Annotated in this window: 38 protein-coding genes (2 of these 38 cut by a window edge); 20 read left to right on the forward strand and 18 right to left on the reverse strand. The window is 50.2% G+C overall.

Annotation, left to right across the window (positions count from 1 at the left end; genetic code table 11):
- The 4 genes from ACN0YR_RS14640 to ACN0YR_RS14655 all read right to left on the reverse strand — a co-directional run.
- A protein-coding gene (locus ACN0YR_RS14640; RefSeq protein WP_417849985.1) for a hypothetical protein crosses the window boundary here: on the reverse strand, positions 1–308 show its beginning. Its footprint begins 559 nt before the window's first position; 308 of the gene's 867 nt are visible here — the first part of the coding sequence; it begins with the start codon at positions 306–308; its stop codon lies beyond the left edge, outside the window.
- Positions 309–410: 102 nt separating this feature from the next.
- Positions 411–1,601: an FG-GAP repeat domain-containing protein gene (locus ACN0YR_RS14645; RefSeq protein ID WP_417849986.1), complete on the reverse strand. Its 1,191-nt coding sequence runs from the start codon at positions 1,599–1,601 to the stop codon at positions 411–413.
- 288 nt (positions 1,602–1,889) lie between these two features.
- On the reverse strand, positions 1,890–5,042 hold the full coding sequence (locus tag ACN0YR_RS14650) for an efflux RND transporter permease subunit (RefSeq protein ID WP_417849987.1): 3,153 nt from the start codon (positions 5,040–5,042) through the stop codon (positions 1,890–1,892).
- The gene (locus ACN0YR_RS14655; RefSeq protein ID WP_417850040.1) at positions 5,039–6,349 is read right to left on the reverse strand and encodes an efflux RND transporter periplasmic adaptor subunit; all 1,311 of its coding nucleotides are present in this window, start codon (positions 6,347–6,349) and stop codon (positions 5,039–5,041) included. Before ACN0YR_RS14655 ends, ACN0YR_RS14650 begins: the two co-directional genes overlap by 4 nt.
- A gap of 220 nt (positions 6,350–6,569) precedes the next feature.
- On the opposite strand from ACN0YR_RS14655, the gene ACN0YR_RS14660 reads away from it, so the two are divergent.
- Complete coding sequence (locus ACN0YR_RS14660) at positions 6,570–7,043, forward strand: MarR family winged helix-turn-helix transcriptional regulator (protein ID WP_417849988.1); 474 nt, start codon at positions 6,570–6,572, stop codon at positions 7,041–7,043.
- Between the two features lie 90 nt (positions 7,044–7,133).
- Here the strand turns inward: ACN0YR_RS14660 and ACN0YR_RS14665 are convergent, their stop codons facing one another.
- Both ACN0YR_RS14665 and ACN0YR_RS14670 read right to left on the reverse strand, forming a co-directional pair.
- Positions 7,134–9,368, reverse strand: coding sequence for an HlyD family efflux transporter periplasmic adaptor subunit (locus ACN0YR_RS14665; protein ID WP_417849989.1), 2,235 nt, complete (start codon positions 9,366–9,368; stop codon positions 7,134–7,136).
- 88 nt (positions 9,369–9,456) lie between these two features.
- On the reverse strand, positions 9,457–10,314 hold the full coding sequence (locus tag ACN0YR_RS14670; protein WP_417849990.1) for an efflux RND transporter periplasmic adaptor subunit: 858 nt from the start codon (positions 10,312–10,314) through the stop codon (positions 9,457–9,459).
- A gap of 598 nt (positions 10,315–10,912) precedes the next feature.
- Between ACN0YR_RS14670 and ACN0YR_RS14675 the strand changes: the two genes are divergently transcribed.
- From ACN0YR_RS14675 to ACN0YR_RS14700, 6 genes are all read left to right on the forward strand, one after another.
- Positions 10,913–11,755 (forward strand): DUF6677 family protein, encoded by an 843-nt coding sequence (locus ACN0YR_RS14675; protein ID WP_417849991.1) that lies wholly within the window; start codon positions 10,913–10,915, stop codon positions 11,753–11,755.
- 120 nt (positions 11,756–11,875) lie between these two features.
- Positions 11,876–12,052, forward strand: coding sequence for a hypothetical protein (locus ACN0YR_RS14680; RefSeq protein WP_197442017.1), 177 nt, complete (start codon positions 11,876–11,878; stop codon positions 12,050–12,052).
- A 130-nt stretch (positions 12,053–12,182) separates the two neighbouring features.
- A complete protein-coding gene (locus ACN0YR_RS14685) occupies positions 12,183–15,458 on the forward strand; it encodes a valine--tRNA ligase (protein WP_417849992.1) in 3,276 nt (1,091 codons plus the stop codon).
- Positions 15,459–16,096: 638 nt separating this feature from the next.
- Complete coding sequence (locus tag ACN0YR_RS14690) at positions 16,097–17,110, forward strand: hypothetical protein (protein ID WP_417849993.1); 1,014 nt, start codon at positions 16,097–16,099, stop codon at positions 17,108–17,110.
- Positions 17,111–17,302: 192 nt separating this feature from the next.
- A complete protein-coding gene (locus ACN0YR_RS14695; protein WP_417849994.1) occupies positions 17,303–18,142 on the forward strand; it encodes an MBL fold metallo-hydrolase in 840 nt (279 codons plus the stop codon).
- Positions 18,143–18,297: 155 nt separating this feature from the next.
- The gene (locus ACN0YR_RS14700) at positions 18,298–20,046 is read left to right on the forward strand and encodes a sulfatase (RefSeq protein WP_417849995.1); all 1,749 of its coding nucleotides are present in this window, start codon (positions 18,298–18,300) and stop codon (positions 20,044–20,046) included.
- Positions 20,047–20,603: 557 nt separating this feature from the next.
- On the opposite strand, the gene ACN0YR_RS14705 is transcribed toward ACN0YR_RS14700, so the two are convergent.
- Both ACN0YR_RS14705 and ACN0YR_RS14710 read right to left on the reverse strand, forming a co-directional pair.
- The gene (locus ACN0YR_RS14705) at positions 20,604–21,380 is read right to left on the reverse strand and encodes a FliA/WhiG family RNA polymerase sigma factor (RefSeq protein ID WP_417849996.1); all 777 of its coding nucleotides are present in this window, start codon (positions 21,378–21,380) and stop codon (positions 20,604–20,606) included.
- A 513-nt stretch (positions 21,381–21,893) separates the two neighbouring features.
- Positions 21,894–22,313: a hypothetical protein gene (locus ACN0YR_RS14710; RefSeq protein WP_417849997.1), complete on the reverse strand. Its 420-nt coding sequence runs from the start codon at positions 22,311–22,313 to the stop codon at positions 21,894–21,896.
- A gap of 761 nt (positions 22,314–23,074) precedes the next feature.
- Here ACN0YR_RS14710 and ACN0YR_RS14715 point away from each other — a divergent pair.
- Positions 23,075–25,123, forward strand: coding sequence for an ABC transporter ATP-binding protein (locus ACN0YR_RS14715; RefSeq protein ID WP_417849998.1), 2,049 nt, complete (start codon positions 23,075–23,077; stop codon positions 25,121–25,123).
- 664 nt (positions 25,124–25,787) lie between these two features.
- Positions 25,788–26,117, forward strand: coding sequence for a hypothetical protein (locus tag ACN0YR_RS14720; protein WP_417849999.1), 330 nt, complete (start codon positions 25,788–25,790; stop codon positions 26,115–26,117).
- An 84-nt stretch (positions 26,118–26,201) separates the two neighbouring features.
- On the opposite strand, the gene ACN0YR_RS14725 is transcribed toward ACN0YR_RS14720, so the two are convergent.
- Positions 26,202–27,191, reverse strand: a complete 990-nt coding sequence (locus ACN0YR_RS14725) for a DUF1571 domain-containing protein (protein ID WP_417850000.1) — start codon at positions 27,189–27,191, stop codon at positions 26,202–26,204.
- Between the two features lie 905 nt (positions 27,192–28,096).
- Here ACN0YR_RS14725 and ACN0YR_RS14730 point away from each other — a divergent pair.
- Positions 28,097–29,872, forward strand: a complete 1,776-nt coding sequence (locus ACN0YR_RS14730) for a hypothetical protein (RefSeq protein WP_417850001.1) — start codon at positions 28,097–28,099, stop codon at positions 29,870–29,872.
- Here the strand turns inward: ACN0YR_RS14730 and ACN0YR_RS14735 are convergent.
- Both ACN0YR_RS14735 and ACN0YR_RS14740 read right to left on the reverse strand, forming a co-directional pair.
- Entirely contained in the window at positions 29,837–30,820 is a 984-nt protein-coding gene (locus ACN0YR_RS14735; protein ID WP_417850002.1) for a hypothetical protein, read from the reverse strand. The genes ACN0YR_RS14730 and ACN0YR_RS14735 overlap by 36 nt on opposite strands.
- Positions 30,821–30,911: 91 nt before the next feature.
- Positions 30,912–32,240: a PQQ-binding-like beta-propeller repeat protein gene (locus tag ACN0YR_RS14740; protein ID WP_417850003.1), complete on the reverse strand. Its 1,329-nt coding sequence runs from the start codon at positions 32,238–32,240 to the stop codon at positions 30,912–30,914.
- Between the two features lie 365 nt (positions 32,241–32,605).
- On the opposite strand from ACN0YR_RS14740, the gene glpK reads away from it, so the two are divergent.
- Entirely contained in the window at positions 32,606–34,099 is a 1,494-nt protein-coding gene (gene glpK / locus ACN0YR_RS14745) for a glycerol kinase GlpK (protein ID WP_417850004.1), read from the forward strand.
- Positions 34,100–34,392: 293 nt separating this feature from the next.
- On the opposite strand, the gene rplU is transcribed toward glpK, so the two are convergent.
- Positions 34,393–34,779: a 50S ribosomal protein L21 gene (gene rplU / locus ACN0YR_RS14750; RefSeq protein ID WP_417850005.1), complete on the reverse strand. Its 387-nt coding sequence runs from the start codon at positions 34,777–34,779 to the stop codon at positions 34,393–34,395.
- A 297-nt stretch (positions 34,780–35,076) separates the two neighbouring features.
- Here rplU and ACN0YR_RS14755 point away from each other — a divergent pair, with 297 nt between their 5' ends.
- From ACN0YR_RS14755 to ACN0YR_RS14765, 3 genes are all read left to right on the forward strand, one after another.
- A complete protein-coding gene (locus ACN0YR_RS14755) occupies positions 35,077–35,979 on the forward strand; it encodes a mechanosensitive ion channel family protein (protein ID WP_417850006.1) in 903 nt (300 codons plus the stop codon).
- A 229-nt stretch (positions 35,980–36,208) separates the two neighbouring features.
- Positions 36,209–37,432: a hypothetical protein gene (locus ACN0YR_RS14760; RefSeq protein ID WP_417850007.1), complete on the forward strand. Its 1,224-nt coding sequence runs from the start codon at positions 36,209–36,211 to the stop codon at positions 37,430–37,432.
- 65 nt (positions 37,433–37,497) lie between these two features.
- Positions 37,498–38,574: an alpha/beta hydrolase fold domain-containing protein gene (locus ACN0YR_RS14765; protein ID WP_417850008.1), complete on the forward strand. Its 1,077-nt coding sequence runs from the start codon at positions 37,498–37,500 to the stop codon at positions 38,572–38,574.
- A 273-nt stretch (positions 38,575–38,847) separates the two neighbouring features.
- Here the strand turns inward: ACN0YR_RS14765 and ACN0YR_RS14770 are convergent, their stop codons facing one another.
- Positions 38,848–40,209, reverse strand: coding sequence for a tetratricopeptide repeat protein (locus ACN0YR_RS14770; protein ID WP_417850009.1), 1,362 nt, complete (start codon positions 40,207–40,209; stop codon positions 38,848–38,850).
- A gap of 539 nt (positions 40,210–40,748) precedes the next feature.
- Here ACN0YR_RS14770 and ACN0YR_RS14775 point away from each other — a divergent pair.
- From ACN0YR_RS14775 to ACN0YR_RS14790, 4 genes are all read left to right on the forward strand, one after another.
- Positions 40,749–42,518 carry a sodium-dependent transporter gene (locus ACN0YR_RS14775; RefSeq protein ID WP_417850010.1) on the forward strand — a complete coding sequence of 590 codons (1,770 nt, stop codon included), beginning with the start codon at positions 40,749–40,751 and terminating at the stop codon, positions 42,516–42,518.
- Between the two features lie 135 nt (positions 42,519–42,653).
- Positions 42,654–43,448 carry a metal ABC transporter ATP-binding protein gene (locus ACN0YR_RS14780; RefSeq protein WP_145196214.1) on the forward strand — a complete coding sequence of 265 codons (795 nt, stop codon included), beginning with the start codon at positions 42,654–42,656 and terminating at the stop codon, positions 43,446–43,448.
- 2 nt (positions 43,449–43,450) lie between these two features.
- Positions 43,451–44,914, forward strand: a complete 1,464-nt coding sequence (locus ACN0YR_RS14785; protein WP_417850011.1) for an iron chelate uptake ABC transporter family permease subunit — start codon at positions 43,451–43,453, stop codon at positions 44,912–44,914.
- Positions 44,915–45,406: 492 nt separating this feature from the next.
- Complete coding sequence (locus tag ACN0YR_RS14790; protein ID WP_417850012.1) at positions 45,407–46,153, forward strand: carboxypeptidase regulatory-like domain-containing protein; 747 nt, start codon at positions 45,407–45,409, stop codon at positions 46,151–46,153.
- A gap of 291 nt (positions 46,154–46,444) precedes the next feature.
- On the opposite strand, the gene ACN0YR_RS14795 is transcribed toward ACN0YR_RS14790, so the two are convergent.
- From ACN0YR_RS14795 to ACN0YR_RS14810, 4 genes are all read right to left on the reverse strand, one after another.
- Complete coding sequence (locus ACN0YR_RS14795; protein WP_417850013.1) at positions 46,445–47,596, reverse strand: SDR family oxidoreductase; 1,152 nt, start codon at positions 47,594–47,596, stop codon at positions 46,445–46,447.
- Positions 47,597–47,686: 90 nt separating this feature from the next.
- The gene (locus tag ACN0YR_RS14800; RefSeq protein ID WP_417850014.1) at positions 47,687–48,274 is read right to left on the reverse strand and encodes a hypothetical protein; all 588 of its coding nucleotides are present in this window, start codon (positions 48,272–48,274) and stop codon (positions 47,687–47,689) included.
- A gap of 24 nt (positions 48,275–48,298) precedes the next feature.
- Positions 48,299–50,452 (reverse strand): efflux RND transporter permease subunit, encoded by a 2,154-nt coding sequence (locus tag ACN0YR_RS14805; RefSeq protein WP_417850015.1) that lies wholly within the window; start codon positions 50,450–50,452, stop codon positions 48,299–48,301.
- Positions 50,453–50,821: 369 nt separating this feature from the next.
- Positions 50,822–51,001 (reverse strand): hypothetical protein, encoded by a 180-nt coding sequence (locus tag ACN0YR_RS14810; protein WP_417850016.1) that lies wholly within the window; start codon positions 50,999–51,001, stop codon positions 50,822–50,824.
- A gap of 708 nt (positions 51,002–51,709) precedes the next feature.
- On the opposite strand from ACN0YR_RS14810, the gene ACN0YR_RS14815 reads away from it, so the two are divergent.
- Positions 51,710–53,278, forward strand: a complete 1,569-nt coding sequence (locus ACN0YR_RS14815; protein ID WP_417850017.1) for an Rne/Rng family ribonuclease — start codon at positions 51,710–51,712, stop codon at positions 53,276–53,278.
- Between the two features lie 267 nt (positions 53,279–53,545).
- Here the strand turns inward: ACN0YR_RS14815 and ACN0YR_RS14820 are convergent, their stop codons facing one another.
- Entirely contained in the window at positions 53,546–55,279 is a 1,734-nt protein-coding gene (locus tag ACN0YR_RS14820) for a hypothetical protein (protein WP_417850018.1), read from the reverse strand.
- 583 nt (positions 55,280–55,862) lie between these two features.
- On the opposite strand from ACN0YR_RS14820, the gene ACN0YR_RS14825 reads away from it, so the two are divergent.
- A protein-coding gene (locus ACN0YR_RS14825) for a thioredoxin-like domain-containing protein (protein WP_417850019.1) crosses the window boundary here: on the forward strand, positions 55,863–57,671 show its 5' portion. Its footprint extends 243 nt past the window's final position; only the first 1,809 of its 2,052 coding nucleotides appear in the window; its start codon is at positions 55,863–55,865; the stop codon falls past the right edge of the window.

Here is a 57,671-nt window from a genome sequence, read left to right on the forward strand (position 1 = left end):
TTCCGTTTCTTTTTTGGAGGAGGTGATTTCTTCTTCTTTTTTCGCGGTCGCGGGACTACTGGAGTGTCGTAGGCATCGTCGTCAAAATCATCGTCAAAGTCATCTCCAAAGTCGTCACCAAAAGAATCAAGACCTCCTGAAGCAAAGAGTTCGTCCTCATCTTCGTCTGGCTCTTCATCTAGAGGAACTGCCGGTTGAGGAACGGTCACGGGAGACTGGCATTCCTTGCAGCGAAACTTTTTTCCAGCCAGTTCATCCTTCACTGTGTAGGCACGACGACATTTTCGACATTTCGTTTTGATCGGCACTCAAGCTCTCCTGCGATGGAATGAGAACGGGCTCTCAATGTTTGCTTATGTCTGTAAGATACGAAAATCTCGTCGAGCTGCAAGAGTCGAATCTCTTGATCACTATTCTTTAGGGGTATTTATATACAGCTTTAAATTGTGTGTCGCGCGTCCGCCTGCAACGATGTCTGGACGTCCATCACCGGTGAGATCCTCCACGATGAGGTCTTCGGTTGCCATCCCGCCCGCATCGACAACATGCTTTTTCCAGGCTGTTCCGGAGCCGTCCTGGGCATCATCAACACTGTCGTAAACAATGACGCCGAAGGTCTCTGGAGTGTCGCTGTGTCCGAACACAATTTCGTCTGACCCGTCGCCATCAACGTCGGCAGTCCACAAGGCGTGCCCTCGTGTGAAACCCGATTCGATCACCTGTCGATTCCACAGAGACTGCCCGTGACTTGGTGGCGTGTACACCACGAGGGAGTGCCCGTGCATCGGTTCGACACTCGTAATGAACGTCTTGCCATTTGCGAGTTTCCCCATTTTGACTTCACCAGCGCCGTTTTGGTTTGGGTCGTCCGCAGTTGCTCCGGTCCCCAGGTGGGTTTTCGTCCAGCCGTCCTTGGTGCGGCGAATCAAGTTCACTCCTTCACGACTTGCGGTGAGGGTGTCGACAATGCCATCTTTGTCGAAATCGAGATGCCAATGGTTGTGCATTCGGTTTAGATCGCTGTTGAGAATCGTGGTCGGCCAGCGGTCATTAACAGGATCTTCAGGAATCGAAAAGGCTGTCAGACGGACTCCGTCTCCGACTGTTGAATTTAAAGGAGAGACGACCAGTTGTGGGGTTCCCGATCCAAGGACATCTGCCCAGCGCATCCGGTGAGTCCAGCGTTCTTCTCCAATTTGATGCACGGACCATGGTGCGTCGAGAGACTTTCCTCGCTTGATCCAGTGTATCGTTCCCGTTTTGGTCCAGCCCGCTCCAAGCGCGAAGTCGACTTGTCCGTCTCCATCAATGTCGAGTGGAGCAATGCAAACGTTGTCGAGCGGAGTTTGATCCGCGATCATGACGCGCATTTTCCAAGTCGGGTTTTGATACCACAACACTCGGTTCTCAGTAACTGCAACGATGTCCCGTTTAGAATCTCCATCGACATCGGCAATCGTTACGGCATAGCAGACCTTGCCGATCTCCGGGTCGAGCACTTTTTCCTTGAAGCTCGGGAACGGATCGGCTGCCACTGCGCTGGCTGTCCAAATCAAACAGAGAAGAGAGACGATTCGATTTGTTCTGAGAAGGGGCTTCATAGCTGCTCCACGAATTGGAAGGATGTTTCCAAAAAGTGTAACTGCTACGACCTGCAGAGGCGAACTGAAAGACGATGGCTGCCTTGGCGAAGCCAGTCGCTCTTATCGATTAAAGATTCTCAACCGAATTTTTCTGCTTCTGCGATGGACTGACGAAGACGTACTCTTTGAGTCTTCGTCAGTCCTGTCGCGATGAGCAGTACACGATGCAAGATCGAAGCCTTGAAACCAGTCCGGGCACTTGTCGGATTTGCTCTTTTATCAGTACTTGAAAGAGCAAATTCAGTTTCAGGATCCGTTCTCAGCAATCGTTTTTTTTCGGCTGACTTTTCGAAGGACGACGTAAAAAACTGGTGTCAGGAAAAGTCCGAAGAAGGTCACGCCGAGCATACCGCTAAAGACAGCTGTTCCCAGCACTCGTCTCATTTCGAACCCTGCACCTGTCGCAATCAGGAGCGGAATCACTCCCAGAATGAAGGAGAGGGCAGTCATCAAAATCGGTCGTAGACGCATGCGGCAGGCATCAACGGCTGCCTGAAAGCGGTCTTTCCCCGCATCTTCTTCAGCTTTGGCAAACTCGACGATCAGAATTGCATTTTTGCAGGCAAGCCCGATCAGCACGATGAAGCCGATTTGAGTCAGGATGTTGTTATCCATTCCTCGCATCCAAATTCCAAGAATCGCAAATAGCAGGCACAGCGGCACAATTAAGATGATCGCAAGTGGCAATAGCCAACTTTCGTACTGAGCAGCCAGTGCCAGAAACACGAATAACACCGCAACTGGGAACAGGAACAGAATGGTATTGCCAGCCTGTTTTTCTTGATAAGCAATCTCTGTCCAGGCATAACCGAAACCAGGTGGAAGGATGTCATCTGAGAGACTTTCCATAGTCTCCAAAGACTGACCGGTACTAAATCCACCCGCTGTGTTGCCATTGATGTCGGCAGAAGGGTAGAGGTTGAACCTGACGAGACGGTCTGGGCCGGCGATCTGTTTCAGTTCAACAATCGCTCCGAGTGAAACGCTTGAACCACTCGCGTTGCGAGTTCGCAGGCGTAAAATATCGCTTGGTTCGTCTCGGAATTCTTGCTCAGCCTGGGCGGTCACGCGATAGGTTCTTCCCAGCATGTTGAAGTCGTTGACGTACGTCGAACCAAGGTAGACCTGCAATGCTTCAAACACATTGCTCATGGGGATGTCGAGCATCTGAGCTTTGGTTCGGTCCACATCCGCATAGATTTGTGGAACACTCATGCGGTAGTTCGTGAAGACTTGAGAAAGCCCCGCCTGTTTATTCGCTTCCTCGACCATGGCATCCGCGACGAGAGCCATCGCGTCAACTCCTGCACCGCTTTGGTCCTGGATGTACATCTTGTAGCCTCCACCACGGCCGATCCCGCGGACCGGGGCTGGTGGAATAATGAAGACTTCTGCTTCATTAATTTGGGAGACAGCCTGTCGCATATCATCTGCGATGACATCGGCACCTCGACCACGCGCTGCTCGCTCTTTTGCGTCTTCGAGAGGCAAAAATGCCACAGCGGCATTGGGGCTGATTGTGAACGTCGAGCCTGACAGTCCAACGATCCCTACGGAGTGAGCAACCCCGTCAATTTGACTTCCAATCTCTGCGATTTGCTTTGTGATGGCATCTGTTCGTGATAAAGCTGCCCCGTCAGGCAATCGCAAACTGACAATGAGGTAACCTTGGTCCTGCTGGGGAATGAATCCAGAGGGGACCAACCCGAAGCTGTACCAAGTGCAAGCGAGCAAGCCGCCGTAAATCAACAACGCAAATGCTGAAGCACGTACTACACGAGAAATGATTCCGGCGTAAAGATTACTTGTGAGGTCAAAGGTTCGATTGAAGAGTCGGAAGAACCATCCGAAAAGGAAATCAACAATCTTCGCCATGCGATTCTTCGGAGCCTCTTGAGGTCTCAGGAGTAACGCACATAACGCGGGAGTCAGGGTGAGTGACACAAAGGTCGAGATCGCTGTTGAGATCGAAATTGTTAATGCAAATTGCTGATAAAATTTTCCACTGATACTTGGAACAAAGATGGTTGGCACAAACACCGCGATCAAAACTAACGTTGTCGCGATGAGTGCGGAGCCTACTTCATCCATTGCCTGATGCGCAGCCTTACGCGGTGAGACTCCTTCGCGGATCAGACGTTCAACGTTCTCAACCACAACAATCGCATCGTCCACCACGATCCCAATCGCCAAGACTAAACCGAACAGGGAAAGCGTGTTGAGCGTGACGCCGAGACCTTGCATCGCTGCGAAGGTCCCGATCAGTGAGATCGGAATTGCCACGACTGGAATGATGGTGGGACGCCAGTTATGAAGAAACAAGAACACCGTGAGCACCACAAAAACGGTCGTGATCAACAGTGTTTTGAAAACCTCGTCAATTGAATCTTCGACGAATTTTGTTGGGTTGTATGCGATTTCGTAATCCATTCCCTCTGGGAAATTCGGTCGCATTTCAGCCATTGTACGCTTGATCTCAGCTGCAGTATCAACAGCATTGGTCCCCGGTCGCTGATAAACGAGTACGGCGATGGCAGGCTTGCCATCAAGGTAGCTGAGACGAGAATAATCTTGTGCTCCAAGTTCCAGCCGAGCCACATCGGCCAATCGAATGACCCGCCCATCTTCCCCACGTTTGACAATAATCTGGCCGAATTCCTCTGTGTCCTGAAGCCGTCCTTGAGTTGTCACGTTAAGTTGGAACGCACCTGTGTCACTGGTCGGAGGCTGGCCGATGACACCCGCTGCGACCTGCACGTTTTGTTGACGAATCGCCTGCACCACGTCGCCAGCTGTCAGGTCAACGTGTCTCATTTTTTCGATGTCGAGCCATACCCGCATCGAGTATTCGTTTCCACCCGCAATACGAATGTCTCCAACTCCGTCGAGGCGCATCAAGGCATCGCGAACTTTGAGAAACGCGAAGTTACTGATGTAAAGAGTGTCTCGACTCTCATCCGGAGAGTTCAGGTGAACCACCATCAGCATGTCGGGAATTTGCTTTTTCGTCGTAATCCCGATCTGACGTACCTGTTCAGGGAGACGCGACTCAGCGACCGCGACTCTGTTCTGAACCAGCACCTGTGCGTCATCAAGGTTCGTGCCCAGCTTGAAAGTGACCGTGAGCTGCATTGTGCCATCTGCACTGGAGGATGACTCCATGTACAGCATGTTATCAACGCCGTTCATTTCCTGTTCGATAGGAGTTGCCACTGTATCGGCAATCACCTGCGGAGTTGCACCTGGGTAGCTTGCGCGAACTAAAATTGTCGGCGGCGCAACGTCTGGGTACTGTGAAACGGGCAGCGAGAGATAAGAAATTCCCCCCACCAACACAATTAAGGTTGAGAGGACAGTTGCGAAAATCGGATGTTCAATAAAGAAGTGCGGAAACTTCATGACTTGTTTTCTCCTTCTTCAGCATCCGTAGTCGGTGTTGCTGAATCAGGCTTTGGAGGCGAAGAAGGATTTTGGGTTGAATTCTGTTCTGGAGAGATCCACTTTTCGCGTGGGAGTGGCTCGTAGTCGTCAGGGAGTCCATCTTCAATGATTTGAATCTCCCCTGCTTGTGTGTTGACCTTCAGCTCTGGGCGAGCTCGAATCATCCCTTCAATAACGAGTGATTCCCCACCTTCCAAACCTTCTCGCACGACTCGCAGGCCGTCGACGATCGGTCCTAGTTTCACTGCTCGGCGTTCAATGACACCATCCACAACGACGTAGACAAACTGCGATGCCTGGTCGGTACCGACAGAAGAGTCGGGAATCAGTATCGCTTCGTAGCCGGCACTGCCAGGAATTCGAATCCGTGCGAACATACCCGGCAGCAAAACTTGATCATCATTCGAGAACACGCAACGAGCACGCATGCTGGCGGTACTCGAATCGAAGCGGTTATCGACAAAGTCCATGTGTCCGACATGCGGAAAGCCATCTTCGTCGATTAACCCTAAGTAGACGGGGTTCTTTGCATCTCGTGAGCTTTGTCGTCTGCCAGCTTGAGCAAGTCGAATGTATTTGAGAACCTGTTGTTCGTTCGCATCAAAAGTGCAGTAAATCGGGTCAACGGATGCTATCGTCGTGAGCAAAGTAGAAGACGCCGAGCCACCACTGATCAGATTTCCTTCGGTGACATACTCTCGGCTGACGCGTCCGGTCACCGGAGCTCTGACTTGAGTGTAGTCGAGGTTAAGTTCCGCTGTGACCACACTCGCTTTGGCGGAGTCGATGGCCGCTTTGGCTGAGGCAATCGCTGCCTCAGCTGAACTTGCCTCAGCTTTGCTGGCTTCCACGTCTGCCTTGGCTTGAAGCAACTCGGCCTCTCGCTGATCAAGTTCTTCCTGAGTGCTTGCGTTACTTGCTTTGAGTAAGCGAGCCCGTTGCACGCGAGCTTCAGCCAGTTGCAACTGAGCATCAGACTGCAGGCCCTTTGCTTTTGCTTCATTCAGCTTCGCTTTCGCCTGCTCAACCATCGAAACAGCCTGGCTCAATGCAGCCTTTGCCCCATTGAGTTCTGCGTGAAAAGGGCGAGGATCGATGACGAAGAGGAGGGCTCCTTTTTGGGCAATCTGTCCCTCTTCAAAGTGAATCGACTCTAAATAACCACTCACGCGGGAGCGGATTTCGACGAATTCAACAGCTTCGAGCCGACCGGTGTAAGCGTCCCACTCAACGATTTTTTTCTTCACTGGTGGCGCGACAGTCATCGTCGGTGGAGGCGGGTCTTTAGGTGCAGGCGCAGAATTTTGGCAACCTAGCAGGCAACAATGCAAACAGAGAATGCCCGCAAGGCCTAGGAATGGTTTCTTTGATGAAACGTTCAAGACAAACGGTTCCTTTTTGTCGAGGTGCAAGCCACCCCCGCAATAATAGTTGACGTGTAATCTATTTTGAGGTAATGTACTCGCGGGAATAGGAAATGGCAAGATGGCAAATAGCCGTTTACAACAAGAGATAAAAAAGAAAAGACCATTCGAGTCCCCTCGTCAAGAGGCGAACTTGAATGTGTTAAAAACGACGGATTTGCTGCAAAACCGCTTTGGTCGTTTCTTTCGTGAATTTGGGCTCACACCTTCACAGTATAATGTCTTGCGGATTTTACGCGAAGAAGGCAATCCGCTCCCCTCGCTGGAAGTTGGCGCAAGGATGATTCAAGTTGTGCCTGCCATGACAGGGTTGATTGACCGACTTGAGAAGCAAGAGCTTGTCCGCCGCAGACGCTGTAAAGAAGACCGACGCATCGTCTACATCGAACTTACCGCGTCGGCGTTAACGTTGCTCGAGGAAATCGCTTCGCCGCTTATGGAGCTTCACGATCGACTCAGTTGCGAACTGACAGTCAAAGAAGTGAAAGAGTTGACTCGACTGATGGAAAAAATGCGATCCGGGATTGAGGACTGACTGGTTCTGTCGCGTTCTTGCTTCATTTCCTCTGCGGACATGCATACTGAGTCTTGCTGAGTTCGATTGCTGATCTTGTTCTCCTGGTGATTACAGTTCAAAAGTAAAGGTTTGCCGAATCATCCGGCTGATTGTGGTGAGGATGGATTCTGGCGCCAGGTGAATGGTCGCGTTGCCAGTTTGGCCGATGGCGAGTTTAATCTTCTCAGAGGGGATGATGCGGACTCGAACTTCATGAATGGGGTAGGCTGGCTGAAGCTGTCCGGAACCGTCGGGGGCGAAGGGGATCATGTTTTCGCGAACAAGGATTGGAGGGAGCATCTTTAAGGGCTCGGTTGCAATCTCGATGATCTCTCCGGTGAGCACAGTTCCGGGCGATTGTGTGACGATGATCGAGGCGGAGCTCTTGCGGGACAGCAAGACAGCATCGGATTGATTCAAGTACAGCACTGCTTCATATGCTGAATCGTCAGCGATGCGGCAAAGCATCGTGCCGACTTCCAGCCAGGCTCCGTCGTTGATTTTCTCTATCGCGAACCCTGTTCGCTGAAATTCATCATTCGCTGAATTTGAGTCAATAAATTTTTCGCCGGGCAGGAGTAATCCAGAGCCGGGAGAGTGGAGTCTCAATCTTTCAAGTTCTGCCTGCTTTCGTTTGAAGCGGTCTTCGTAATTGAGAAGCTTTGCACGGGCAGATGGGATTTCAGCAGCGGCGTCGGGGTTGTCAACCTGTTGGGTGATGAGTAATTCGATCTTCTTTTTTTGTTGTACAACTTTAACTTCGAGTTGGAGGACGTCTCGCTCGAGATCGCGGTTAGTCAACGTCGCCAGAAGATCGCCTTCATGCACGACTTCACCAGGTGTCAACTTCTGGAACTCGATCTTACCCGGAGATGAAATGAATACCGGGAGAGTTTCGTGTGCTTCGACAATGCAGGGAGCAGTCAGTCTGCGTGGGAATTCGAGCATCAAAAGTCCGTACAGCCCCCCGATTGCCAGAGCAACAGCGATTCCAAAACGGAACGGCCTGAACTGTTTTTGTTGCTGCAGTGATTTCATGAATTTAAGTAAATTCCCAACGAGCCCGGTGATTCGCAGTGAGAGTAACAACATGCCCAATGCGATGACGACAGCTTCGAGTCCGTACGGTTTTGCAACCTGATAAAGCATCCACAAGATGGCGAACATCACGAACCAAATGTAGAGTCCCGACAGGATTCCATACAGTCCGAGCAAAGTTTTTGAAATCGGTTGTCCACGAAGCGGATCGGGTGTGCGGACGCCGAAAAAGAGTTGGGAGAGCCATCCCCGGACTAAGCCTTGTGAGCGACTTCGCAAGTTGGGAAGACCAACGATATCGGACAGAATGTAGTAACCGTCGTAGCGGAGGAGGGGATTCCCGTTCAAAAGCACGGTACTTACCGAACTGATCACCATAATGTAGAGGCAAATCGTGTGGATCGTCCCCGGTATGGACCAGTGCCACAGGAAGACGCAGATCGATGCCATCAGGATTTCCACGTAAATTCCCGCACCGGCGATAGCAATGCGATGCCAGCGGTTTTTCATCAACCAGGAATCGGAGACGTTGCAGTACAGACAGGGCGTGAATGCCAGCAGCATCGCACCGAGTTCATGACATTCCCCGCCGAATCGCTTGCATGCAAAGGCATGCGCCAGTTCGTGAACGACTTTAATGCAGCCGATCGTCACAACGAACCAAACGAACTCCCCTGACTTCAAGAATGTTCCGAAACGGGGCATTTCACGAGTGACTGATTCCCATTCCGCCACAACAATGCCGATTGCAAACAGGCTGAGCAGCAGACACAGCACGAAGCAGACCGGAGAAAAGAGCCAGTTCACAAACGGCAAGCAGCGCTCAAGCGCTTTGTCGGGGTCGATTCCCCGGAAACGGATCGCGAGGATGCTGGAGAGTTTTTGCTTTCGTTCGTTTGCTTCCAGGCGAGTCCGACGTTCGAGGATTGAGTCGGCGAGACCAAATTTCTCAACATGTACCAGTCCTTGCGAGAAGAGTCGCTGAACGAAAATGAGAATTTGTTCTTCGGAGAGTTGGCGAGGCGAATGGCTTTTGAAGAACCGCTGTTGTATCTCTTCGAGAGAGGTTTGTCCGTCCAGATTTAGAAAGACAAAGTAGTCTGCTTGTCGCAATTGGAAGAATCGTTCGGAGATCGGATCTTTGACTGTCCAGACGGGGTGGCTGCCCTCTCCGGTTTGCTGAACAATTAAATCTTTCCGCCGCCGAACAGGGATTGGATTCTGTTTTTCAGAGAATGGAGGAGAACTCGGAGGAGCGGAAGTCATTGATTCTCAATTCACCATGATCAACCAGGTGTCTCAGTTATTGAGGACCTGTCCAAAAACGATGCGGTGTTCAAGGTTCTCGTTCTGGCTATTGAACAATTAACAGAGTCGGTCGTTGACCTGCACGCAGGATTCCTTCCGGGTTTTCGAATTCAGCAGAGATGCGATATTGACCAGTGACGGTATCAATCTCGGGATCGACAAATGTCACTGTGCCGGGAAACTGTTGAGGCTCACCTGTTTTGCTGGAAAGGAGCGACAGCATGACCGGCTGGCCGATTTCGACATCTCCATCCGCCTCGTTGACAAATCCTTCAACGCGAACTCGGTCGGTGCGGATGATGCGGCAGAATGTCTGATCAGGCTGTGCCCATTCTCCGCCGTGATGTTCGACCTTGACCACCACTCCATCGATGGGGGATCTGAGCCGTCTGCGTTCTCGCTTTCGACGAGCAATATCGAACTCCACATCTTTGAGACGCACCTGTAAGCGAGTGTATTCGAGATCGTGTTGAGCCTGTTCGATCCTCAGTTCTGCTTCGTCTCGGGAGAGAGTTAAACGGTCAATTTCAGACGCAGAAACGGTGTTGTCGAATTCTTCATTTGCTTTGACAGCCCGCGACAGTTCAGCATTTGCCAACCCCAGTGCTTTGACAGTTAGTTGGACACTTAAATCGTTATGAGCTTTCAGCTTTGCCATTTCGAGTTCAGCGTGAACACGATTGATTTCAAGCTCCGCATCAGTCGAATTCAGTTCCGCTAACAGATCACCTTTGCGGATTTGATCTCCTGCGGAGACATAGACTTTCTCGACAATTCCAGTTTCTCCGAAAGCCAGATCGACGTCATCGATGAGCGAGACGACTGCTGACTGAACTGGAATCGGCTTGGCGGGTGGATTCTCGACTGGAGCCGAAACAAGCAAAAACAGTAGCGATTCAAGCATCGAAAACTTTCTAGAACTGATTTTGAAACCTGAACTTGCTCTCTCAAACGTTGAGAAAAGTGACCATTCCACAAATTTTCGGGCTGGTTCAAGTTCGCTCTAACAAAGCCTGACCAAGTGATCGAAAATCGAGTCTTGAAGAACGATCTCAACAGTATTATTAGAGCGCCTCAGAGCCAGATCCTCGCAATGATTCCGTCGCGGAATGTCAGTAAAGTCTGTCATAGTTGTCGGTGTTGTGCAATCTGAGATGCCTTGTCGAGAAAAAATTGCCTGCAGTTGTGAAGCTGTCACCGCGAAGTCCTGCGACTTCATGTTTAATTTTATCAGGCTCCGATTCTCTCCTTGGAGCAATCCTTTCGGTTTTTATCTTGCGGAATCAAGATTGTGTCAGATCTGGCAGCGACTACGATTCAGGCGGGAATTCTCCATTTTACCACTGAATCAACGGCACTGGCAGCAGGTCCGTCCAACATCTACAATCCAAAACTCGTAAACCTGACAAGATGGTTTTCTTCCGCAACGTGCATCACTTTCGGTACACAACTTGCGGTACACAATTGATAGGAATGGGCTGCCCGTGCGGTGGCTGGAATCGATGACAGATCAACAGATCAACTTGAAGAACCCAGTCATTGCTGGTGTTTTGGCCTATCTGCTTCCTGGAGCAGGGCATCTGTACCAAGGGCGAATGTTCAAAGCTGCTGTTTACGCGATTTGCATTCTCGGCTTGTTCTTCTCTGGGATGGCAATGGCGGACTGGAAAGCCGTTCAGCCCCCGGCGAAAGGGTCGGGGAAGAAAATCGAAATGCTGAAGTACGCCGCCCAACTCGGTGTCGGTTTGCCTTCGATGTACGGACTCGTTCAACGGGAACGGTATGGTCCTGAAGGAAGTCGTCCGACGTCGCCCGCTTTGGAAGCGTTTTCTGCACCGTTTGAGGGACAAATCAATCTTCGTGGTGATTCTCCTCTTACCGAAGAGATTCAGGGGACTGTCCATCTCGAACCGGAGACCGATCGTTTTGGTGACACCACCTACGCAGGCCGGTTGGAGACGGTGATTGATGGCAAAGAGCTAGAGTTTCACCTGGGAAGCCACATCCATCTGGGACGAGAAGTCAAAGCTTCAGAGAATCGGGTTCTCGAAGCCCCGATCCTTGGGGATCAGGCGACACCTTTTCAGTCAATCGGTGAGATTCGGGGATCGATTCCGAGGCCATTTCTGAATTGGTATCAAGTGCCAATGGACGATGAGGAAGTCCAGGAACTCCATGGGAAACTGGGCAAATATCACGAGCTTGCGATGGTGTTTACCTGGGTCGCTGGTTTACTCAACGTTCTCGCGATTTGGGATGCTGTTGAAGGACCTGCCTATGGTTACGGAGGCTCGGAATCGGACACGGAAGATGAAAACTCCACCAACGAAACCGATGCTGAGTAGAATTGATCCTGATACTTGAATTTGCTCTCTCAATCATTGAGAAAAGCAGCGATTCGAGAGGTTTCGGACTGGTTCTCAACTTCCCTCTCCTCGTCTCAACCAAGAGTGAGTCAATCACTAATGAATATCACCTGGTACTTATTTCCACTTGCAGCTGCTGTCAGTCTCGTCTGGCAAACCAGCCGTTATGAGTCGATTCCGTTGATTCTGCAACGATCCGCCAAGCTGTTCATCCAAATCATTCTCTTTATGGCGGTGATTCTGGGTGTCCTCTTTGCTCTCTCTTACGGAATCTGAAAAAATCGTTCACAGATCATTTTCACTTCGCAACAGATGTGAATCGAGTTCGATTCTCGCTGCGAAATGTGAATCACCGTTTTGAATTTATCTCTTTCACGCTCGTTTTTTAAACAAACTTATTGTTCCGATGACCGATATCCCAAAACTTTACGATCCACAAGAAGCTCAAGCGAAATGGTTTCCATTCTGGGAACAGCGAGGCGACTTCAACGCTGATCCTGTCCCAGGAAAAGAGTCTCATACGATCATGATTCCGCTCCCGAATGTGACCGGTGCCTTGCACATGGGACACGCTTTAAACGGGACTTGCCAGGATCTGATCACGCGCTGGCGGCGGATGCAGGGCTTTGAAGCACTCTGGATGCCAGGAACCGATCATGCTGGGATTGCGACACAGGCTGTCGTCGAACGCCGGATGCTGGAAGAGGAAGGACTCACGCGCCATGACATCGGTCGCGAAGCACTCGTCAACCGGATCTGGCGTTGGAAAGATGCTTACGAAAAACGAATTATCTCTCAGCAGAAATCACTCGGAGCCAGCTGCGATTGGCGACGCATCCGTTTTACGTTAGATGATGTTTGTGCAAAGGCTGTCCGCCGTACCTTCTTCAAAATGTTCAGCGACGGGCTCATCTTTCGGGGCAAACGCCTCGTCAACTGGGATGTGCATTTGCAAACAGCGGTCGCTGACGATGAAGTTTTTGAAGAAGACGTCGCTGGTCACTTCTGGACCTTCAACTATCCAGTGGTTGATGACGATGGCAATCCTACCGGTGAACGAATCCGCTATGCGACGACTCGACCGGAAACAATGCTGGGCGATACTGCTGTCTGTGTGCATCCAACAGATGAGCGTTACACAAAATTAATTGGTAAGAGCGTCAAAATCCCGCTCAATAACCGCATCATTCCGATCATCGCTGATGCACTTCTGGCAGACAAAGAAAAAGGGACGGGAGCGGTCAAAGTGACACCGGCTCACGACCCGAACGATTACGCCTGCTACCTGCGCAATCCTGAAATCGGCATCATCAATATCCTGAATGCCGACGGCACGCTCAATGAGAATGGCGGGGAATGGGAAGGGATTGACCGGCTCGAAGTGCGCGGCAAGGTCGTCGAAAGAATGGCAGAGCTCGGTCGCTTCGAAGGTGTCGAAGATCGTACCATTCCGCTCAAGCACAGCGACCGATCCAAGACACCTGTCGAACCATACCTGTCCGACCAGTGGTTCGTCCGCATGGGTGACGACGAAAATGGTTCACCCGGCTTAGCACAGAAAGCGGTCGACGCCGTTGAAGATGGACGCGTTCGATTCTTCCCATCACGCTATGCGAAAACCTACACCGAATGGCTCGGCGAGAAACGTGACTGGTGTATCAGTCGACAGCTTTGGTGGGGACACCGAATTCCTGTTTGGACAGCCAAAGCCGAACAGCAGCAAATGAAAGAGATATTAAAAAATATCGGTTTCGAGTCCATCGATCTGAATGAGTTGGACGAGGAGCTTGTCCCGAAAAGCGTACGCGAAGGGATGCTCGTACAAGTACAGCGAGGAGATGGAGACGAGTTGGTCTGCCGCATTTGCATCGATGCCGATGTTCCAGAAACTGAATCGCTCCTTGAACGTGCTGGTTTTGAGCAAGATCCAGACGTACTCGACACTTGGTTCTCTTCTGCGCTCTGGCCGCATGCCACGCTCGGTTGGCCGGACTTGGATCACAATCCACCGCTCAATGAAGAAGAAGTTCTGAATCAAACGCAACTGAACGAGACTCAGTTAGCACCGGGGGTACAACCAGAGCCATTAGTCGCCGGTGATCAATTGGTTCAGGGAGAATCAGCCGGAGAAAAAACGGGCAATGAAGTCCTCTCTTACTTCTACCCCGGATCTGTTCTCATCACATCGCGTGACATCATTACATTGTGGGTCGCGCGAATGGTGCTGACCGGCTTGTACAACATGGACGAGGTGCCGTTTCAGCATGTGCATGTGCATCCGAAAATTCTGGATGGATTTGGGCAGACGATGTCCAAATCGAAAGGGAACGGCGTTGATCCTGTCGACCTGATCGAAAAGTACGGCGCCGATGCAATTCGCTTTACAATTGCCTCATTCGCGGGCGAAACTCAAGACGTTCGTCTCCCGATCAGCTACGAGTGTCCACACTGTGAGGAGATGATCGCTCCTATGCAGTACAAGCTGGATACATCGACAATCGTTGTCCCGAGTACGATGAAAGGGGAGTTCCCGATTCCACAGGGTGCCCCGAAACCAACGCTGGTTTGCACAAACAAGAAGTGCAAAAAAGAAAGCCAGTTCACCACTCCGCTCTACGATGCTGATCCAGATGAACCGATTGCGAAAATGGTCAGCGAGCGTTTCGAATATGGTCGCAACTTCTGTAACAAGTTCTGGAACGCAGCCCGATTTGCGATGATGAACCTTGTGGAGAGTGACAACGGCCCCGGCTATACACCCGGCGAGGTCACGGAAGATCAATTGCAACTTGAAGACCGCTGGATTTTGTCCCGGCTTTCAACAGTCGCTAACCAGATCGATGAGTTCCTGAGTCGTTATCAATTCGATGCCGCCACACGTGCGATTCGGGACTTCACCTGGAATGAGTTCTGCGACTGGTATCTGGAAATGATCAAGCCGCGTCTTCGGGACGCAGAATCGCGAGCAACTGCCCAGCGCATTCTGCTTGCTGTTCTCGATTCGATGGTGCGACTGCTGCAACCATTCACGCCGTTCATCTGCGAAGAACTGTGGAATCGCTTGGGTGAAATCGCGACGGATCGAGCGCTCCCGGTCAACGATGTCACACCGGGGGAATCACCCACGGCGATACTGAGTACACAAACGGTTGAAGATTCATGTATCAATGCCAGTTGGCCTAAACTTCCGAATGCCTGGCAAGACGACGCTCTCGAAAAACGTTTTGAGCGATTGCAAGAGACCATCGTTGCGATCAGAAATGTCCGCGCGATCTACAGTATTCCTCCGGGAACCTCAGTTAAATTGCTGATGCGAGCAAGTGCCGAAGTTGCAGGCGAGATGCAGTCTGTCGCAACTCAGTTCGACAACCTGACCAAGGCTGTTCTCGAAGCTGCCGGTGCCGATGTCGAACGTCCCAATGGCTCAGCCAGCTTTTCACTCGGTGACGCCGACGGATACATTCCCCTCGAAGGTCTGATCGACACTGCTGAAGAACTTGAACGCCAGAAGAAGAAACTTGTTGAAGTCGAAAAGCACATCAAAGGCTCTGAGGCAAAACTCAACAACGAAAAATTCGTCAGCAGCGCCCCCGAAGCGGTCGTCAACGGTGTCCGAGAAACACTCGCAAACAACCAAAGCCAGAAAGCGAGTATCGAAGAGATCATTCGCGATCTAAGTTAAGAACCGCGAACTACGCCTCTGGGAACAAATTGAATCGCTGGCGTCTCGAGATCTCGTCCAGGTTCGTTATTGAAGTCGCGTTTCCCACAGAGGCGGAACGCGACTGTGATTTCTAGAACCAGTCCGAAAACCTCTGGAATAGCCGCTTCTCTCAACGTTTGAGAGAGCAATTTCAAGTTTCAGGATCAGTTCTAAAGTGGCTTGCAAGAACTTCGAATCTTGGTCTTTGTGTTCTGCAATGTAGCAAGAAGTCTATAAAGCCGTGAATGAGCTTCCTACGCAGGAGGAGCATTGAAAAAAATGAATCAAGCTGACAGAAGAAAAAAAGACAAAGTGGGCCATTCTGTTTGGCAATTCGTTATGTGATGCTTGTGAATGACGAGAAGTCCGGTGGTACTGATATTTCGGACTGAATCAGTTCCTTTTCTGGAAAAAACAACGTGTGACATCGTAGTAATCGTTACATGTTTCATGACGCACTGCAAAAAAAATTTGCTTTCCAAAAATCAGAGAGGCGTCTTGCGAATCTGCTTCTTTGACATATGTTTCAACGCATTAGGCATACTTGGCGCGCTTTTGGAATTCATTTCGTGCTTCGTGGAAATTGATACGTTTGTTAAGAAATTGGATTCGCGGTCATGGCTTGGAAGATTTTGTTTTGTGCGACGTTCGTTGTGAGTCTTGCTACATCAAGCGAGGCTGCTCTGATTGCGTTCGATTCTGTGACGACAACCGTCGTTGAAGGGACTCCAGAATCAGTGGGAGGATTTACAAACGGACCCACTCACACTTTTCACAATGATCAAACGATCGTTACGAGTCTTTCGGCTGGTTCGACGCAGTACAATCCAGTGCTCGGTTTCGACCGGATGAGCTTCACTCTGAAGGCCAATCCGAATCCGACTCGCGTTTTCTATGAAAGGGGTGGAACCGCTCTTTCAGGAGATTCGTTGTCGTTTACTGGGTCTCCGCTGGCAGACCTTTATGACATGTTTGACACACCTTTAGTGATCAACTACGGGTCTGACGATACTTTTGTGAAATCTCTCGATTCGATTCGATTTTGGTCATCCACATCAATCTCACCAACCAGTAATGATGGATTGACTCGAGCAGGGGTGAGCATTATCGAACGTGGAGCCAATGACAACAATTTCCGAGTGCGTGCGATCACGAGCCTCAATGGCGGGAACCCGGACGGAGTGACTGACTGGTTATTGATTGGTGGAGGTGACCCGTTTGGCAATGGTGTTAGGAATCTCAATCATGCTCTCTATGATTCTGAAACGACAAATGGCATTGGACCTTTCACGCAGGCCAGTGTAAGTGAACAAAATCGAAATCAGCAGATTGGAGCGTTGTTGATTCCTTTTGCTGACTTTGGTCTTTCGATTGGTGATCGGATTTATGGATACGAGATTGCTGTCAACACTTCGGGAAGCCGAACTGGATTAGATTTGCTCTCTGGGGCCACATCGTTAGTAGAAAACGGCGTGACTGGGTTCGAGTTCATTGGCCCGATGACTTCACAGACCCCTGAACTGCCATTCGCGAATGTGTTGATGGGAGTTGGCTTCGGTTTTGTTGGGTGGTATCGACGATCTCGGAAAAGCAAGCAGTCTTCGGACGCATTGGCTTCGCGTCAAATATAGCACCGTGACTCACGCGTCTCTCACAGAGGCGGAACGTAAAGATCAAGATTGGATTTGCATTCGAAATCGACATCCACCAGAGATTGGGTGTCGATTTTTTCTTTTGTTGCCTCAACTTTGATTGCAGCGGGTATCGAAAAGATCAAAATGCTCTAAGATTCTCTTCTGTACCCAAGAAGAAATTAGTGAGACATGATCGAAAATCTTCCCCTAAAAACCATGGTCCATGGTGGGCTCACGATTGAAGGATATTCACGTGCAGCTGTCCAAACGTATTGGCGAATCCCTGAATTGAAAATCGGATTCGATCTGGGGGGCAGCCCATGGTCGTTCATGGGGACGCAAACGTTTTTTCTTTCTCACGGGCATCTTGATCACATGGCTGCTCTTCCAGCATATGTCGCACGTCGACGGATGATGAAGATGGAGCCGCCGACGATTTATGTTCCTGCTAAAATTGTCGAGCCAGTTGAAAGGCTTCTCAGAGCGTGGCAAAAACTGGATCGTGGACGGATGATCTGTAATCTGGTCGCTGCCGAACCGGGAGAGGAATACGAACTCTCTCGCGAGCATGTCGTGACAACATTTCCGACCAAACACACCGTTCCTTCGCTCGGTTACGTGATCTGGGAGAGACGGAAGAAGCTGAAACCTGAGTATCAGGAGCTTTCCGGGGTAGAGATCCGAGACTTACGCTTGAGCGGGATCGAAGTGAGCGGGGAAGTTCGCACGCCGATCGTCTGCTACTGTGGGGACACTGCTCCGCAAGGTCTCGACAATTGTGAGGCTGTGTATCAGGCGAAAATTCTGATCACGGAACTGACTTTCTTCCGCCCAGAACATCGCAAAGAAAAGATTCATAAGTTCGGGCATACACACTTGGACGATCTTGTCGAGCGGGCTGATCGGTTTCAAAATGAACTCATCATCCTGGGGCATCTCAGCACACGGTATCATCCCGATCAGTTGCGCCGTGCGGTTGATCAGCGACTCCCGGAAAGTTTGAGAGAACGGATCGAGCTTTGGGTGTGATTGTGGGAGTGGCTTTGAGTCTGGTTTTATTGTTTTGCGGTTTCGCCGGAAGCTTGAAGTCGCCGGCGAAGATAACTTTTCGAATAAATAGTCGTGGGTGATCTCTAAAAATCTGTGGCGTCTCGACTGAAATAATTTGTGAATGGAGTCATCAAATGCTGGGTAAGTCTGGAATTTCTGTCTGTCTGCTTCTGTTTCTTGGAGCATCGAGTTTGGCTGAGGAGACGAGCTCTCAGCGACCAAATGTTCTTTTCATTTCGATCGATGATTTGAATGACTGGACTGGCTGCCTGAAAGGGCATCCGCAGACGCTCACGCCGAATCTGGATCGATTGGCAGCTTCTGGAGTTCTTTTTACGAATGCTCATGCTCCCGGAGCTTCGTGTAATCCATCTCGGACAGCAGTTTTCACGGGGCGATCACCGCATCGTTCGGGGTTGTACGACAGTCGCCAGAAAATGCGTGATGTTCTGCCTGATGCCGAACTCCTCCCAAAAACATTTTCTCGACACGGATATCATTCTGCCGGGTCGGGGAAATTATTGCACTACGTGATCGATGCCGATTCCTGGAACGATTACTTCCCGGAGGCGAAGTCAGAGAATCCGTTCCCCAGGACGATGTACCCGAAGAACCGGCCGGTCTCGTTATCACGCAAGGGGGATTGGCAATATGTGGAATCTGATTGGGCGGCACTCGATGTCAGCGACGAAGCGTATGGAGGAGATTTTCTTGTTGCTCGATGGATTTCGGAACAGCTGAAACAACAACATGAAAAGCCGTTCTTTCTGGCTTGTGGCTTCTATCGTCCGCACGAACCGTGGTTTGTCCCCAAGAAATACTTCGAACCATTTCCTCTGGAATCGATTCAGTTGCCGCCGGGGTATCGTGAAGATGACCTGGCAGATCTTCCACCAGAAGGGCAGCGCCGAGGGCCGAATCGGTACTTCGCCCACATTCAGGAGGAAAACCAGTGGAAGCAGGGGATTCAGGGTTATCTCGCTTCGATTTATTTTGCCGACACAATGCTCGGGCATGTTCTCGACGCGTTAGAAAACGGCCCCAATGCAAAGAATACGATTGTTGTTCTCTGGTCGGATCATGGCTGGCATTTGGGAGAAAAGCAGCATTGGCAGAAATATACTGCCTGGAGAGCGTGCACACGCGTCCCCCTGATTGTCCGTGTTCCCAAGAATTCCCCCGGGCTTCCTTCCGGGACAAGTCCGGGGACCTCGGATGCTCCCGTCAACCTGTTGAGCCTGTTTCCAACACTTCTTGATTTGTGCGGCTTGCCAGCCGAATCGCATCACGACGGTCCCAGTTTGACTCCGCTGTTAAGCAATCCTGGCGGACACTGGCCTCATCCCTCTGTCACTTACTTAGGGGAACCGAAGAGTTTCGGTTTAAGCACCAAACGCTGGAGGTACATCCATTATTCGCAGGGTGGAGAGGAGTTATACGATATCGAAACTGACCCTTTCGAGTGGGAGAACCTGGCTGCTGACGAAAAGTATCAGGTCAAACTCGCGGAGATGCGCGGCCTCGCTCCAAAGTCGTTTGTTGAGAAGAAGCTCGTCGAAAAAGGTCCAGAGCCAAACTTAACATGGAATGTCGCAACACGCGGGAACGCTCCTGCTTCGACACCAAGTGGGCCGACTTTCCAAATCGAGTTCTTCAACAACTCCACTCAGCCGATCAAGCTCTTTGTGTTAGACAATCGTGGTCAACCTTCGTTCGCTGCAATTATTCATGGCGGACGAAAGCATCTTGAGAAGACGCAAAAAGGAATTGTGTGGCAAGTGACGGATGGCTCTGGATATCAACGAGGGTACTTTCGAGCCGGAAATGGTCCTGCGAAAGCTATCATTCCGCCAACAGCATCTGCACCACAACCGAGGCGTTAAGCTCTCAACGTGGTCTCGTATCCTTTTCGTGGATGGGAGCGAAAAGTGCAGAGTTTTGGCGAACTGACAAGCCGAGAAATCACGATCACATTTCTCGAATGAGTGGATGTTTCACATGGAGTAGTCTTCGAATTGGTGTTCGGGTTCTGCCTCGTGGCGAACAGCTACTTTATTAGAACTGGTCCTGAAACTTGAAATTGCTCTCTCAAACGTTGAGGAAAGTGGCTATTCCAGAGGTTTTCGGACTGGTTCTATAGAAACGCATTCTTCACGGGGACTCAATCGAGCAAACTGCTCGATTGAGAAGGCTATCATTGAGACCTGACCCAGCGAAAACGTCGTAAGGCCATTCGAGTTTATTGAGACTTCGCGTACCAATTGGAAATCGTTGCACAAAAAAAGCCGCCCAAATTGGGCGGCGAGTCGTGTTTTGGTTTACGGTACGATCTGCGAAGTGTTAGCTCATTTTCGAATTAATGCTTGCATTCTGCTTCGTGGCGAACAGCGGTTCTTCTGTTGAATGTGTTCTACGCGGGCACGTTGCAGGACAAACTGCTCTAAGCAAATTCAGGGCGTCGACGGCGGAGTTGTTCCTTCAATCGAGCAACGATACTGGAGTGCATCTGGCTTACGCGACTTTCTGAAAGGCCCAGTGTCTGCCCGATCTCTTTCATCGTCAGTTCTTCATAATAATAAAGAATGATGATGAGTCGTTCGTTTCGGTTGAGACCTTTAGTGACGAGTTTCATCACGTCTCTTTTTTGGATGCCGAGAGTCGGATCTTCACCTTTGAGGTCTTCGATGACGTCGACTTCGCGGACATCTTTGTAGCTGTCGGTTTCGTACCACTTCTTGTTCAGACTGACGAGATTGACAGCGTTGGCTTCGTTTTTCAGCTTGTCAAACTCTTCGGCAGACAGTTCCATTTGCTCGGCGAGTTCCGGATCTGTCGGTGGACGTCCGTGTTTTGCCTGCAACGCTTTTCTGGCAGCTTCAAGTTTGCTTGCTTTACTGCGTACAAGTCTTGGAACCCAGTCCATTGTGCGAAGTTCGTCAAGCATTGCACCACGAATTCGTGGAACACAATACGTTTCAAACTTGACACCACGCTCCATGTCAAACGCTTCGATGGCGTCCATGAGCCCAAATACACCTGCGGAAATTAGATCATTGAGATCAACTCCATCTGGTAATTTAGCCCAAACACGATCTGCGTTAAAACGCACGAGCGGGAAATAATGAACCATCAACTTGTTACGAAGTGGTTGGTTTCGCGAGTCCTTCTTGAACTCGATCCAAATGGCTTGGATGTCTTCTGTGACCTTCGTGGTCATAAACTCCTCCGTGACCTCATGTCGATCGCCGATGCCAAGAACGTCTCTTGCAGCTCTCTTCTGACACGCGACAGAGACAGGCAGGCAAGACTCGTAGTCAATTTATCGGCAAACCGAGGAGATGGAATGAGGGTAATTGTTATAACTTGTGTAATCGTACGTGAGATCGACAGGCGATCTAAAACTCTGAATCAAAACGGAATTGTTCTTAAGTCGGAAGCGACTTTGGATACTTGAGCTCTGACCGGTAGAGTTCCGGTCGGTGGCACCAAGCGGTGTGACGGGAAGGGTTAGATATCGGATGCCCTCAGTCAGTGTCCAGCGACACCTTAAGAATTCGATTCACTTGCCAACTCAGGTTGCAAAATGTGCCGACCCACCTACTTCGGTGAAGTGGGTGGGTCGGTGGACAAGCAATATCTGCTGGTAAAGGGGCCGAAACAAATTCAAAGAGAGGTTCGGCTAGCGTTCGTCATCAAGTCTTCAATTCAACGAAGATCGGTTGTGGTCGACTTAGCGTCCACGCTGACGAGTAATGACGCCACGAGGCGTTTCTCGCTGAATGACAACTTGCTTCGATGTAGGGAAAATCGCCAGGGGAGCGTACTCGCGGACGCGGACGACCGTTCGATTCGGCTGTATACGAACAGTTTCGTGAATGGCACGACGACGAGGAACGACAACCGCAGCTGGAACCACCACTGGAACTGGAGCAACGACAACGGGCCTGTGAACCACAACGGGAACGGGGGCATAGTAATTGGTGAGCACGACCGGCCGTTGCAAGACGGGGTAGGCAGGCGCAACCACAACTGGTTGGACACGGGCAGGGACGTGATACGCCCGGGTGACGTACTTTTCAGCTTGGACCGGCTGTGTACAGAGTGCGAACAGCCCACATACGAGGGTAAATCGGGATGCAAACTTCAACATTGCGCAAACCTCCTGACGCGTGGTTAAGGGGACATTTCAACTCGAACAAAACTGAGATCTCAATAGCCATTCCAGCGAATGACTCCGATTTCAACACCATGGTTCGTGTGACTCGGTCTGATCTTCCTTGAGTCACTTTCTCGTTGCGACTCATACTTTGACGAGTCGCGTATATATGTTGTGAACTGGCAGGACGAATCGCCTGTTGGAGTTCACGTTCTGCCTCGTGGCGAGCAATCTATGGAGCTATGGAAACGATCTTCACGGGAACGGCAAGCGAAGAAGATGCTTGAATTCCATCCTGTGGTCATTCGACGAACGATTCGTCACGGTTCATGTTTGTCAAAGTGTTTCGTTGCTCTTGTTCAACGATACATTGACGAGCGTGCCAAATTGCTCAATTCGCACGACATCTAACGTTCGGCAGAACACGATCTTAGCCGATTTCAGGTCGATTGTCAGTTGACCGCTTCGACGCAGCGGAGCCTGTTGATGCGTCTGGTTCTGCTTTGAGTCGCTGTTCTGCTTGTCTGATATCATTTGGGAGCGGGGTGAAGCTGTAAGTCGTTACCTGAGAACACGAAATGACGAGGGTTTGGGACGGGGCCGCTCAGATTCGACTGGACACAATTTCTCAATCAGAGTTAAATTACGAAGATACCAGTCAAACACCAGATTCTCTTTCGAGACGAGGGGGAAATTCTGAGATCGGGACTGGTCTGTTATTCGGATGGAATCGAAAATTTAACACGGAATGATTCGTGGGCAGTTTCCAAAAACTTTTCCCTTATGTTTGGCCTTTTCGCAAGCAACTGCTGGTCTCAGTGGTCCTCGGTCTGCTTGTTGCTGTCCTATGGGGTGCGAACCTTTCTTTAGCCTTCCCAGTGATTAAGATCCTGCTGGAGCAGAAGAATCTTCACGAGTACGTCGATGATCGCATCGAGAATGCTCAGGCCGAGGAAGCAGAAGCTTTGGCGTCGGTCGATAGAGCGGAACTCGAAGTGAGAAGACTTCGTGAGTCGGGAATTCCGGCGACGGACCCTGCTTATACCGAATCATTACGGAAGCAGGCGCGAGCCAATGACAAGTTAACTGGCCACCGGCGGGAGCATTACCAGTTCCAATGGCTGCAGTCGTATGTGATGCCAGTGGTCCCGAAGAACGAATTTAAGACTTTGTTCTGGCTGTTGGTGATTGTCATCCTTGCGACGGCCGTCAAAGGTGTGTTTATTTTCCTGCAGGAAATACTTGTCGGTCGTGTCGCTGAATCGGCCGTTATGAAGCTGCGTAAAGACATGTTCGGGCACGTCCTGAAGCTCGACTATCAGTCTCTTTCAAATGAAGGCACAAGCGGCTTGATGTCGCGGTTCACTTATGATGGTGAACAGCTTTCACAGGGAATTACACTTCTCGGCGGGCGATTGATTCGAGAGCCGCTGAAGTGTCTGTCGTGTATGGTTCTCGCTCTGATGATCAACTGGCGATTAACGTTACTCTCCATCTTCTTTATTCCGCTGCTCGGTTTGTTCCTGAGCAAATTCGGGTCGATGCTCAAGCGAGCCAGTCGCCGGATGATGGAAAGCATGTCGCAGATTTATAAAGTTCTCGAAGAAAGTTTCTCCGGGCTGAAAGTAGTTATTGCTTTCAATAACCAGGAGCATCACGAAGATCAGTTTGCACGGCAGTATCAGTCTTACTTCAAGAAGTCTTTGAAGGTTGTCAAAATTGACGCCGCAGCGAAACCGCTGTTGGAACTTCTTGGGCTGACAGCCATGTTCGTTGCAGTCATCCCCGGAACATATCTTGTCCTGCGCGGCAAGGAAGACATCTTCGGAGTCCGGCTCTCCAGCGGGGTCATGAGTTCAGCAGAGCTGGCAACTTTGTACTTCATGTTAGTCGGAATGCTTGATCCGTGTCGGAAAATGTCTTCGACGTTTTCTCGCCTCAAGCGTTCCGCTGCAGCCGTAGACAGAATTTTTGATCTGATGAATCGAGAAAGTCTCATTGCTGATCCAGAGGTTTCAAAGGCCAGTGGGCGACATGAAAAAACTATCGAGTTCAGAGATATCTCCTTCCGTTATGAATGCCAGGATCCCAAAACACAACGTGGGTTAGTCCTCGAACATGTCGACTTAACAGTTGATTTTGGTGAAGTAGTCGCCATCGTTGGGCAAAACGGTTGTGGCAAGTCGACCCTCGTCAATTTGTTGCCACGGTTTTATGACCCCGAAAACGGCAGCGTTCTTCTGGACGGAGTTCCAATCACTGACATGACGATTTCTGAGCTCAGAAATCAGGTTGGAATTGTGACTCAGGAGACGATGCTCTTCGATGAGACGATTATGGAAAACATTCGGTATGGAACTCCAGATGCGACACGTGAAGAAGTAGAACACGCTGCACGCCAGGCCCATGTTTGGGAGATCATCCAGTCTTTGCCGCAAGGGTTGGAGACAGTGATCGGCGATAAAGGAAAGGAACTCTCAGGCGGTCAGCGGCAGCGAATTGCTCTAGCTCGCGTGATTCTGAAAGATCCGGCGATTCTGATTCTCGATGAAGCGACGTCCGCTGCGGATGCCGAAAGTGAAACGTTTATTCATGAGACTCTCAAGACGTTCGTCAAAGGTCGCACGACATTCATGATCTCTCACACGATCTCGAACAGCTTACTTGACTTTGTCACTCGGATTGTTGTGATGGAAAAAGGAAGCGTGATCGCCAGTGGAAGTCATGAGCAACTCCTCGAATCGTGTCCCATCTATCATCGCCTGTACCATTCCCCATCGCGCGTCATCGGGAAAGTCGCATAAGCATTATTTTAATGCTCAGTAGCCTGTCTCGATCGCTTTCATGATGACATAGTCTGCTCGTCGCGAACTGCTCGGGACGAGGTGGAATGCGCAGACCAATATCGGACTTGCTGTCACACATCTTTGAAAAAGGTGTGCGCATGTCGTCGCTGCGAGAATGGCTCGATGATGTGTTTTTGAAGCGTTCCTTCTTAACGAAACGTTCAGGGCCTTGAACATTCGGTGAGCGAGTTTCTATGCAGCCTCTCCGGTGTTGCTGAATCGTTACAAATGCTGGGGCACATTTCCACCGCATAATTTCCGCCTTGATCGTTGCTTATGCACACATTGGAGAAGCAACTGTTGTAGCGGTGATCGCTTTCATCGCGGCTTGTTGCTTTTTGGGCACGTTCTCTGCATTACAGCATTCTTGTTCGCAGGGTGAGTAGATCATCCGCGAGCAATTCCGTTTCTTCCTGTTTTTTAATGCGGGAGGAGAGCGGATTTGTTTCGTTGATTAATGCCGACCCATTGATCAGCGCGCGTTCATTGGTCCGGAATGAAACGCAACTTGGACAGGAATGGGGATCAGCCTTCTTGTCTGGAATTGAAATCAAAGCTGTTTTGATCTCAGTTCAAAAATGTGAAATATAAAAAACGAAAAAACAAACAGGGAACTATAAAGATGTTGCGTACACTACTTAATGATGAAGCTGGTTTTATTGTTTCTGCTGAACTTGTCCTCGTGGCGACCATTCTTGTCATTGGAATGATTGTTGGTCTGAGTGAAATTCAACACGCTGTCGTGGCAGAATTGAACGACGTTGCTGATGCAATTGGCCAACTGAACCAAAGCTACTACTTCACCGGATTCAGCAAAGAAGCACAACACGGAAACGGTCTTAAAGCTTACACTCGCGGAGCAGCTTTCGCTGACACCGCAGATGAGTGTGACAATAACCAGTGTGACATCGACTGCGACGTTCCAGTCAGCGAAGGTCCAAAACGAAACTAATTTCTTGGATTAAGAAGTCGATCGAAAAAAAAGCCGCGATGGAAACCCATCGCGGCTTTTGTCTATATGGAGTGGAGCCAAAACTTATCGACGAACTCGCATGCGGTAAGAACGGTTCTTGGCGTCGAAGTCAGCGACTTCGAGTTCCTTGTAAAGTTCAAGACCAGAGTAGGCGTAGAATTCTAAGAGGGTTTCGTCGTCAATCGTTTCTGGATTGGCATCTTTCGCCCAGCAGAAGTTCTTTACACAAACGGGCATGGAAAGTTCTTTGTCGACATAGATGACAGACTTCCTGTACACGCTGTTGATCTCTTCACTGTCGTACACGCAGGTGAAGATGTAGCAGGGGCGATCATCAAAGGTTTGATTGTCAACGAGTTCGCATTGGAATCCAGTTCCTCTTTTGAGGTCCTCATCCTGAAATTTCAAAATGGTTTTCGCAAGTTCAACAAGTCCAGCTTGCGTGGCAGGATGGCGTGACTGCGCCATTGCCAGGCTGCCTTCTGGGTCAAGTTTCAGAACACCGGTTAAGCGACCTTTGATGCCACCAGGTTGAACGAGCAGTTTTCCATCGTTCTGGTCTTCAACATAGATCGCTTGCTGTCCTTTTTCGTCCCCGCTGAGCCACTTCATGTAAAGGCTGAACGGTTCGTGCTTCAGTTTCATCTCGATCGTCTGTCCTGTGCCGAGGACACCATTCAATCGTTCTTGCCGATACATTGAAGCTGTGTAGTCAGTCACCTTTGTGAATGACTTTGTTCCCTTACGAAGAAGGGTCGATGTCATTTTTAGCGCCCAGATACCTTTTAAGACACCTGGATTTTCGGCTGGGAGGACCTCCTGGCCAGATTCATCATTGGAAGAATCCTGCGTCACAGCATTGTGCTGTGGCAAAGATGGTGTTGGTGGAAGAGCGAGCACGGGCGGCATCAAGTTGACGCTCTCCTCGTTCGGACTTCCTCCAATCGCGATCGGATCAGAATTCAAGTGGGCTATTGCCAACGCGCCACAGGCAATGAGAACGGCGAGAAAATTGGTTCCGGAGTAGCGGTTGGAACGTCGCTTACGCATCATGCGTCATTCCCTCAGTTAACGAAGGTGTCGAGTGTCCGAATGGATGCCGAGGATCGGCGATGAGAGCCAAAAACAATCTTGCTGAATTCGTATTCATCACTTTAATCACTGAAATGATGAGGTGTCGTGCAGGCTTTGTTAGAGCAGTTTGCTCTACCGTGTGCCCGTGACGAACGCATTTCTCTAGTAAAAATACTGTTCGCCACGAGGCAGAACCTGCAAACCAATTCGAAAGATGCTCTAGAGCTTTCAGAACTGGTCAGAATCCCTGAAGTTGACTCCTCAGGTGTTGAGAAAATCTTTCATGCAGGTGGTCTGATCGGTTCTACGTATCTGATCGACACCTTGTATTCGCAACCGGTAGGAAATTGCCGATCACGCAATTATTCGGACCAGTACATCGAATGCGGAATCAAAGCAATCTTTGGCAAGCTTCTCCAACCTGCCTGATCGGACACCGTGTTGGGGCTTTTCCGCCATGAATCCTTCGATAAACAGCAGTTGTCGCCATTTCTTAGCCTTTTCTGCAATCTGCGACTGTGAAGAAAGGATGTTTTCAGGAAGCCTCTGCTTGCTATGAGGGAGTTTTTATGCGATTTCGGAAATGCTGTACGTTTGCTCCACTCGTAGTGGCGACCTGCTTGGATTCGGATCTCTGACGTTTTGTGTGAGATGGCGAGCGTCATCGAAGTTCACTCCGTCTTCACCGTTCCAGGGACTCTGAGACTCTCCACGCGTCGGCGATGAGGTGCAAATCGTGATTCACTCAATTAAAATGTTTCTCCCACCTGAACTGGTCGTTCATCGAAAAGCTCATCCTAACCCCGCTCTTGGTAACTTGATTAAACACCCCGGATCGTCAACGACCTTGATCGAATAACGAGAATTGTGGAGCCACCCATATCATGTTGAATCACAGGCTGACTTGCCTCATTTTGCAATGGACTATCGTCCTCTCTCTGGTGACCACATTGCCAGTTGAAGCAGCGGACCCACCAAGTGCGGTCGGTTCGATGCTAACGCTCCTCAAGAGCGGTCGCGTTCCCGAGCAGCGTCTGGGGGCGATCGTGAAGTTAATTTGCGACCGGGGAAATGAACACGATTTGAAGTTCATTTTTGACCAAATTGTCGAGGACGGAAACTGGCCAACAGATCTGCGGAGCAGTTCTTTGCAGCAACTCTCAGATGCCTCAACGACACGGAACCTGACTCCTGCTGGGGATTTGTCAGCGATCACTTCGTTAATTGGATCGAAAGAACAGTCGATTCGCACGACTTCGATTCAACTTGCTGGTCAGTGGAAAGTCGCTTCCGCATTTGATGCACTCCGAAAGATCGCAACAAGTGAAAGTACTCAGCCGAACATTCGCACGAGTTCATTGTCTGCGATGGCCAAAATTTCTCCGGAGAAAACGAATTCTCTGTTGAAGGATCTCGCCCAGAACGGGAAGTCGTTCGCTCAGCGTTCGATGGCAATTCAAGTGTTAGCATTGATTGATGTCGAGTCCGCTGCAACGTTTGCTTCTCAGGCCCTGAAAGTCGCTGGTCAACGAGATGATCCGGCAGCACTTCTCGACGGTTTTCTTGATCAGGAAAAAGGCTCGATTGTGTTAGCCAAAGCGATCGAAGCGACTCCCCCTGCACCAGACACAGCCAAACTTGCATTGCGACACATGTTCTCGATTGGCCGGACTGATCCAGAACTTTCCGCTGTCCTCTCGAAAATTGCGGGGATTGCAGGAGATCCGAAGCCTCCGACAAAGGAAGAACTGGCTGCACTTGTGAAAGAGGTCAACGAGCAAGGAGATGCCATCCGTGGAGAAGCTGTTTTTCGACGTCAGGATTTGAGCTGCATGAAGTGCCACGCGGTGAGCAAAGCTGGCGGGCAGATTGGTCCCGACTTGAGTGCAATCGGAGCAAGTTCACCGATTGAGTACGTCGTGATGTCTGTCCTTGATCCTGATCAGGCAATCAAAGAGGCCTATACTACGCGTGTCGTTATCACGACGCGTGGACGAATTCATCAAGGTCTCGTCGCGGACCGGACAGCAAATGCTCTTGTCCTGAGAGACGCAACAGGAAAAGAAACATCCATTCCCATCGACGATATTGATGATGAAGTCGAAGGGAAATCGTTGATGCCGAAAGGGCTGGTGAAGTTCATGACTCATGCCGAGTTCATCGATCTGGCAAAGTTCTTGTCGATGCTCGGAAAGCCGGGCGACTATGCGGTCCGTTCGACTCAGCGAATGCAGCGCTGGCGATTCCTCACCGATGTTCCACAAGGTCTTATTGATGAAGTCCCTACGCTTTCAACGTTTGAAGACCTCGTTCTTCGGGCATCGACATGGGAGTCTATTTACAGCCGCGTCAATGGTGATCTTCCACTTCGCGAGATTGTCGAAAAGACTTCGCAATCGGTTGTCTACGTTCAGGGAGAACTCAAAGTTGCTACTCGTGGCAAGATCGAAGGGCGTCTCAACTCTGTGGAGGGGGTGACTCTTTGGATTGACGATGAACTCGTTGAAGCCGGTAAAGAGTTCGAATTCGAGCTTGAAGCTGGACTTCATCAAATCTCGCTACGCCTCGATACAGAACTTCGTCAGTCAGACGTTCTCAATCTGGAGTTTCATCGTCCGAGCGGATCAAAAGCAGAATTTGCCGTGGTGGACGGGCAGTGAGGCGTCATCGACGACAATCTTCTGTGATGTCTCAAGTGAGAGTTGGATGGCCTGAGTGAGTCGATAGCAGCGAAAGAGATCACTCAGGTCCGGGACAGGCACAATTCCGCCTGCGATCCTGCGACCGAAGATGTCGATGAGAACCTGCTCCGCCGAACGCTCTCCAGTGAGAGTTTCGCGAGTCCAGTCTGCATCTGCGATCCATCTGAGTTCGTGGTCTGTCAAGATTTCGATGTCGCCCCAGTGGCATTGTGCGTAAAGTTGCGGAACCAGCTGCTGATGCGGTGTTGAATTTGGGGATTTCTTTTCGAATTCAATACTGCATTCACAGGGTTCGCTTTCGTGTCGCTCGAATTCAAAGCGGACTTTCTCACCGGATAGGCAGTTCACCGAAACTTTTTTCAGTGAAAGGAGCATGCGGACCATATCCAATGCGATCAGCACATCAGGATGACTCCAGTCCGGAGTGGTCTCAGTGAACGGGACAGGGACACGGACTTCGAGGGTGTGGATCGGACCGAGTCGCGTCGCGATCAATTCTCTCATGCGGAGCGTCGCTGGCGTCCATCGATGCAACAGTTCGGGAACGACTAATGCATGCGCTGCTGCGGCAAGGTTGGAGAACTTCAGCAGATCCTGAATAGAACACTGATTCAGGAATTGCTTGCGGATCAGAGCGGGGCGAGGATTGTTTCCCAGCCCCCATTTGGCAAGTTGTGGAGTCGTGTTCCAGACTTCACCATGGATCGTTTCCGTCCTGGAGAACCTTCGCAGGCTTCCAAACGGTTCAATCCGGTGTCTTCTGGCGAATGCGTCTGCTTGGGAAAACTCCATTGTGTAGATGCCTGCCAAGCGCATGCGTGATTGTAATTTCAACGCCTCGACGATCGCGTCCGCATCGGTCTCTGGCAGACCAATCATGCCAATTGAAATGACATCCTTTGTCATTCTGCTTGCGTCTCCGTGCAAAAAAAGAGTGTCGAGATTCGGCCCTGAAAGTTCGCCGGACATCATTTAAGTGTCCGGCGAAACAGTCGTTTTATTTGTCCGCTTTCAGCGAGACACAAACGATCTCTTTGTCATTGCGGACAAAGCAGTGTCCATTTGCAAAGGCTGGGTGCGCCCAAACAACTTTGCGTCCAAATGCTTCGTTAGTTGGCTCAAGCACATGAAATCGACCAGTTTCCACGTAAGCTTCGGGGGTCAGTTTTGCTGTGATGAGATCGCCGAATTCATTAAACAGGAAATATGTTTGCTGATTTTTGACGATGAACGCGGTTCCATGGCTGGCTGGTCGCCCTGTTGTTGTGGCTTCAAATGTTGTCCACAAACGATGACCATCTTTGATATCGACAGCCACCAACGCTCCTGATCGACAATCGTTTCCGTAGATCACTCCGTTGTCGATAAACGGAGTGCTGTTCGCACAGTAGACGGCGCTGCGATTGGTTCCTCTCCATACGATATCAGCTGAGGGTGTTTCTGATCCCAACTTGTACAACGCACCGACGTCACCAATGCTGCTGGCAAATAGGAGGTCACCTGAAAGTTGCGGTGCCATGATCGACATTGCGTATTGAGGTTTGAGCTCTTCTGTCCAGTAGACTTCGCCCGTTTGAGGGTCGAGACTGTTGAGGTTGTCGGCATCCCAAATCAACAGCTGGCGTGTCTTGCCGACTTCGACAATGCTCGGCGGAGCATAGCCCGGTTCGGAAGCAGAAAGGGCGGTCCATCTCTCTTCACCGGTCATTTTGTCGAGCGCCACGGCGACACTGTTATCCCCACCGACGACGCAGTAGATGAACTCGCCGTCTACTAAAGGGTGACTGGAAAATCCCCAAATCGGAGTTTTTGCTTTGTATTCGTCTCGCATCTGCTTCGACCAGAGCACATCGCCCGAATTGCGGTCGAAACAGAACAGATGGCCCTCTGCTCCGAAAGTGTAAACACGATCTTCATCAACAGTCGGTGTGGTCCGTGGGCCACCTGGGTAGGAAATTCGATAGGGGCAGTCGTACTCATGCTTCCAGATCAACTCTCCATCCGTGGCATTCAAACAGAGGACCCGTTCAGTTCCCTGAATTTGATTGATCGTCCCGGGGCCGTTTCTTGGATCTCCTGATTTCAGGATGTAATCGGTGACGTAGACCTTGTCACCAACAACAGCAGGCCCAGAGTAACCTTGATTGATGGGTTGCCTCCAAACGACTTCCAAGCCCTCTTCGGGAATGGCGTCGATGATCCCTTTTTCATTCCACTGGGCATCACGATCCGTGCCGCGCCACTGCGGCCAATCCTCAGCCGATGTGATGCTGGAGAGCAGGAAAGTCATTGTTAGAAATAAGATGGTTTGTTTTGTCTTAAGCATTTTGTACCTCCAATGGATCAGGAGTCAACATTCTGCCGCGTTGACAGCTGAATGTCAAAACGGTTGCCAGGTCATTTCGACCTTTCAGCATTGTAGGAAGCAACTGCTTCGCGATGGCTGATGAAACTCCTTTCTCAACCAATTTTCCATAACCTGCGAGCGAAAGTCTCTTTCGATTCAAGGGGAAGTTTCATTGAAGTCCGTCGCAGTTTCTCGGGCATGATGGAAAATGAACTCCGCATTCTGTCTTGTGGTGGACAGCCTTGTCGCTGATGAAAGACGTTCATCACTGATGCGTGAGTGTTGACGGTTTGTTTGTACGTGTGCGATGATCCCCCCCAGACCAACCCCCAAGGAAAGAGAATATGAACTACATCCTCGCGCTCGATCAGGGAACAACCTCCAGCCGTGCAATTCTGTTTGATGAAAACGCAGATCCGGTGGCGCAGGCTCAACAAGAATTTGAACAGATCTATCCGAGTCCCGGACACGTCGAACACGATCCCGAAGCGATTTGGTCCTCTCAACTGGAGACTGCTCAACAGGCCATTGAGAAAAGTGGCGTTGATGTTGAGGATGTGGCCGCCATTGGAATTACGAATCAGCGTGAGACGGTCATTCTTTGGGAGAAAGAAACAGGAAAGCCGGTCTGTAATGCCATCGTCTGGCAAAGTCGTATTACTGATCCGATTTGCCAGAAGCTGAAAGCTGACGGACACGAAAAGACAATTCGGGAAAAAACCGGCCTTGTCATCGACGCCTATTTTTCCGGGACCAAGGTTCAGTACATTCTCGATTCTGTGGAAGGCTTGCGAGAGAGGGCGGAGAAGGGAGAGATTCTATTTGGAACGGTTGACAGTTTTCTGATCTGGCGACTGACAGGGGGGACCGTACATGCCACCGATGTGACGAACGCCTGTCGAACCATGTTGTTCAATTTGCACACGATGCAATGGGACGATGAGTTGCTGGAAATTTTGAATATTCCTCGTAGCATTTTGCCAGAGGTGAAACCATCAAGTGGGCTGTTCGGTGAAACGAAAGCGGAACTCTTCGGTCGAGCAATTCCGATCGCGGGATGTGCCGGAGATCAACAGGCGGCGACCTTTGGTCAAGCCTGCTTCGAGGTCGGAGATGCGAAGAACACCTACGGGACCGGTTGCTTCATGCTTCTGAATACCGGTTCCAAGCCGGTGATCTCGGAAAACGGTCTGCTCACCACTGTCGGTTGGCAAATTGGTGATGAAGTGACGTACTGTCTCGAAGGGTCCATCTTTATTGCTGGTGCTGTCGTGCAGTGGTTACGCGACGGGCTCGGTCTTATCGAAGAGTCTGTGGGTGTCGAAGCATTGGCCGCGACAGAGCCGGACAACGGGGGCGTATATTTCGTGCCTGCGTTTGTCGGTTTGGGGACTCCGTACTGGGACTCATCAGCCCGCGGAACCATTATCGGGCTGACTCGAGGATCGACTGCTGGGCACCTCGCTCGCGCTGCTGTCGAGTCGATGTCGTTTCAAACGATGGATGTTCTGGAAACGATGCAGAAAGATTCCGGTGTGACTTTGGCCCGGTTAAAGGTGGATGGCGGAGCGACGGTGAACAACGAATTGTTAAGCTTTCAGGCAGGTCTGCTGAATGTTCCGGTCACACGCCCTAAATCTCAGGAAACGACAGCCTTGGGAGCGGCCTTCCTGGCAGGTCTCGCCATTGGTGTTTGGAAAGATCTGGAATCAATCGCCAAGCACTGGCAAATCGACAGAGAGTTCCAACCCGATATGTCTGAAAAAGAGCGAAGCGAGCATACTGCCAACTGGCACCGCGCCGTGAAAGCCTCACGAAACTGGATTGTTGATGAGTAAGAGTCTGCCAGAAAACGCATGCTGAAAAACCTCAGCTATTCTTTCTTGGAGCATGTTTCCTTTGGAGCATCATTGAATTGGTGTACAGATTCTGCCTTGTGGCGAACAGCAATTTGATTGCTGAAACGCGTTCTTCGCGGACAGAAGGTGGAGCAGACTGCTATATAATAGAAAAGCCGTTTCCAGGTTCATCCTGGAAACGGCTTTTCTAGATTTGATTATACGCTGCGAACTCAATCTTCGCGCGAGTCATGCGACCCTGCTGGATTTGCAGCAGAGGTGCACTCTGCGAATTACTTTTCAGAAGCAGCGGCGACTGGCTCGGCTGTTTCTTCTGGAGCTGGAGCTTTGATTTCCAGGTTCGGAACGTTGATCGCGGTGATGCGAACGCCGGTGTATTTCTGGCGGTGGCCGGTGTGGCTGCGTGAGTTTTTACGGCGGCGGAATTTTTGAACTTCCAGCTTCGGACCTTTGACGAGATCGTCGATCACTTCAGCTTCGACAGTTGCTCCTTCGATCACAGGTGATCCGATAGCACTCGCTCCTCCTCCGTTCGCGAGGAGAACCTTGTCAAAGGTGATTGTTTGACCGACTTCGGCATCGCTGCGAAGGTCGATGGTCAATGTTTGTCCTTCTTCCACCCGTAACTGGTGGCCACTCTCTTCGATAATCGCGAACATTTCTGTACTACTCTCGGTCAGTTATCCGGTTCTGTCTCACGGTGGAGATATTGTGTAAGATCAGGTCAATTCGACTGTGATGACTATAAACTGAGGATGACGATGAATTTTCGTTATTTCCTCAGTAGTTGATCTCAGCAATCTTATGGAGAATCAGAAACCGCATCATTCTGTTGAAAACACGCTCATCATGCCATTTTCAGGCGAATTGGCAAGGATAGAGATTTCCATGCGAAATTGCGAGACATCCCAAGGCGGATTTCAATCATTTTTTATCAGCGAGAAAGGAAAGTCGATATGGACTGGATTATTGCGCAAGTCGATACTGAGTCAGGAGTTGCAGGGGTTTCTAATGCTGTTGACCAAACTCTCCCATGGGTGAAAGCGGTGAAAGAGTTTGCTGCTGAGCATGCGGTCAGCTTTGGAATACGTCTTCTTGCTGCATTGGCGATCCTGTTTATTGGTCGGATCGTCATCGGGATTTTGATGGGATTTGTCTCTCGGGGCATGCAGCGGGCCAGCACAGATGAAATGCTGGTTCGATTTGTTCAAAACGTGATGAAAGCGGTTCTTCTGGTCGTTGTGGTCATGGCGTCGCTGCAAACGTTAGGCGTGGAACTGACCTCGCTCACCGCGATTCTTGCCGCTGCCGGGTTCGCAGTCGGGATGGCACTTCAAGGATCCCTTTCCAATTTCGCTGCGGGGATCATGTTGGTCGTCGTGAAACCGTTTCAAGCTGGGGATTTCATTGATGTCGCTGGAGTTTCGGGGACTGTTCAGGAAATTCGGCTTTTCAGCTGCTCAATGAAGACCTCTGATGGACTCAACCTGACGGTTCCTAATGGGCAAATCACTTCGGGTGTCATTAAGAATTACAGCAGTGAGCCAAACCGCTTAATCAATCTCGTTATCGGTTGTGGATATGATGATGATTTGCTGGCGGTGAAAAATCTGCTGCTAAAAATCATTTCGTCGCATGAAAAAGTTTTGGCAGATCCTGAACCATTGGTAGCTGTCGATGAATTGGGAGCGAGTTCAGTCAACCTCGTGGTTCGACCTTGGGTGAGAAATGAAGACTTCGGCTCGGTGAAGCGGCAATTGACTGAGCAAATCAAGCTCGCGTTCGATGAGCATGGGTTCACTTTTCCGTATCCCTCCCAAGACGTTTATCTTCACAGTGACGCGACTGTTGCAGATTGATCACCATAGTATTTCCAGCGGTGCAGGGAGAAGCGGGGCGCGTTAGGGGGAGCGGACCGTTTGTGCGGGGCTGTTGTCCTTTTGCATCAATTGGAGCGGTTCGGCAAATTTTGCGAATCAGTTCTTTAATTCAGGGAATTACGAGGTTAAACTCTAGCACCGAGATTGGTTGCTGAAGTTTTCCTGCCTCAGCAACGTTAAGAGGATTCCGAGCTCCCTAAGGATGACAATGAAAGCTTCACGACTTCGCCAGTTTACAATTCTGTTGGTCTTGTTCAGCTTTGGATTGATGCTGCCGCAACCAGCGGATGCGGATGTGTTACCCTGGACCTATACTGGCTCATCGACCAGTTATTACGGGGGACCCGTGGGGTGGGATGCAGGCTACTATCCTGCACCCGTGACGATGTTCCGTCCTGCTCCTCGTCGGTTCACCTCTTATTATGCTCCGATGTACGGCTCTTCCACTTCGTTTTATGGTCCATCAACTTCATACTATGGATCTTCGGTCGAGTATTACGGAGGGGGAAGCATCGGGACCTCTTCTGGTTGTAGTCCTTGTGGGACCTCAGTCGGTCAACCCTGTTCTGGCCCAAACTGCCCGACTGGTGACTGCTCGACGAGTGGTGTGAATTATTCTCCAGAACCGATTGCTGAGCCCGAAAACAACGACCCCCCAACGCCAGCCACGAATGAGGAAAACCGGGAAGTCACACCTACATTCAAGCCGACCACACCAGATAAACCAGATGCTCCTGACTTGATTGATGATTTCCGTCCGCTGGAGCGTCGTGAAAAAGATTTTGTCGCACCAAGAACAAACGGACCAGCTTCGGGGGGCTCTTCGATCCCGAACAACTCGTCCATCCCAAACAACTCGTCGATTCCTGATCGGTCTTCGATTCCGAACAATTCTTCAATTCCAAACAACTCGTCAATACCTGATCGGTCTTCGATTCCTGAGAGATCTTCGATTCCATCAGGTTCAAGCATTCCTGAGAGCGCAAGTCCTCCTGCGTCTGGCTCTGGTGCTCCAGCTGGGAATTCAGAAGTGATTCCGAACCTGGACAATCGAGGTCTCACTCCAATGTCTCCACCAAATCGACCAGTCAATCCAGCGCCTGGGGTTGGAGAAGGTGTGACTCCATCGTCAATTCCGGATGTAACTCCGAACCCGCGCGGCTTCCCAGGAAACTCGGATGCTCCGAAGTTTCCCGGAACAAAGCCTGCTCCTTCAGAACCTTCTGGTGGTGAGATTGAACCAGTCGTCCCTGAACTTGGAGCTCAGCCGCTTGAGATCGAGTTTCCCCCCGTCTCTTCCGCCTCACGTGTTGTTGTACAGCGACAGCGAGTTGTCATGAAAGCTGGCTATCAACTTCCAGAAGTTTCTCGAATTGATGTCGCTTCAGAAACAATCGTGGAAGCGGGGACACCAAACCTCGCTGTTCGATAAGCGGACTGTTGCACTTTCCCGTGAATGGAAGGACTCGGGATTCAAATTATCGCGGGAGAGCAACAATGAAAACGTTCGTCATTTCCGTCCTCTGTTCATGCTTCCTGGTGACCGTTCAACTGGTTGCTCAAGAGGGAGGCCAGAAACGGGCGGTTCAACTCAAACGGTGGCTCGAACGTTTTCCCGACGCAGATACCAACAACGATGGTGTTCTGACCGAAGCTGAAGCGAAAGCGTACCGGGAGAAGCTCGCTGGGCAGCGTAGTCGGAATACGCGTCCGGACCGGCTGACTCCCACATTCGCAGATGTGAAGTACGGGACACATGAGCGACAGGTTCTCGATCTTTATCTGGCGAAAAGCGAGGATCCGACTCCGCTGATCATCTACATTCATGGTGGCGGATTTGTTGGTGGCGACAAGAAGTCGGTCTCGCCTGCGATTGTGAAAGCTGCCAATGATGCAGGGATCTCCGTCGCGGCGATTCACTATCGGTTTGTCAGTGAACTTCCGTTTCCTGCGCCGCAAGAAGATGCTGCTCGGGCTATTCAATTTTTGCGAGCGAATGCCCAAAAGTGGAACTTCGATAAGTCGCTCTTCGCCGCTTATGGAGGATCAGCCGGGGCAGGTCTCTCGTTGTGGCTGGGATTTCATGATGACCTCGCTGACCCCGAAAGCAGCGATCCAATTGCTCGTGAATCGACACGACTGGTCGCTGTCGGTTCCCGTGGCGGACAGACTACCTACGATCCCAATGTCATTAAAGCCTGGGTCGGTGGACGTGCCCACGAGCATCCGTCGATCTTCAAATGCTACGGAATTGAATCCATTGACCAGATCACCGATCCCAAGTTGCAGCCGCTTTATGATCAGGTCTCTGCGATCAAGCACTTAACAGCTGACGATCCACCGGTCTACTCCATCTATAGTGAAGCTGACGCCCCGTTGCCTGCAAACGCTCGACCGGGGCAGGGGATTCATCACCCCGTTTTTGCTCACAAGCTCGATGCCGAGATGGACAAGCTCCAGATTGAGCATGTGTATCGTCATGTCAGTCACTTCAAGGGTGACCGTGATCTCGATATGTTCGAACACTTCAAGAAGTGGTTTGCTCAGAGTCGAATAAAGCAACAGGGTAGTTGAGAGCAGGCAGCCGACACTGATTGAGAAAGAACTCAGTAAGAGCAGTCCCGTTTTTTGAATGGGACTGCTCTGTTGGTCTTGAGTCTCGTGCTCTTCGAGGAACCTGGCGAGATTCTTGGCGTTCTGCCTCGTGGCGAACAGCATTTTTATTAGAACTGATCCTGAAACTTGAAATTGCTCTCTCAAACGTTGAGGAAAGCATCTATTCCAGAGGTTTTCGGACTGGTTCTAGAGAAATGCGTTCTTTACGGGCACATGGTAGAGCAAGTTGCTCTATCCTCCCTGAAGTTTTTCCAATCGTTCTCGGGCATCTTTGTAGTCGTAATCAACGACTAGAACTTCGCCGTAGTGATGGACCGCTTTATCTGGATCGCCTGTTTCTTCGCAGACTCGTGCGAGCAGATAATGTGACTCTTTGTAGGTGTCCGGATCGGTATCGTGATTGAGGTCCGGGACGGCACGTTCAAATTGTCCTTTGGCAAGCGGGAGTTTGTTGTCGTACATAAAGCACTTACCAAGCAGAACGAGTGCTTTTGTTTTCAGTCGCGGGTCCTGGCTGGCCTTCTGCAACAGCGGGATGGCTCGTGACCACTCCTGCAGTTGCATGACAAGTTTCGCCAACTCCATCTTGATACCCAGATTTTGTGGGTGTCGCTCTTCACGGGCACTGAGAACTTCGATTTTGCGAGTTCTTAAATCTTTCGAAAGGGCTGCCACCAGCTTACGTGCCTCGGGGTCTTCAGACTTGTCAGCCTTCTCTTTCGCCAAGTCGACATTGTGTTTGAGAAGGAGTAACTCAGCGTCTTCGAGTTGTTCTCGTACACCTGGATCTCCAGCTGAAACATCTAGTGCCTGCTTGAGGACATCGTACGAATCCTGGAATTTCTTTGCAGTTTTCAGGTGGGCACCCAGTTTTAAATAATGTTCTACCTGCTCAGGGTTGCGACGAATTTCGTGGCGCAGCGATGTTTCGAGGTCTGTCGATTTCTGCTCGATCGACTGCGATTTGTCAGCACTTTTGTTTCTTTTCACATCTTTCGACGATTCTGCTTCGTCGAAATTCCCTGCGCGGGTTGCCTGCATTGCGTCCAATGCAGAGAGCTTGCGGCTGACTTCGATATCTTTAGGATCGATGATCTTAATGCGTTCCCAGATTTTGCGAGCCTCTGTGTATTCCCCTCGGTTCTCAAGATGTTCGGCGAGTGCCAGGTGAATCGCTTTGTCTTTTTGGGCCGCTTTAACAGCTTCAGCGTATGCAAAACGGGCAATCTCTCCGCGATCAAGTGCTTTCGCCGCTTCTGCAATATCAACATTCAGCTGAGCATCCCAGGGGTTCAGAAGCAGACCTTGTTCTGCCATCTTGTCGGCTTCTTCCCATTGCTCTTTCTGTTTCGCTTTTTTGACCTTCGAGCGAATCGACATCAATTTGGTCATTGTCAGGCCACCGGCTCCTTTTTTGTTGTCGCCGTATTTTTTCTTGGTGCAGTTGCGCAACAGTTGACGGTAGCCAAGGTTGTGCGGGACGAGTTTCACACACTGGCTGAACATCTGCACGGCCATGTCCCAGTTATTTCCTTCCATGGCTTTATTACCAGCTTGAAAGCACTTTGCCGCTTTTTGATTGTCGTCTGCCACGCTCTGCTCCCGAAAGAGGATTCTCAGTTGATACTCTTATCGCACCAAAACGTCCTCGGTGCACATTCTTGTCTGTAATTCTATTGGGGTCGCAAGTCGATGAGTCTCGACCATGCCGAAATACAATACCAGAGTCGATCACTGGGGAAAATCCCACGAGATCGACAAAGTACAGTGGAAAGCCGTCTGGCTAGAGCATCTTTCGAATTGGTTTGCAGGTTCTGCCTCGTGGCGAACAGCAATTCTATTGATGAAACGCGTTCTTCACGGGCACACGGTAGAGCAAAATGCTCTAGAGCATTTTCAATGCTAATTGTGTTTGTAGAGAAATGATTCTACCAGAAAAAACTTTGAACTCCACGAGGCAAGCCGTGCATGCAATTTCTGATCGTTACCCGTCAATCCGTGATTCGTTCAACAGCACTTTGCAGAGATGAAACATTGCAGAGATGAAATTTACCCTGTAACGTCTGGAAACGTTATCCGCTTTGAGTTGGACATGAGATTCCAACGAAATCGAGCATGCAGGAGTTGATGAGATGTCCGAATCGACACCACAAACCGATCGCGCCCAGTGGAAGTCCCGCTTAGGGTTTGTTCTGGCCGCTGCCGGATCTGCTGTGGGGCTGGGAAATATCTGGAAGTTTCCGTACATCACCGGCCAGAACGGGGGCGGGCTGTTTGTCCTCATCTACCTCGCCTGCATCGTGCTGATCGGCTTACCAATTATGATGGCAGAAATCATGATTGGACGTGCAGGGCAACGTCAGCCGGTGGGAGCATTTGAAGCGATCCATGGCCGGAAAACTGCCTGGTCCGGAATCGGCTGGATGGGAGTGGTCGCCGGGTTCATCATTCTTTCGTTTTACATTGTTGTCGCTGGCTGGTCGATGGATTACACGCTGAAATCCATCGTCAACTTTACAAAACCGATTGAAAGCCAAGCGGCCACTGAAGCGGAAGTCTATATCGCCACGACATCCATCGAGGATATGAAAACGTTTCTGGTTGATAAGGAAACTGATCGTCAATTGCATCCCCAAAAGGGACTGCTTGAAAGTCGCTTGACGAAATCTCAAAAAGAGAACCATAAGCGTTTCATGGCAGCGATTGAGCAAGCAGAAGATCTGGAACAGGCACGTTTGCGTTTATTGAAGGACGAAGAACTGAAGAGCTCCGTCGAAGCTGTTGAGAACGTCGAACAGCAGGTTGCCAAAGCACGGTTAGAGATCGCAGGGAGCGTTCAAGCCAAGGTTAATTCACTCTCCGCAACTGATCTCTTGGCACAAGTGAAGTTGTCGAAACGACGTGATCTGGTCTTTGAGAAAATGACAGGGACGTTTGTGAACCTGCTCACCAACGGCTGGCACTCATTGATGTGGGCTGCGCTGTTCATCATGATCACCATCGGTGTTGTCGCAGGGGGAGTGGCTGCAGGGATTGAACGTGCGTGTCGATTGTTGATGCCAACGTTGTTTGTGCTGATCTGTATGATGGTCCTTTATGGAACGTTTCAACCTGGGTTTAGTGCAGCGATCTCATTCGTCTTTAGTCCAGACCCCAGTCGACTCAAGGCCAGCGGTGTTCTCGAAGCATTGGGGCATGCGTTCTTCACGCTCTCTCTCGGAATGGGAGCGATGATGACGTACGGATCATACCAAAGTTCGAAAACGGGCCTTCTGCAAGAGTCTGTCATGATTACCTTGCTGGATACCGTCATCGCGCTGTTGGCCTGTTTAATGATCTTCCCGATCACGTTCTCTTACGGACAAGAGCCGACTGCTGGCCCCGGACTTGTCTTTATGAGTATGCCGTTGGCGTTCGCGGAGATCGGCCGGGCTGGAATGTTGCTTTCGATGGCGTTCTTTGGATTACTGTTCTTTGCAGCGCTCACCTCTGCGATTTCGCTGCTGGAGGTTGTTGCTTCGTACTTGATCGATCAGAAGAACTGGAGCCGTGCGAAAGCGGCTATCACGACAGGGCTGTTAACTCTCGTCGTCGCGGTCCCGACTGCGTTTTCGAGCGATTCAACTTCCGTTCTTTCTAATTGGGAAGGTGATTACGGTCTCAATTTCTTCGATACGATGGACCATCTGGCATCGAACTGGATGCTTCCTCTGGGCGGATTGTTTATCGCGATCTATGCCGGTTGGGTGATGCCACGACGCTTGCAGGAAGCGGAAGTCGAAGACATGCCTGCCTGGATATTTCAGGTTTGGTTGGTCCTCGTACGCTTTGTTGCTCCCGCACTGGTCATCATCGTGCTGATGCAAAAAGTTGGCATCTTCGACATCGACGAATGGTTGTAAAACGGTGAGTCGCTTCGCTGCTGAGGCTCGAGTTCAGTTTGTTTTCAGGAGCGCGTGCGAATATGTTTAGCACTAGCTACAATTCATTGTCTGGGCTGATCGACTCAAAAATATAGGCAATGATTTCATACAGTAATGACAATTCCAGCGGATACTTACGCGGCTGACCACAGTGATTTGTCGCCATTATCGATTCATGATATGACGGTCGCCTATCAACGGCGACCGGTCATTTGGGATATCGATTTCGATACTCCTCCCGGGCATCTGGTTGCAGTCGTTGGGCCGAACGGAGCCGGAAAAAGCACGTTGATAAAAGCTGCGCTGAACCTCGTCCCCAAGGTTTCCGGAGAGGTTCGGTATTTCGGTCAGGAGTATGCCGACGTTCGTGATCGCGTCGCTTACGTTCCTCAAAGAACCGGGGTCGATTGGGATTTTCCTGTCAGCGCGCTGGATGTCGCGGCGATGGGCTTGTATCGGAAGATTGGCTGGTGTTTCCCTGTCTCCAGAAAATACCGTGAGCAGGCGTTTGCGGCTCTGGAACGTGTGGGGATGGAAGATTTTGCACATCGTCAGATTCGGCAACTTTCAGGCGGACAACAACAGCGAGTCTTTCTGGCCCGAGCGCTTGCACAAGAAGCCGATCTCTACCTGATGGACGAACCGTTTGCCGGAGTTGATGCCTCAACCGAACGAGCCATTGTGGCGCTGCTCCACGAACTGAGAGGACAGGGGAAAACGGCATTAGTCGTTCATCATGATTTACCGACGGTTCCCGAGTACTTTGATTACGTGTTGCTTTTGAACATGCGTTTGGTCGCTTTCGGGCCGACTGAAAAAGTCTTCACCGCAGAGAACCTGAAGCGAACGTTCGGCGGGAAACTGTCGTTGCTCGACCAGGTGGGCGAAAGAATTGCGGAACGTGATTGATCATGAAGCTGAACCGAATCTTGATCATGTTGCTGTTTGGGTTTCTTCTCTTAACGCTCTACGTCGAGCCGATCGAGGCTGCTGGCGTTTCCTTTCAAAAACGATTCGAACGTGTCGTTCTGCTGAAAGATTATAACACGCGGGTTGTTTTGTTGGGGACGACGCTGCTTGGGATTTGTGGCGGGATCGTCGGAGTTTTTATGTTGCTCCGGAAACGTTCTTTGGTCGGCGATGTTGTTGGCCATTCAGCATTGCCGGGGATCGCCATTGCCTTCATTTTGACGGAAGTGTTTCGCCCCGGAACTGGAAAGAGCGTTCCCATTCTATTGCTTGGAGCCTTCGTTGCTGGTTTGATCGGCGCAGTTTCGGTGATGCTGATTGATCGATATTCTCGTATCAAATCCGATGCTGCGATGGCGATCGTGCTCAGCCTGTTTTACGGATCTGGGACCGCACTTCTGACGATTGTTCAGCGAATCCCGACCGGGAGTTCAGCTGGGCTTGAAGATTTTCTCGCCGGGAAGACTGCGTCACTTGTCGCTGCTGACGTCTGGTTGTTTGCTTGGGCTGCACTGGTGCTGATTGTGATCTCGACGCTTTTGTTTAAAGAGTTGTGTTTACTCTGTTTTGATGAAGAGTTCGCAGCGGCGCTCGGATGGAAAGTCTTCTGGCTCGACTCCTTGCTGACTGGATTAGTCGTCTCGGTGACCATTCTGGGAATGCAGTCAGTGGGGCTGCTTCTGGTTGTTGCGATCTTGATTATTCCTCCCGCCTCAGCTCGATTTTGGACCGACGATATCCGCCGGATGACTTGGATCGCAGCGATTCTCGGAGGGGTCGCTGCAGCGATTGGAACGATCATCAGTGCTTTGTTTGCCAAGGTTGCCACGGGGGCTGTGATTGTGCTGACCGGGTCGGTGTTCTTTATCGTGAGTCTGTTCTTTGGCTTTCGTCGCGGTGTGATGTGGAAGTGGATTGAACAGAAGCGTCTCCAGTCTCGAGTCGGTGAGCGTGACCTTTTGCGAGCTGTCTACGAGATCACGGAAGGTCGCCTTGAACATCGTCAACTGACCGATCCGTTGTTGCTCTCGCAGCGGATTTCTCAAGCTGAGCTTCTCAAAATGCGAACCTGGTCGCCGACACGGTTGCGTTCACTCACCCGGCGAGCGGCGAGTCGGCATCTGGTGCTGATCCGTGCGAATGGCGAAATCCAGCTTGCTCCCGATGGAGCGGCACTGGCACGACGTGCTGCCCGGGACCATCGCCTTTGGGAACAATACTTAATTCAATATGCAGACATTGCTCCCAGTCATGTCGACCGTGATGCCGACCAGATCGAGCATATTCTTGACGCAGAAGTGATTCGAGGGCTTGAGGAAAGTCTGGCGTCATCCGGACACGACGTCATGCTGAGGAGCCCGCATCAAATCCAGATTACACCGGAGAAGAGTGAGAACTCCTCCTGAATCCGGAGTTTGCCCTCTTGAGTGCTAGAGCATCTTTCGAATTGGTTTGCAGGTTCTGCCTCGTGGCGAACGCGTTTCATCAGCAAAATTGCTGTGCGCCCACAAGGCAGAACGTAAAGACCAATCCTGGATTTGTTCAAGTACCGGATTCAATCATGTTCAAAAGGCATTTTCAGGACAAATAAGCAGGCGGTTTGAGCATTAATGTGTAGAATCAATTGAAAGAGGCCCTGTTCCCTAAAACAATACACCGATTTAAGAAATTACGAACTAAGTCGTCAATCGCTGGCGAATTGTTTAAGATGATGATGTCAGGGACTGGACATCCCACCAGGAGCTTTTTTGAAAACCAGTTTTGTGAGACTTCTCAGCCTGTTTGAGGGGCCGCTCTCTAGGTTTTGGAACAGTTCTTAATAATTGCCATTCGTCACTGGATGTTGGACGTTGGTAACCTGTCATGATCTTTTTGGAGGTTTTGGAAGTATGTTGAACATGAAATTATTCTCGATTGCGGTGCTTACTCTTTGCAGTTCTGTCCAGGCTGCCGAGTGGGGATCGGTGACCGGTCAATTCGTGTTGGATGGTGAGGTCCCAACGGTTGCACCGCTTGTCGCCAAGGGAGACTCAAACGCCAAAGATGCTGCCGTTTGTGCTGCAGAGGGTGTTCCTAATGATGCAATGATTTTCAATGCAGAGAACAAGGGAATTGCCAATATCGTCGTTTACATGCGACGAGCAAAAACGGTTCACCCGGATCTTGTGAATAGTAAAGAGAAGACTGTCGAATTTGATCAGAAAAACTGTAATTTCTTGCCACACATGATGATTGTTCGAACCGATCAAACGATTGTCTGTAAGTCGAGTGATGCCGTGGCTCACAATGTCCACGCGACTCCATTTGCGAATTCAGCAGTGAACTTTATCGTCCAACCAAATGATCAATCCGGCGTTGAAGTGAAATTGCCACTCGCAGAGCCGGTGGCTCCTTACGTCGAAGTGAAGTGTGATATTCATCCGTGGATGAAAGCGTGGTGGGTTGTGTTTGACCATCCTTACGCTGCAATCACCGATAAAGATGGCAAGTTCACAATCGAAAATTTGCCAGCTGGTGAAACCGAGTTCCGCGTCTGGCATGAGAAAGTCGGCTTCATCAACAGAAAATGGGTTGTCGATGTAAAACCAGGAAAAACAACAACACTGGAAACTGTTCCCGTCTCTGCTGACTCGTTCAAAGAGTAGTTCGGAGAGGACTCTTGACCTTTTAGAGCATCTTTCTAATTGGTTTGCAGGATCTGCCTCGTGAGGAAATGGCTTTGAAGCCATGAAAGTGAGCTTCGCAGGCACGGCAAGAGTTGAAAGTGCTCAAAACAAAAACGGCGTCGATTCGAAATTCGAATCGACGCCGTTTCTTTATTTGCGATAACAAATTCTGAACAGGAACCTTGTCATTGCAATTGGTAACAACAGTTCAGGTCTCTCCGCGAGGTCGAGTCTGGAGACCAAGAACAGGGTTTGCTTTCAAGCAGGTTCTCAGACCAGTACTGGTGAGAGGTTTGCCTTTTCGACTTTAGGGTCACGCCAGTTAAATCCTTTTGCGATCGCTGCCTCTGCGAGTTTCGTGAGCATTGCTCGGTCAACGTGCGGGCAGGGAAGGTGTGGGACGGCGTTTTGAGTGTTCGAGGAATCGTACTCTGGATCGTCTTTCCAGTATGACTGGTAGACTTCCATGTGCTTGAAGAACATCTCTTCCAGATCGGAAATGTTCTCTTCCTGTGGTCGGTCGACACCTAAGCCAAGGCCGTAAGATCCCACCATTTCTTCCATGATATCTCGGAAGAGTCGTGTTGTGATCGGGACTCTTGGCGTCAGGTGATATGTTTTTCCGTGAAGTGTTGGATCTGTCACGATTGTGGACATCACTTCGGAAACCCAATCAACAGGAACGAGGTTCTTTCGCTCGTCGCCGGTCGCGTTCAGGTTGATGCGGCTGCCGTCGATCTTCCCGGTGAAATTCGGCTCGGTCATACTGTGACCGATGGTGTAGGCAAGCTGCAGCACTGCGTAAAAATTGTGATACGTGAATGTCAGTGCGGTTTGTGAATCACCAATGATGATTCCCGGACGGAAGACCGTCAGCGATTCGATAAAGTCTGTGCCTCGGATCATCTCTTCCGCCATGACCTTACTTTCTTCGTAAGGGTTTGCGAATTCCTGACCGAGGTTCAGTTCATTTTCGTAAATGCGTCCTTGTCGCAATCCTGCAACGTAGGCTGTCGAAACATGATGGAACTGAGTGATGCCTGCCTGTTGGCAGAACTCCAGAACCTTTGCAGTTCCGTCGACATTTGATCGCCAAGGTTCGGAGTCTCGGCCGGTACTCACAAACGACAGACTGGCAGCGTTGTGAATAATGGAGCTGCAGTTTTCGGCAGCCCATTTGATTTCATTTGTTGAAAGTCCCAGGTCCGGCCGGTTGATGTCTCCTGAGAGAACGACTGGACGAGGAAGTTTTTTCTCCAGCAGATTTTCCCAGACCTGCATCGCAGCTTCGATGCGAGATTCTGCGTCACTTTTTCGGCTGGGTCTGACGAGAACAGCAAGTTTGATGTTTCTCGAAAGAAGATCTTTCATCAGGTATCGACCAAGAAGCCCGGTGGCGCCCGTCAATAGGAGATGATCCATAGTTGCATTCCAAATCGGAGAAGAGGCTCGGTGTATATTTTGAAGATTGAGGAATCATCGTCGAGTCGCTAGCCGGACAAAAACAATTCTTCAATATTCCACGTAGGTAAGAAGAGCACGACCGCATCCCAATAAATGAGAAGTGATCGGGGGGTCTTCTACGAAAGAGGCGGTCGAGAGGTGTAATATCCTACCCGGTTTTTGGGTGAATGAAAGTAATTCATTCCAGATTTCAACCACTTTCCAGTCTGATCCAGGCTGTCTGGCCGGATAGATCTTAATGTCTGAACAACAAGCATTGTTTGATTCATTTTCTCTAACTAGACGATGCTGGTGGAGGTTTAGGTGTTCTAAGTCTTTTTGAATAAAAGGTTTAAGTTGTAAAGGGTTTTCATTGCTGATCCTGTCCTTGAATGTCGCTTTTGATGACTTCAGCGACTGCTCGCCAAGAGACAGAACGTAAAGGCTAAAATTGGATTTCCAGGGAGGGGATGGCTCCCCATTAGCTTCAGAAATCCAAGATGATTGATGCAATTTTGCACTGATTTGAGTACTTGGTGGTTGCAAAGGAAACTCAGAAAACGCTGCACGACCTTCGATAATTTTAGCATTTTCGACTTGGTGTTCGGGGCTGTCTCGTGGCGCACTGTGATTTAACTGGTGAAGTGCGTTCGACACGGTCAGATAAAACAAGAAGGTGTTTTAAGCAGCGATTCGAGAAGGTTCTTGAGTACGGTTTTTGCGAGAGCCTGCCTGTTCTCGGACTTCTCGAGTAGGACTCTTGGCGAGTAAAGCAGGCAAGAGAACCAAGTCTGCGAAGACGGCGACAATCAGCAAGATCGACATGAGCAGACCAAACCGAACAGTGGGGATGAACTGGCTTTGGGTCAGTGCAAGCATTCCCAGACTGGCGATCATGGCTGCCTCAAAGATCGGTCGACCTGTCTTGAACAGAGCGTAAAGGGAACTGTTTTGAGTCCCTGATTCCTGTTTTGAATGATGGCGATACGCAAGCAGAAAATGAAAGGTCCCATCGACAGCAATTCCGAGTGCGATGCTGGCTGTCATCATCATGCCGATGTCGACCGGGATTCCCGCCCAGCCAAGGAACCCAAAGACCAGGCAGAGTGGCGTCAAGTTGGGGATCATCGCGAGCAATGCAGTTTTGATTGAACGTAAAGCGATCACCATCACGACGGCAATAATGCCGAGGGCTGTGGCGAAGCTTTCCCAGAATCCAATGAAAATATCATCCTGTGCCTGTTTGATGAGTGGCGCAATTCCTGTCAAGGTGACGGGGTGTGCTCTGAGGATGTGCTGAAGTTCCTCGAAGATTTGCTGTCGGTGGTCTGTGGATTCACCATGTACCCGCGCGGAAATTCGCCAATACCGCTCTCCAGCCGAGATGTATTCTTGACCATGTTGATTCGACTTTGCAGTCGAAAGTAGTTGAATGATTTCGAGGCCATTATCTGGCAAACGCTCGGGGAAGAAGCTTGCCAGAGAGAGTGTGTGCTGGATGTTCGGGTGTGCTGAGATCATCATCTCGATCTGTTTCACTCGCCGGAGTTTTTCGGTGAATGGAAGGTCTTGAGTGTCAAAATCAACAACCGCTTCGAAGGAGTCAACGTTTGTCAGTTTCTCCTCGATGTCGAGGTAGTCTTGAACGACATCACTGTTGCGTGGAAGGAAGTCGAGAGGATCGACCTTCGAAGTGAGCGAGACGATCCCCGGCAGTGAAACAAGTAGGCATGTACATGTTCCCCAAGTGATGGCCCGGCGATGTCGAATGATCTGCAACGACAATTGAGCCGGCAGTTTCTGGGAGGAATCGTGGCGGTCGGGAAATGAGATCGGCCAGAGTGAAAGAGCAATCGGCGTCAGGCCAAGACCACAGATACAGGAAATTACCGCACCCGTCGCAGCAGCGAGCCCAAACTGCTGTACCGGCACAATATCGCTCACCGTTAAAGAGAGCAGGCCAATCACGGTTGTAAAGGTCGCCAGCAAGCAAGGACGCCATGCTTTCGACAATGCGGCAGCCAACGGATCGGTTTCGTCACGACTGGAATTAAAATAGTGCAGGAGATGGATGGAACTCGCCATGGTGAAGACCATGACCATCACAGGCAGAGCTGAGAGGATGAAGTTCATCTCACCGCTCCACCATTTGACGATGCAGAGTGTTGTTTGAATCGCAAAGACTGTGATGAGAAGAATGGCTGAGGAGAGTCGCCAGTGGCGAATTGAGTACATCAACAGCCCAAAACAGATCATCAATGAGCAAAGGAAGAACTGTTTTGTATTCTTCTGTGATCCAAGTCGATTCAATTCTGCGACAATGACCGGCGCACCAGAGAAGAGGACATCTTCGTTGCTTAATTGGCTGTATGTCAGAATGTGCTGGACATCGTGAACGGTTCCTTCGCGATTGAGTAATCCATCTTCCGAAAGAATTGCAACGAGACCTGTGATCGATCCGTCTCGGGATACAACAAGACCACGCAATCGCTCGTGTGCAGTCTCCGGTGTCACACCTAACTTTGCCATCTCCTCGGTGAATCGCTGTGGTGTCCAGCAGGAGCGGATGCCCTCAAGAGACTCGATTCGAGAGGCGATTGCGGAGATCAGTTGTGGTTCAGCGACTTGATTCGGAATCCCGATCAGAATGGCTTCTTCACCACCGAAAAGGGATTTGAAATTTTCGTATTCGGAGCGGAAATCTGACTGTTGAGGCAACCAGGCTTCAATATCGTTATTGGTCGGGAGAGAATCCGCTTCTCGAAAGAGAAACGGCAGCGCCAGCAAGATCAGAATCGCTAACGGGCGACTATACTGGCGGTATAATTGTGACATGTGGACCAAAACACAAATGGTGAATTTCAAAGCACTTTTCGAACGAATCCAACAACCTTTGCGAGTCGGGTCTCTTCCTCTCTTGAGAACCAGTCTGTAGACCTCTGGAATCGTTGCTTTTCTCAATGGTTGAGGTTGAGAGAGTCGATTCAGTCTTCAGGATCAGTTTTCAAAAAGAGCAGGTTCGTCGGAATCGTTTTGGGAAAAGTGGGCCTCGCTCGCATTCGTTATCGGATGATACTGCGGGTAAGTCGGAATCGAACTCAGCAATTCTTGCGTCTTGAAAGGGCTGTTTCGTTAAGGTTTACCTGACCCGAATCACTTTCGAATCTGAAAGAGTGATCTGGGAACTTGTAGGTGACCGTATGTTCACTTTTCTTCCAGCTTTGCTTCCAGAGCCTGAATCGGGTAATCTTTTCCGGCATCGGAATCTATTTCGAGTGAAAGACCGGTCGTTTTGACAGGTTCATATTGCACTCGCGGTCGATTCAAGCTGAATTGACATCCCGCGGCGTTTAGAACGCGGGCCTGCGGAATCCTTCGAGGCACGTGTCAGTTCAGGTTCACATGATACGCAGAACTGAGCCGAATACCTGTATTTGACCTCTCAGAAATTGAGTGCGTCATTCATTGCAGCGGTTGCCGGAGATGTTCTAGAAACAGCATAAAACAATACAAAGCCAATGTTTGTGTCAATTTAATTGATTGTCAAACAGTTGAAATTTTGAGACGAACGTACTGAAATTACTGCTAAGTTCTCACATCACACAAAATTCAAACAACAAACACTTTTTACACATCTCATAGGGACACGCGACGTGTACTCTCACTCCTCCCTGAATTCGCCTCTCAGAGCACCGGACTTGGTGCTGGCGAAGGAAGTTTGCTCACAGGGAGCAACCAGCAGGACTGCTGAATGGTCGATGGTTTGTAATAAAATCGCCAACGATCAGGTCTCAGCAATGTCGGCTCAGGAGTTGACGGACGCTCATTGCGGTCAGGAAACCAACGGCGACACATCAGTCGTATTGCTTCCAGGGATTGAGGCACAGAAAATCATTCCCATGGAAAGCCAGCGTTTCGCTGGAAGATCAATCAAGGCAAACACATCGGGAGGACCAGGATTCTCATTTGAGATGCTGGATTTCTCCACCAGACACACAAGCGATCTTCAAGTGATGGATGCCAGACGGAATCCTTTCTTCAACGAAGTTGTGCGAGTACACCTTGTTCGTTCCCGCAAACGAAGAGGGTATTATGAAGAAAGAAATGCTTATCAACGTTCTCCAGCCAGAGGAGAGCCGAATTGCAATTGTCGAGGATGGAGTCCTTGAGGAGCTCTACGTCGAACGGACCAGCATCGAAAATTTTGCTGGAAACATCTACAAGGGCCGCGTTGTCAATATCGAGCCGAGTATTCAGGCAGTCTTCGTCGACTTCGGTGTCGGACGGAATGGCTTTCTCCACGTCAGTGATGTTGAGTATCAATATTACAAGCATCTGCTGAGCGAAGGTGAGCGTGGCGACGCCGAAAAGAACCACAACTCAAAGTTCAACGAACGGACCTCTCGCAACAAGCCACCGATTCAAGACATCTTCCAGCGTGGAAGCGAAGTTCTCGTTCAAGTCATTAAAGAAGGCATCGGAAACAAAGGGCCAACGCTCTCGACTTATATCAGTATCCCTGGACGCTATCTCGTACTGATGCCCGGTTTGAACCGTTTGGGAGTCAGCCGGAAAATCGCGGACGAAGATGTTCGCCGAAATTTGCGAAAAATCCTGCGAGGACTCTCTCCACCAGAAGGTCTTGGCTTCATCGTGCGGACTGCCGGAGTCGACCGGTCAGAAAAAGACTTGCAGCGAGATATGAACTATCTGCTGCGGTTGTGGAAAACCATTGTCCGGCGAATCGAGAAAACATCTGCTCCGATCGATATCTACGAGGAAAGCGATATCGTCATTCGTACGATTCGCGATATCTACAGTAATAACATCGATGCGATTTGGATCGATGGAGAGGAGTCCTATAAACGGACTCGGGACTTCATGAAGGTCGTCATGCCAAAGCATGTCGATTCTGTGAAGCTCTTCGAAGGGAAAGAACCACTCTTCCACACCTATAAAATCGAAGAAGAAATCGACAGAATCCAAAGCCGACACGTTCCACTTCCGGGAGGGGCGGCTCTGGTGATCGATCAAACAGAAGCGTTGGTTGCGATCGACGTCAACAGCGGAAGTTTCCGGGCAGGTGGAAACGACGCCGAGAAGAGTGCGTACCAAGTCAACATGCGAGCAGCCGAAGAGATCGCGAGACAGATTCGCTTGCGGGATTTGGGCGGTGTGATCGTCAACGACTTCATTGACATGCGAGACGAACGGCACCGACGCGGTGTGGAACGTAAACTTCGCGAGTGTGTCGAACGTGACCGTGCTCGTACCAAAGTCTTGCGGATTAGTCAGTTCGGTCTCATCGAGATGACCCGGCAGCGAATTCGCCCATCACTCCGTCGTAGCATTTATGAAGACTGCCCATGCTGTAACGGAACTGGTCAGGTGAAAACTGCTGAAAGTATGGCGATCGAAGTGATGCGGGCACTCATGACAGCTTCGGCACATGCAGATGTCACAGAGGTCAAGGTTGAACTGCATCAACAGGTTGCAGACTACCTGATCAACAAGAAGCGCCGAGAGATGACAGATCTTGAAGAAGAGTATGGCGTTGTGGTCCACGTTCATACTGCGATCAATGTCGGTCCGTCTCACTTGCACGTCCGCTGCTTCAACGACAATGGAGCCGCAGTCAAAGGTGCAGAAATCAAAAACTAGAGCAGTTTCCGATTCATTGATTCTCTGCCCGACGGTTCCTCGTAGCCGTCGGGCAGGATTCATGAACGACCTCGATCTCTTTCAATTTCATGACGACCAGTTTCTTTGCACACATTCTTAATGTGCAGGTCGATCTCCGCGAGGGCCGTCAGTGGAGAGTGAGAGCAAGTTTTATTGAGATCTTCAGTCTCCATTTAATCAATGGAGGTAAATGACTGCAAAGATGCTTTCGGCTCAGCAGCTGACTGAACAAGTTTTATCGTTGAGCTACTGCTTCTTTGTTGTTGGCTGCACGAGGTACACGTCATACGTGTTGCTGATTTGGTCGACGGGGATCAGCTGGTCATAGGCTCGGTATCTTCCGCTCGCGTGGTGCCGTTCGCTGCGGCTGACGATGTGCCAGCCAGCGGGGAGTTCCCCAGTCGGCAGGAGTTTTGCCTTAACTCCGACGTGCTTTAGTGAGACATCACCCGGCCAAACAAGCCAGACCGGAAGTTCGTCTTCTCGCTGATCGATCCAGTCCTGCACCAAGGGCATGTCCTGTCCCCAGTCGAGATTGGAATCAATCAGATACCGGTGACCATTCTGCGGGCCGCCGATGAATTCGTTGAAGTAGCTGAGGCTGTGGGGATAGCAGGCCAGACTGCTGATGGCAGTCATCACGACTGCTGTGATCGCCGCTTTGGGCCAGCGAACTCCTGCTGTTGCTCCGATGAGATAGATGGCGGGCAGGATTGGGAAGACATAGCGAACATGACGATTCATTTTCGTTTGCAGCGAGGCTACAACGAATAAGACGATCACCGGAAGCATCAGCGGCATGAGTCGCATTGTCGATGATCGAATTGATTCATCTCGCCAGCAGGCAACCAGTCCGGCCAAGAACAGCAGGAGAGTTGCCGCCGGAACTTTCACCAGCAGCCCAATGAGGTAGTAGTGATACCAGCCTCCGGGGTCTTTGACTTCGCCTCGCAGGTAGCTCCATTTGCCCTGTTCGAAATCGACCTTCTGTAAATCGATTCCGGTGACGTAGTCTTTCGGAAAGGGGACTGGAATCTTTCCGACCCAAGAATCCTGGAATCGATTCGCTGGGAGGTTTTCGCCGGGGATTCGAGGCGTCCCACTGAGCGGGGTTGAGTAAAAATCAAACTCACCGAGTAACGTGAATGAGCCGTTGTAAAGGTATCCCAAGTTGAGCAAATTCAACCCAAGCAGCACGATGAGGCTCAGGTGAATGAAGTCACTTTGTGCAGAGCGAATTTGTCGATATCGAACCCAGTTCATGAACGCGAGAACGATCCACAAGGCTGGTAAGGAAATCCATGTCAGTTTAGTCAGCATCGCCAACCCGAGTGATGCTCCTGCCCAGAATGCATTGAGCATAGAGCTGTTTTCAATCCATTCGGAATATCTCCACGCAGCCAATAATCCAAGGGATGTCGCTGCAACATCTGGAGTGATGAGCGAACCATGTCCCAGGAGATTGGGGGAGAAACACCAAAGCCCCGCAGCGATGCACCCAACCAATTGAGAATGAATCTGTGTTCCCCAGAAATAGCAAACAAGTAGCCCGATGACAGAAAACGGAAGGCACGTCCATCGGGCAAACTTGAAGAGCCGTTGAGAATCGACACCATTCGCAGCCACAAATTGGCGACCCATCGCCCATTCCAATCTGGTCTGAGAGTCTTTCTTGTAACGGCTCCAGTCTTCTTCATGGTGAACGAATAAAACCGGCACCGCAGCGACAGCTCGGACGAGTGGCGGATTGACACGGTATAGTGAGAAATCAGTATCATTCCAAATCGCCAACCCCGCCGGTAAATGAGCGACTTCGTCAACCGTCGGGGAATAGCGATCAGCTAAACTGCTCAGCAGGAGAACATGGACGACGACCAACCCCAGCAGCACCGCTGTGATCAGCTTTGAATGACGGGGTTGAGATTCGGTGAATTTGTCCACAATTGAAACGTTCTTTTTACCAGATGAATCTTCGTTCATTTTGGAGAGGTGATGAAACCAGAGACCCACAAAGAGCCAGAGGAAAAAATTCGCGAGAAGAAATCACCGCAAAGAAAACAGAGCTGTTTTGTGAGGAACTCCTGCTTTGTCAGCCTGCGACTGCGGATGTCTCTTCAATCACAAAAGTGCATGAGGTACTTTTCAAGAGTGACTCTTTCTGCTTGACGAAAATGATTTTCTCGTGAGGGTAGCCAGTATCAGATGTCTCGCATACTATCTCTGACTGGCTCGGAAGCAATTTAGAACTGATCCTGAAACTTGATTTGCTCTCTGAAACGTTGAGAAAAGCAACAGCTTAAGAGGTTCAGGGACTGGTTCTACTAAAAACGCCAATTCATAGAGTTAACGTTGCACTTCAAGAACTGAAATCGCAACGAACGGATTTTTACTCGCCCTGATAAAACCTGAACATGATCGCAGAAGTCGAATGAATCAAAACGATTTCTGGAGTCTTATTCGTGGTTAAGAGTACCAGTCTGAAAATCATCTGTGATGAGCGATTTACCCTATGTTTGAGAGACCGAAATTGAGTTGTCGGATCAATTTAATAAGGAGACCAAGGATGTTTCAGTCGAGAGGGAGTCGACCCCGATCAAAAGCGGCTCTACTGATGTTGCTCGTTGCAGTGGGAGTGTTGGCGGGGAATACGCCAATGGCGCAGGCACAAGATGATCCCGCTCCAAAGGTGGAGACAGAGAACCCTTTTCCAGGACGTTTTCCTGCTCCCAGTATTGATGGCGGGACAGCCTGGCTGAACTGTTCTGGTCCGATTTCATTAGAGGATCTTCGAGGCAAAATCGTTCTGCTGGATTTTTGGACTTACTGCTGCATCAACTGCATTCACGTTCTTCCCGATTTGAAGTTTCTGGAGCAGAAATATCCCGATCAACTTGTTGTCATCGGCGTTCACTCCGCGAAGTTCGATAATGAGAAAGAGAGCGAAAACATCCGTGAAGCGGTTGTTCGCTATGAGATTGAACATCCCGTTGTTAATGATGCCAACATGGTCATCGCACGAAAATATGCATTCAACAGCTGGCCGACATTCGTTCTGATTGACCCGGAAGGGAACTTTGTCGGACGTCAGCCTGGCGAAGGGAACCGTGAACTCTTCGACCGTGTGATTGGTCAAATGGTTGAGTATCATCGTAAAAAAGGGACGCTGGACGAAACGCCTGTCAGGTTTGATCTGGAACGCGAGAAAGAGCCAGATCGTCCACTGAAGTATCCCGGGAAAGTTCTCGCTGATGAAACTGGAAACAGACTTTTCATCTCTGATAGTAACCACAACCGAATTGTCATCAGTTCGCTCGATGGCAAGTTGATCGATGTGATTGGATCCGGGAAAATCGGGTCAGCTGACGGGAACTTCGAGACAGCATCGTTTGACCATCCGCACGGAATGGAACTGGTTGGAGAGACGCTGTATGTCGCTGACACGGAAAATCATTTGATTCGCACAGTCGATTTGAAATCGAAGACCGTCTCAACGCTCGCCGGGACAGGCAGTCAGGCTCGTGTCCGATTGCAACAGGGGAAACTCCGCGAGCTCGCTCTCAACAGTCCTTGGGACGTCCGGGCTTTGAATGGCGTTCTCTACATTGCAATGGCTGGGCCTCACCAATTGTGGAAACACAAAATTGGCTCGGACACTGTTGAGCTGTACGCAGGAAACGGTCGAGAAGACATTGTTGACGGCCCACTTGCCGCCAGTTCTCTTGCTCAACCCTCTGCAATCAAAACTGATGGCAAATCGCTCTATGTGGTTGATAGCGAAGGTTCTGCTATCAGACAAATTCAGGATGGAATGGTCACCACGATTGTCGGTCCACATGATCTTCCACGGGGGCGTTCACTGTTTGAGTTTGGCGATATTGATGGAGTCGGCGATCAGGTCCGGCTGCAACATCCAATTGGTGTCGCATACCACGATGGAATGCTCTACGTTGCAGATACGTACAACGACAAAATCAAACAGGTGAACATCAAAACTCGCGAATCAAAATCGTGGTTGGGAACCGGCGAACGCGGGGCAGGGCTGGATCCTGTACAAATGAATGAGCCAGCAGGGCTTGAGGCAGCGAATGGTCACCTCTTCATTGCCGATACGAATAATCATCGCATCTTGAAAGTGAATATCGCGACGAAAGAAACAACAGTGTTGACGGTCGACGGGCTCACGCATCCTGTTTCGACTGGATCGGAACCGCCTGCAGAACTTGTAAAAGGTGAAGCTGAAAAATCTTCGGCCGTCACAATCGCCCCTGGCAAAGAAGCGACCTTGACTGTGAACTTCGAGTTCGTGGACGACTATAAGCTCAACAAGCTTGCACCAGTGGCGTATCAATTGAAAGCTGTCGGACAGCAGAAT

Origin of the sequence: Thalassoglobus sp., assembly GCF_048270125.1 — a bacterium.
GTDB lineage: Bacteria > Planctomycetota > Planctomycetia > Planctomycetales > Planctomycetaceae > Thalassoglobus.

Bases quoted from the DNA above. Each gene is read 5' to 3' on its own strand.
- ACN0YR_RS14705 (WP_417849996.1), bottom strand. From the start codon at position 21,380: ATGACCACGAAGGTCACAGAAGACATCCAAGCCATTTGGATCGAGTTC.
- ACN0YR_RS14660 (WP_417849988.1), top strand. From the start codon at position 6,570: ATGGCAAATAGCCGTTTACAACAAGAGATAAAAAAGAAAAGACCATTC.
- ACN0YR_RS14760 (WP_417850007.1), top strand. From the start codon at position 36,209: ATGAAAGCTTCACGACTTCGCCAGTTTACAATTCTGTTGGTCTTGTTC.
- ACN0YR_RS14815 (WP_417850017.1), top strand. From the start codon at position 51,710: ATGAAGAAAGAAATGCTTATCAACGTTCTCCAGCCAGAGGAGAGCCGA.
- ACN0YR_RS14670 (WP_417849990.1), bottom strand. From the start codon at position 10,314: ATGCTTGAATCGCTACTGTTTTTGCTTGTTTCGGCTCCAGTCGAGAAT.
- ACN0YR_RS14665 (WP_417849989.1), bottom strand. From the start codon at position 9,368: ATGACTTCCGCTCCTCCGAGTTCTCCTCCATTCTCTGAAAAACAGAAT.
- glpK (WP_417850004.1), top strand. From the start codon at position 32,606: ATGAACTACATCCTCGCGCTCGATCAGGGAACAACCTCCAGCCGTGCA.
- ACN0YR_RS14820 (WP_417850018.1), bottom strand. From the start codon at position 55,279: ATGAACGAAGATTCATCTGGTAAAAAGAACGTTTCAATTGTGGACAAA.
- ACN0YR_RS14675 (WP_417849991.1), top strand. From the start codon at position 10,913: ATGACAGATCAACAGATCAACTTGAAGAACCCAGTCATTGCTGGTGTT.
- ACN0YR_RS14755 (WP_417850006.1), top strand. From the start codon at position 35,077: ATGGACTGGATTATTGCGCAAGTCGATACTGAGTCAGGAGTTGCAGGG.
- ACN0YR_RS14775 (WP_417850010.1), top strand. From the start codon at position 40,749: ATGTCCGAATCGACACCACAAACCGATCGCGCCCAGTGGAAGTCCCGC.
- ACN0YR_RS14645 (WP_417849986.1), bottom strand. From the start codon at position 1,601: ATGAAGCCCCTTCTCAGAACAAATCGAATCGTCTCTCTTCTCTGTTTG.
- ACN0YR_RS14735 (WP_417850002.1), bottom strand. From the start codon at position 30,820: ATGACAAAGGATGTCATTTCAATTGGCATGATTGGTCTGCCAGAGACC.
- ACN0YR_RS14730 (WP_417850001.1), top strand. From the start codon at position 28,097: ATGTTGAATCACAGGCTGACTTGCCTCATTTTGCAATGGACTATCGTC.
- ACN0YR_RS14795 (WP_417850013.1), bottom strand. From the start codon at position 47,596: ATGGATCATCTCCTATTGACGGGCGCCACCGGGCTTCTTGGTCGATAC.
- rplU (WP_417850005.1), bottom strand. From the start codon at position 34,779: ATGTTCGCGATTATCGAAGAGAGTGGCCACCAGTTACGGGTGGAAGAA.
- ACN0YR_RS14780 (WP_145196214.1), top strand. From the start codon at position 42,654: ATGACAATTCCAGCGGATACTTACGCGGCTGACCACAGTGATTTGTCG.
- ACN0YR_RS14650 (WP_417849987.1), bottom strand. From the start codon at position 5,042: ATGAAGTTTCCGCACTTCTTTATTGAACATCCGATTTTCGCAACTGTC.
- ACN0YR_RS14720 (WP_417849999.1), top strand. From the start codon at position 25,788: ATGTTGCGTACACTACTTAATGATGAAGCTGGTTTTATTGTTTCTGCT.
- ACN0YR_RS14690 (WP_417849993.1), top strand. From the start codon at position 16,097: ATGGCTTGGAAGATTTTGTTTTGTGCGACGTTCGTTGTGAGTCTTGCT.
- ACN0YR_RS14700 (WP_417849995.1), top strand. From the start codon at position 18,298: ATGCTGGGTAAGTCTGGAATTTCTGTCTGTCTGCTTCTGTTTCTTGGA.
- ACN0YR_RS14725 (WP_417850000.1), bottom strand. From the start codon at position 27,191: ATGATGCGTAAGCGACGTTCCAACCGCTACTCCGGAACCAATTTTCTC.
- ACN0YR_RS14740 (WP_417850003.1), bottom strand. From the start codon at position 32,240: ATGCTTAAGACAAAACAAACCATCTTATTTCTAACAATGACTTTCCTG.
- ACN0YR_RS14710 (WP_417849997.1), bottom strand. From the start codon at position 22,313: ATGTTGAAGTTTGCATCCCGATTTACCCTCGTATGTGGGCTGTTCGCA.
- ACN0YR_RS14655 (WP_417850040.1), bottom strand. From the start codon at position 6,349: ATGACTGTCGCGCCACCAGTGAAGAAAAAAATCGTTGAGTGGGACGCT.
- ACN0YR_RS14695 (WP_417849994.1), top strand. From the start codon at position 17,303: ATGATCGAAAATCTTCCCCTAAAAACCATGGTCCATGGTGGGCTCACG.
- ACN0YR_RS14805 (WP_417850015.1), bottom strand. From the start codon at position 50,452: ATGTCACAATTATACCGCCAGTATAGTCGCCCGTTAGCGATTCTGATC.
- ACN0YR_RS14765 (WP_417850008.1), top strand. From the start codon at position 37,498: ATGAAAACGTTCGTCATTTCCGTCCTCTGTTCATGCTTCCTGGTGACC.
- ACN0YR_RS14785 (WP_417850011.1), top strand. From the start codon at position 43,451: ATGAAGCTGAACCGAATCTTGATCATGTTGCTGTTTGGGTTTCTTCTC.
- ACN0YR_RS14790 (WP_417850012.1), top strand. From the start codon at position 45,407: ATGAAATTATTCTCGATTGCGGTGCTTACTCTTTGCAGTTCTGTCCAG.
- ACN0YR_RS14680 (WP_197442017.1), top strand. From the start codon at position 11,876: ATGAATATCACCTGGTACTTATTTCCACTTGCAGCTGCTGTCAGTCTC.
- ACN0YR_RS14685 (WP_417849992.1), top strand. From the start codon at position 12,183: ATGACCGATATCCCAAAACTTTACGATCCACAAGAAGCTCAAGCGAAA.